Origin of the sequence: Streptomyces sp. NPDC012825, from assembly GCF_042900925.1 — a bacterium.
Classification (GTDB): Bacteria; Actinomycetota; Actinomycetes; order Streptomycetales; family Streptomycetaceae; genus Streptomyces.
On record NZ_JBIBBZ010000001.1, the window covers coordinates 274,985 to 332,317 of the forward strand.

48 protein-coding genes (2 of these 48 only partly in view) are annotated in these 57,333 nt (G+C 73.6%); 32 read left to right on the forward strand and 16 right to left on the reverse strand.

Going from position 1 to position 57,333, the window contains the following annotated elements; all coding sequences use genetic code 11:
* The 10 genes from ACFY7E_RS01400 to ACFY7E_RS01445 form a co-directional block, all read left to right on the forward strand.
* Positions 1–1,992, forward strand: partial view of an NADH-quinone oxidoreductase subunit G gene (locus ACFY7E_RS01400; RefSeq protein WP_389479493.1) — the 3' portion only. It extends 507 nt beyond the left edge of the window; 1,992 of the gene's 2,499 nt are visible here — the last part of the coding sequence; its start codon lies beyond the left edge, outside the window; the stop codon is at positions 1,990–1,992.
* Entirely contained in the window at positions 1,989–3,350 is a 1,362-nt protein-coding gene (gene nuoH, locus ACFY7E_RS01405) for an NADH-quinone oxidoreductase subunit NuoH (protein WP_389479495.1), read from the forward strand. Before ACFY7E_RS01400 ends, nuoH begins: the two co-directional genes overlap by 4 nt.
* Positions 3,325–3,924, forward strand: a complete 600-nt coding sequence (gene nuoI, locus ACFY7E_RS01410; RefSeq protein ID WP_389479497.1) for an NADH-quinone oxidoreductase subunit NuoI — start codon at positions 3,325–3,327, stop codon at positions 3,922–3,924. The genes nuoH and nuoI overlap by 26 nt, the downstream gene beginning before the upstream one ends.
* Positions 3,921–4,769 carry an NADH-quinone oxidoreductase subunit J gene (locus ACFY7E_RS01415; RefSeq protein ID WP_389479500.1) on the forward strand — a complete coding sequence of 283 codons (849 nt, stop codon included), beginning with the start codon at positions 3,921–3,923 and terminating at the stop codon, positions 4,767–4,769. Before nuoI ends, ACFY7E_RS01415 begins: the two co-directional genes overlap by 4 nt.
* Positions 4,766–5,065, forward strand: coding sequence for an NADH-quinone oxidoreductase subunit NuoK (gene nuoK / locus ACFY7E_RS01420; RefSeq protein ID WP_030693539.1), 300 nt, complete (start codon positions 4,766–4,768; stop codon positions 5,063–5,065). The genes ACFY7E_RS01415 and nuoK (ACFY7E_RS01420) overlap by 4 nt, the downstream gene beginning before the upstream one ends.
* 10 nt (positions 5,066–5,075) lie before the next feature.
* Entirely contained in the window at positions 5,076–7,013 is a 1,938-nt protein-coding gene (nuoL, locus tag ACFY7E_RS01425) for an NADH-quinone oxidoreductase subunit L (RefSeq protein WP_389479503.1), read from the forward strand.
* A gap of 5 nt (positions 7,014–7,018) precedes the next feature.
* Positions 7,019–8,620, forward strand: coding sequence for an NADH-quinone oxidoreductase subunit M (locus tag ACFY7E_RS01430; RefSeq protein ID WP_389479506.1), 1,602 nt, complete (start codon positions 7,019–7,021; stop codon positions 8,618–8,620).
* The gene (nuoN, locus tag ACFY7E_RS01435) at positions 8,617–10,278 is read left to right on the forward strand and encodes an NADH-quinone oxidoreductase subunit NuoN (protein ID WP_389479509.1); all 1,662 of its coding nucleotides are present in this window, start codon (positions 8,617–8,619) and stop codon (positions 10,276–10,278) included. The genes ACFY7E_RS01430 and nuoN overlap by 4 nt, the downstream gene beginning before the upstream one ends.
* 134 nt (positions 10,279–10,412) lie before the next feature.
* Positions 10,413–11,342 (forward strand): AraC family transcriptional regulator, encoded by a 930-nt coding sequence (locus tag ACFY7E_RS01440; RefSeq protein ID WP_389479511.1) that lies wholly within the window; start codon positions 10,413–10,415, stop codon positions 11,340–11,342.
* Positions 11,343–11,385: 43 nt separating this feature from the next.
* A complete protein-coding gene (locus ACFY7E_RS01445) occupies positions 11,386–12,210 on the forward strand; it encodes a carbohydrate-binding protein (protein WP_389479513.1) in 825 nt (274 codons plus the stop codon).
* Positions 12,211–12,213: 3 nt separating this feature from the next.
* Here ACFY7E_RS01445 and fahA read toward each other — a convergent pair whose 3' ends face one another.
* Complete coding sequence (gene fahA, locus ACFY7E_RS01450) at positions 12,214–13,440, reverse strand: fumarylacetoacetase (protein WP_389479516.1); 1,227 nt, start codon at positions 13,438–13,440, stop codon at positions 12,214–12,216.
* Positions 13,441–13,727: 287 nt separating this feature from the next.
* Between fahA and ACFY7E_RS01455 the strand changes: the two genes are divergently transcribed.
* Positions 13,728–15,080, forward strand: a complete 1,353-nt coding sequence (locus ACFY7E_RS01455; RefSeq protein ID WP_389479518.1) for a peptidase — start codon at positions 13,728–13,730, stop codon at positions 15,078–15,080.
* A 30-nt stretch (positions 15,081–15,110) separates the two neighbouring features.
* On the opposite strand, the gene ACFY7E_RS01460 is transcribed toward ACFY7E_RS01455, so the two are convergent.
* Positions 15,111–17,111, reverse strand: a complete 2,001-nt coding sequence (locus ACFY7E_RS01460) for a CocE/NonD family hydrolase (protein WP_389479520.1) — start codon at positions 17,109–17,111, stop codon at positions 15,111–15,113.
* A 37-nt stretch (positions 17,112–17,148) separates the two neighbouring features.
* On the reverse strand, positions 17,149–18,654 hold the full coding sequence (locus ACFY7E_RS01465; protein WP_389479522.1) for a peptide MFS transporter: 1,506 nt from the start codon (positions 18,652–18,654) through the stop codon (positions 17,149–17,151).
* 196 nt (positions 18,655–18,850) lie between these two features.
* On the opposite strand from ACFY7E_RS01465, the gene ACFY7E_RS01470 reads away from it, so the two are divergent.
* Positions 18,851–19,861, forward strand: coding sequence for a polyprenyl synthetase family protein (locus ACFY7E_RS01470; protein WP_389479524.1), 1,011 nt, complete (start codon positions 18,851–18,853; stop codon positions 19,859–19,861).
* Here the strand turns inward: ACFY7E_RS01470 and ACFY7E_RS01475 are convergent.
* On the reverse strand, positions 19,804–22,011 hold the full coding sequence (locus tag ACFY7E_RS01475; protein WP_389479526.1) for an FUSC family protein: 2,208 nt from the start codon (positions 22,009–22,011) through the stop codon (positions 19,804–19,806). The two genes, ACFY7E_RS01470 and ACFY7E_RS01475, sit on opposite strands and share 58 nt — an antisense overlap.
* Positions 22,012–22,254: 243 nt before the next feature.
* Between ACFY7E_RS01475 and ACFY7E_RS01480 the strand changes: the two genes are divergently transcribed.
* Complete coding sequence (locus ACFY7E_RS01480) at positions 22,255–23,469, forward strand: outer membrane lipoprotein carrier protein LolA (protein ID WP_389479528.1); 1,215 nt, start codon at positions 22,255–22,257, stop codon at positions 23,467–23,469.
* An 83-nt stretch (positions 23,470–23,552) separates the two neighbouring features.
* On the opposite strand, the gene ACFY7E_RS01485 is transcribed toward ACFY7E_RS01480, so the two are convergent.
* Entirely contained in the window at positions 23,553–24,869 is a 1,317-nt protein-coding gene (locus tag ACFY7E_RS01485; protein ID WP_389479530.1) for a M28 family metallopeptidase, read from the reverse strand.
* Between the two features lie 322 nt (positions 24,870–25,191).
* On the opposite strand from ACFY7E_RS01485, the gene ACFY7E_RS01490 reads away from it, so the two are divergent.
* Complete coding sequence (locus ACFY7E_RS01490; RefSeq protein WP_389479533.1) at positions 25,192–25,701, forward strand: DUF1203 domain-containing protein; 510 nt, start codon at positions 25,192–25,194, stop codon at positions 25,699–25,701.
* A gap of 6 nt (positions 25,702–25,707) precedes the next feature.
* Here the strand turns inward: ACFY7E_RS01490 and ACFY7E_RS01495 are convergent, their stop codons facing one another.
* Positions 25,708–26,673: an LLM class flavin-dependent oxidoreductase gene (locus tag ACFY7E_RS01495; protein ID WP_389479536.1), complete on the reverse strand. Its 966-nt coding sequence runs from the start codon at positions 26,671–26,673 to the stop codon at positions 25,708–25,710.
* A 130-nt stretch (positions 26,674–26,803) separates the two neighbouring features.
* On the opposite strand from ACFY7E_RS01495, the gene ACFY7E_RS01500 reads away from it, so the two are divergent.
* Entirely contained in the window at positions 26,804–27,640 is an 837-nt protein-coding gene (locus tag ACFY7E_RS01500; RefSeq protein WP_389479539.1) for a helix-turn-helix domain-containing protein, read from the forward strand.
* On the opposite strand, the gene ACFY7E_RS01505 is transcribed toward ACFY7E_RS01500, so the two are convergent.
* The 3 genes from ACFY7E_RS01505 to ACFY7E_RS01515 are packed head-to-tail and all read right to left on the reverse strand — an operon-like array spanning position 27,600 to position 29,617.
* The gene (locus ACFY7E_RS01505) at positions 27,600–28,067 is read right to left on the reverse strand and encodes a VOC family protein (protein WP_389479541.1); all 468 of its coding nucleotides are present in this window, start codon (positions 28,065–28,067) and stop codon (positions 27,600–27,602) included. The genes ACFY7E_RS01500 and ACFY7E_RS01505 overlap by 41 nt on opposite strands.
* Positions 28,068–28,121: 54 nt before the next feature.
* Positions 28,122–28,733: a DUF4291 domain-containing protein gene (locus ACFY7E_RS01510; protein WP_389479543.1), complete on the reverse strand. Its 612-nt coding sequence runs from the start codon at positions 28,731–28,733 to the stop codon at positions 28,122–28,124.
* A 53-nt stretch (positions 28,734–28,786) separates the two neighbouring features.
* Positions 28,787–29,617 carry a nucleotidyltransferase domain-containing protein gene (locus ACFY7E_RS01515; protein ID WP_389479545.1) on the reverse strand — a complete coding sequence of 277 codons (831 nt, stop codon included), beginning with the start codon at positions 29,615–29,617 and terminating at the stop codon, positions 28,787–28,789.
* A gap of 191 nt (positions 29,618–29,808) precedes the next feature.
* Here ACFY7E_RS01515 and ACFY7E_RS01520 point away from each other — a divergent pair, with 191 nt between their 5' ends.
* Positions 29,809–30,390 (forward strand): dihydrofolate reductase family protein, encoded by a 582-nt coding sequence (locus tag ACFY7E_RS01520; protein WP_389479547.1) that lies wholly within the window; start codon positions 29,809–29,811, stop codon positions 30,388–30,390.
* 85 nt (positions 30,391–30,475) lie between these two features.
* Here ACFY7E_RS01520 and rarD read toward each other — a convergent pair whose 3' ends face one another.
* Positions 30,476–31,483, reverse strand: coding sequence for an EamA family transporter RarD (gene rarD / locus ACFY7E_RS01525; protein ID WP_389479549.1), 1,008 nt, complete (start codon positions 31,481–31,483; stop codon positions 30,476–30,478).
* A gap of 136 nt (positions 31,484–31,619) precedes the next feature.
* Positions 31,620–32,504 (reverse strand): SDR family oxidoreductase, encoded by an 885-nt coding sequence (locus tag ACFY7E_RS01530; RefSeq protein ID WP_389479552.1) that lies wholly within the window; start codon positions 32,502–32,504, stop codon positions 31,620–31,622.
* Between the two features lie 102 nt (positions 32,505–32,606).
* Here ACFY7E_RS01530 and ACFY7E_RS01535 point away from each other — a divergent pair, with 102 nt between their 5' ends.
* The 4 genes from ACFY7E_RS01535 (at position 32,607) to ACFY7E_RS01550 (ending at position 38,727) form a co-directional block, all read left to right on the forward strand.
* Positions 32,607–33,023, forward strand: coding sequence for a winged helix-turn-helix transcriptional regulator (locus ACFY7E_RS01535; RefSeq protein WP_389479554.1), 417 nt, complete (start codon positions 32,607–32,609; stop codon positions 33,021–33,023).
* 84 nt (positions 33,024–33,107) lie between these two features.
* A complete protein-coding gene (locus ACFY7E_RS01540) occupies positions 33,108–33,965 on the forward strand; it encodes a hypothetical protein (RefSeq protein ID WP_389479556.1) in 858 nt (285 codons plus the stop codon).
* A gap of 401 nt (positions 33,966–34,366) precedes the next feature.
* Positions 34,367–36,529: a bifunctional serine/threonine-protein kinase/ABC transporter substrate-binding protein gene (locus ACFY7E_RS01545; protein ID WP_389480998.1), complete on the forward strand. Its 2,163-nt coding sequence runs from the start codon at positions 34,367–34,369 to the stop codon at positions 36,527–36,529.
* 5 nt (positions 36,530–36,534) lie between these two features.
* Positions 36,535–38,727, forward strand: coding sequence for a bifunctional serine/threonine-protein kinase/ABC transporter substrate-binding protein (locus ACFY7E_RS01550; RefSeq protein WP_389479558.1), 2,193 nt, complete (start codon positions 36,535–36,537; stop codon positions 38,725–38,727).
* A 52-nt stretch (positions 38,728–38,779) separates the two neighbouring features.
* On the opposite strand, the gene ACFY7E_RS01555 is transcribed toward ACFY7E_RS01550, so the two are convergent.
* The 5 genes from ACFY7E_RS01555 to ACFY7E_RS01575 all read right to left on the reverse strand — a co-directional run bounded on the left by ACFY7E_RS01555 (position 38,780) and on the right by ACFY7E_RS01575 (position 45,727).
* On the reverse strand, positions 38,780–39,841 hold the full coding sequence (locus ACFY7E_RS01555; protein ID WP_389479561.1) for a 2-oxoacid:ferredoxin oxidoreductase subunit beta: 1,062 nt from the start codon (positions 39,839–39,841) through the stop codon (positions 38,780–38,782).
* Positions 39,834–41,771, reverse strand: coding sequence for a 2-oxoacid:acceptor oxidoreductase subunit alpha (locus ACFY7E_RS01560; protein ID WP_389479564.1), 1,938 nt, complete (start codon positions 41,769–41,771; stop codon positions 39,834–39,836). Before ACFY7E_RS01560 ends, ACFY7E_RS01555 begins: the two co-directional genes overlap by 8 nt.
* A gap of 437 nt (positions 41,772–42,208) precedes the next feature.
* On the reverse strand, positions 42,209–42,868 hold the full coding sequence (locus tag ACFY7E_RS01565) for a LuxR C-terminal-related transcriptional regulator (RefSeq protein WP_383439663.1): 660 nt from the start codon (positions 42,866–42,868) through the stop codon (positions 42,209–42,211).
* Between the two features lie 119 nt (positions 42,869–42,987).
* Positions 42,988–44,274 carry a sensor histidine kinase gene (locus tag ACFY7E_RS01570; RefSeq protein WP_389479566.1) on the reverse strand — a complete coding sequence of 429 codons (1,287 nt, stop codon included), beginning with the start codon at positions 44,272–44,274 and terminating at the stop codon, positions 42,988–42,990.
* Between the two features lie 268 nt (positions 44,275–44,542).
* Positions 44,543–45,727: a sensor histidine kinase gene (locus ACFY7E_RS01575; RefSeq protein ID WP_389479569.1), complete on the reverse strand. Its 1,185-nt coding sequence runs from the start codon at positions 45,725–45,727 to the stop codon at positions 44,543–44,545.
* Between the two features lie 163 nt (positions 45,728–45,890).
* Between ACFY7E_RS01575 and ACFY7E_RS01580 the strand changes: the two genes are divergently transcribed.
* The 12 genes from ACFY7E_RS01580 to htpX form a co-directional block, all read left to right on the forward strand.
* Positions 45,891–46,319: an NADH-quinone oxidoreductase subunit A gene (locus tag ACFY7E_RS01580; protein ID WP_356541226.1), complete on the forward strand. Its 429-nt coding sequence runs from the start codon at positions 45,891–45,893 to the stop codon at positions 46,317–46,319.
* On the forward strand, positions 46,310–46,930 hold the full coding sequence (locus tag ACFY7E_RS01585) for an NADH-quinone oxidoreductase subunit B (protein WP_389479573.1): 621 nt from the start codon (positions 46,310–46,312) through the stop codon (positions 46,928–46,930). The genes ACFY7E_RS01580 and ACFY7E_RS01585 overlap by 10 nt, the downstream gene beginning before the upstream one ends.
* Positions 46,927–48,579 carry an NADH-quinone oxidoreductase subunit C gene (locus ACFY7E_RS01590; RefSeq protein WP_389479575.1) on the forward strand — a complete coding sequence of 551 codons (1,653 nt, stop codon included), beginning with the start codon at positions 46,927–46,929 and terminating at the stop codon, positions 48,577–48,579. The genes ACFY7E_RS01585 and ACFY7E_RS01590 overlap by 4 nt, the downstream gene beginning before the upstream one ends.
* Positions 48,576–49,544, forward strand: a complete 969-nt coding sequence (locus ACFY7E_RS01595) for an NADH-quinone oxidoreductase subunit H (RefSeq protein ID WP_389479577.1) — start codon at positions 48,576–48,578, stop codon at positions 49,542–49,544. The genes ACFY7E_RS01590 and ACFY7E_RS01595 overlap by 4 nt, the downstream gene beginning before the upstream one ends.
* Positions 49,544–50,116 (forward strand): NuoI/complex I 23 kDa subunit family protein, encoded by a 573-nt coding sequence (locus ACFY7E_RS01600; protein WP_389479579.1) that lies wholly within the window; start codon positions 49,544–49,546, stop codon positions 50,114–50,116. The genes ACFY7E_RS01595 and ACFY7E_RS01600 overlap by 1 nt, the downstream gene beginning before the upstream one ends.
* Before the next feature lie 2 nt (positions 50,117–50,118).
* Complete coding sequence (locus ACFY7E_RS01605) at positions 50,119–50,706, forward strand: NADH-quinone oxidoreductase subunit J (protein WP_389481000.1); 588 nt, start codon at positions 50,119–50,121, stop codon at positions 50,704–50,706.
* Positions 50,706–51,116 (forward strand): NADH-quinone oxidoreductase subunit NuoK, encoded by a 411-nt coding sequence (gene nuoK / locus ACFY7E_RS01610; RefSeq protein WP_389479581.1) that lies wholly within the window; start codon positions 50,706–50,708, stop codon positions 51,114–51,116. The genes ACFY7E_RS01605 and nuoK (ACFY7E_RS01610) overlap by 1 nt, the downstream gene beginning before the upstream one ends.
* On the forward strand, positions 51,113–53,089 hold the full coding sequence (locus ACFY7E_RS01615) for an NADH-quinone oxidoreductase subunit L (RefSeq protein ID WP_389479583.1): 1,977 nt from the start codon (positions 51,113–51,115) through the stop codon (positions 53,087–53,089). Before nuoK (ACFY7E_RS01610) ends, ACFY7E_RS01615 begins: the two co-directional genes overlap by 4 nt.
* Positions 53,090–53,116: 27 nt before the next feature.
* Positions 53,117–54,670 carry a NuoM family protein gene (locus ACFY7E_RS01620; RefSeq protein WP_389481002.1) on the forward strand — a complete coding sequence of 518 codons (1,554 nt, stop codon included), beginning with the start codon at positions 53,117–53,119 and terminating at the stop codon, positions 54,668–54,670.
* Positions 54,667–56,229 carry an NADH-quinone oxidoreductase subunit N gene (locus ACFY7E_RS01625; protein WP_389479585.1) on the forward strand — a complete coding sequence of 521 codons (1,563 nt, stop codon included), beginning with the start codon at positions 54,667–54,669 and terminating at the stop codon, positions 56,227–56,229. The genes ACFY7E_RS01620 and ACFY7E_RS01625 overlap by 4 nt, the downstream gene beginning before the upstream one ends.
* A 34-nt stretch (positions 56,230–56,263) precedes the next feature.
* The gene (gene mscL, locus ACFY7E_RS01630) at positions 56,264–56,719 is read left to right on the forward strand and encodes a large conductance mechanosensitive channel protein MscL (protein ID WP_389479587.1); all 456 of its coding nucleotides are present in this window, start codon (positions 56,264–56,266) and stop codon (positions 56,717–56,719) included.
* Between the two features lie 146 nt (positions 56,720–56,865).
* Positions 56,866–57,333 carry the 5' portion of a zinc metalloprotease HtpX gene (htpX, locus tag ACFY7E_RS01635; RefSeq protein WP_383439633.1) on the forward strand. Its footprint extends 396 nt past the window's final position, so the window shows 468 of its 864 coding nt (coding positions 1–468); it begins with the start codon at positions 56,866–56,868; its stop codon lies off the right edge, out of view.

Below are 57,333 nucleotides of genomic sequence, written 5' to 3' on the forward strand. Positions count from 1 at the left end.
GTGCTCTGCGCCCGCTGCACCCGCTTCTCCAACCAGGTCGCGGGCGACCCGATGATCGAGCTGATCGAGCGCGGCGCGCTCCAGCAGGTCGGCACCGGCGAGGGCGACCCCTTCGAGTCGTACTTCTCCGGCAACACCATCCAGATCTGCCCGGTCGGCGCCCTCACCTCGGCCGCCTACCGCTTCCGCTCCCGCCCCTTCGACCTGGTCTCCTCGCCGTCGGTGTGCGAGCAGTGCGCGGGCGGCTGCGCCACCCGCACCGACCACCGGCGCGGCAAGGTCGTGCGGCGGCTCGCCGCCGAGGACCCGGAGGTCAACGAGGAGTGGATCTGCGACAAGGGCCGCTTCGGCTTCCGGTACGCGCAGCAGCGCGACCGGCTCACCACCCCGCTCGTGCGGAACGCCGCGACCGGTGAGCTGGAGCCCGCCTCCTGGCCCGAGGCCCTGGAGGCCGCCGCCCGCGGCCTCGTCCGCGGCCGCACCGGCGTCCTGCCCGGCGGGCGGCTGACCGTCGAGGACGCCTACGCGTACGCCAAGTTCGCCCGGGTCGCCCTCGACACCAACGACGTCGACTTCCGGGCCCGGATCCACTCCGGCGAGGAGGCCGACTTCCTGGCCTCCGCCGTCGCCGGACGCGGCCGGGACCTGGACGGCAAGGGCGTCACGTACACCTCGCTGGAGGCCGCCCCGGCCGTGCTCCTCGTCGGCCTGGAGTCCGAGGAGGAGGCCCCCGGCGTCTTCCTGCGGCTCCGCAAGGCCTGGCGCAAGCGCGGCCAGAGGACCTACGCCGTCGCCCCCTTCGCCACCCGGGGCCTGGAGAAGGCCGGCGGCACCCTGCTGCCCGCCGCCCCCGGCACCGAGACCGAGTGGCTCGACGCCCTCACCTCCCGGGTCGGCCTCACCGGCGACGGACTCGCCGCCGCCGAGGCCCTCCGGCAGGAGGGCGCCGTCCTCGCCGTCGGCGAGCGCCTCGCGGGCGTGCCCGGCGCGCTCACCGCCGCCCTGCGCACCGCCGCCGCCACCGGCGCCCGGCTCGTCTGGATCCCGCGCCGCTCCGGCGAACGCGGCGCCGTCGAGGCGGGCGCGCTGCCCTCGCTGCTCCCCGGCGGCCGGCCCGCGACCCACCCCCGCGCCCGCGAGGAGGTCGCCGCCGCCTGGGGCCTGCGCGCGCTGCCCACCCGCTACGGCCGCGACACCGGCCAGATCCTGGAGGCCGCCGCCACCGGCGAACTCGCCGCCCTGCTCGTCGCCGGCGTCGAGGTCGCCGACCTGCCGGACCCGGCACGCGCGCGCGAGGCGCTCGACGCGGCCTTCGTGGTCTCCCTGGAGCTGCGGCCCGGCGAGGTCACCGACCGCGCCGACGTCGTCCTGCCGGTCGCCGCCGTCGCCGAGAAGGCCGGCACCTTCCTCAACTGGGAGGGCAGGGCCCGGATGTTCGAGGCCGCGCTCAAGCCGGAGCAGATGACCCGGCCGCTGCCCCCGACCGACACCCGCGTCCTGCACATGCTGGCCGACGCGCTCGACGCCCACCTGGGCCTGCCCGACCTCAGGGCCGTACGGCGCGAGCTGGACCGGCTCGGCGGCTGGGCCCACGGGCGGGCCACCGAGCCCACCGAACCCGGCCGGCCCGCGCCCCGCACCGGCGACGGCGAGGCCGTCCTCGCCGGACACCGGATGCTGCTCGACCTCGGCCGCCTCCAGGAGGGCGACACCGCCCTCGCCGGCACCCGCCACGCGGCGGTCGCCCGGCTCTCCGCCGCCACCGCCGCCGACACCGGCGTCGAGGACGGCGACGTCCTGGAGGTCACCGGCCCGGCCGGGTCCACCGCCCTCCCGCTCCTGGTCACCGAGATGCCCGACCGCGTCGTCTGGCTCCCGTTGAACTCGACCGGGCACGGCGTCCTCTCCGACACCGGCGCCCGCCCGGGCGACCTGGTCCGCATCGGCCCGGCGGCCCCCCGCCCCGCCGACGTCACGGAGGTGCAGGCATGAGCGTGCCGCTCGCCGCTGAAGACCTGTCCATGTTCGGCACGGACCCCTGGTGGCTCGTCGCGGTCAAGGCCGTCTTCTGCTTCGCCTTCCTGATGGTGACCGTGCTCTTCTCCATCGTCTGGGAGCGCAAGGTCGTCGCCTGGATGCAGCTGCGCGTCGGCCCCAACCGGCACGGGCCCTGGGGCCTCCTCCAGTCCCTCGCGGACGGCATCAAGCTGATGCTCAAGGAGGACGTGATCGTCAAGAAGGCCGACAAGGTCGTCTACGTCCTCGCCCCGATCGTCGCCGCGATCCCCGCCTTCATGGCGATCGCCGTGATCCCCTTCGGCCCGGCGGGCAACGAGGTCTCGATCTTCGGCCACCGCACCTCGATGCAGCTCACCGACCTGCCGATCGCGATGCTGTACGTCCTCGCGGTCGCCTCCGTCGGCATCTACGGCATCGTCCTCGCCGGCTGGTCCTCCGGCTCCACCTACCCGCTCCTGGGCGGACTGCGCTCCTGCGCGCAGATGATCTCCTACGAGATCGCCATGGGCGCGGCCTTCGCCTCCGTCTTCCTCTACTCCGGGTCGATGTCGACCTCGGCGATCGTCGAGGCGCAGGCGGACCGCTGGTTCGTGATCCTGCTGCCGGTCTCGTTCATCATCTACGTCGTCACCATGGTCGGCGAGACCAACCGCGCCCCCTTCGACATGCCGGAGTCCGAGGGCGACCTCGTCGGCGGCTTCAACACCGAGTACTCGTCCATCAAGTTCGCGATGTTCATGCTCGCCGAGTACGTGAACATGGTGACGGTCTCGGCCGTGACGACGACCCTCTTCCTGGGCGGCTGGCGGGCCCCGTACCCCGTCTCCACCTTCTGGGAGGGCGCGAACCACGGCTGGTGGCCGATGCTCTGGTTCGTGATCAAGGTGCAGCTGCTGCTGTTCTTCTTCATCTGGCTGCGCGGCACCCTGCCCCGCGTCCGCTACGACCAGCTGATGAAGCTCGGCTGGAAGGTCCTCATCCCGGTCTCCGTGGTCTGGCTGATGCTGGTCGCCACCGTCCGGGCGCTGCGCAACGAGAACATCGCGTTCACCAACATCGTCCTGTACGTGGCCGGGGCCGTGCTCGCCCTGCTCCTCCTCTCCTTCGTGGTCGACCTCTTCCGCGACCGGAAGACGAAGGCGGCGGCGCCCGCCCCCGAGGAGGACCGGGCCTTCGACCCGATGGCCGGCGGCTTCCCCGTACCGCCCAAGCCCGGACAGTCCCTGCCGCCCGTGCCCCGGCGCAGGTCACGGCACGAGCGGGACCTCGTTGTCAGTGGCGCCCCCGATACTGCTACTGCGAGTGATGGAAAGGAGACGGACGGTGTCTGACTTCCAGAATCCGGTGGCCGGCTTCGGCGTGACCTTCAAGGCCATGTTCAAGAAGCGGCTGACCGAGCAGTACCCGGAGCAGCAGAAGACGACGGCGCCCCGCTTCCACGGCCGGCACCAGCTCAACCGTCACCCCGACGGCCTGGAGAAGTGCGTCGGCTGCGAGCTGTGCGCCTGGGCCTGTCCCGCCGACGCCATCTACGTGGAGGGCGCGGACAACACGGACGAGGAGCGCTACTCGCCCGGCGAGCGCTACGGCCGCGTCTACCAGATCAACTACGCCCGCTGCATCCTGTGCGGCCTGTGCATCGAGGCCTGCCCCACGCGGGCGCTGACGATGACCAACGAGTTCGAACTGGCCGACTCCTCCCGGGCGAACCTGATCTACACCAAGGAGCAGCTCCTCGCCGGCCTGGAGGAGGAGATGGTCGACACCCCGCACGCCATCTTCCCCGGCATGGACGAACAGGACTACTACCAGGGCCTGGTCACCGGAGCCGCGCCCGGCACCGTCCGCCAGACCGCCGTCTCCAAGGGGGAGAAGGACGACGCGGAGGAAGGGGTGGACGCGTGAGCGCGCACCTCGCGGCGTACGCGACCTCCACCGGCGAGGCCGTCCAGTTCTGGGTCCTCGGCACCGTCGCCGTGATCGGCGCGCTGTGCACGATCCTGATGCGCAGGGCCGTCCACTCCGCGCTCTGCCTCGCCGGAACCATGATCATTCTGGCGGTCTTCTACCTGGCCAACGGCGCGTACTTCCTCGGCATCGTCCAGATCGTCGTCTACACCGGCGCGATCATGATGCTCTTCCTCTTCGTCGTCATGCTGGTCGGCGTCACGGCCGCGGACTCCCTGAAGGAGACCCTCAAGGGCCAGCGCTGGTGGGCCGCCGCCTGCGGCCTCGGCTTCGGGATCCTGCTCGCCGCCGGCATCGGGAACGCCTCGATCACCGAGTTCGCCGGACTCGGCGCCGCCAACGGCGCGCGCGGCGGAAACGTCGAGGGCCTCGCCGCCCTCATCTTCACCAAGTACGTCTTCGCCTTCGAGATCACCGGCGCGCTCCTCATCACGGCCGCCGTCGGCGCGATGGTCCTCACCCACCGCGAGCGCACCGAACGCGCCCGCACCCAGCGCGAGCTCGCCGAGCAGCGCGTGCGGGAGGGGAAGCACGTGCCGCCGCTGCCCGCGCCCGGCGTCTACGCCCGGCACAACGCCGTGGACGTCGCGGGCCTGCTGCCCGACGGCACCCCGGCGGAGCTCACCGTCATGGGCACCCTGCGCAAGCGGGGCCAGATCCGGGACGTGTCCACCGAGGCCATGGCCGACCTCAAGGCCCTGGAGCAGCGCTCCGAGGAGCGGCTCGGCCGGGACGGGGACGCGCTCGGCCGGGACCGGGACGAAGAGGAGGCCACCCGGTGAATCCCGTCAACTACCTGTACCTCTCCGCCCTGCTGTTCACCATCGGCGCGGCCGGGGTCCTGATCCGGCGCAACGCGATCGTGGTCTTCATGTGCGTGGAGCTGATGCTCAACGCCTGCAACCTCGCGTTCGTCACCTTCTCCCGCATGCACGGCAACCTCGACGGCCAGATCATCGCCTTCTTCACGATGGTCGTCGCCGCCGCGGAGGTCGTCGTCGGGCTCGCGATCATCGTGTCCGTCTTCCGTGCCCGCCACTCGGCCTCGGTCGACGACGCAAGCCTGATGAAGCTGTGAGGGGCTGACCGTGGAAAATCTCATCGCTCTGCTCGTCGGCGCGCCCCTTCTGGGCGCCGCCGTCCTGCTCTGCGGCGGCCGGCGCCTCGACCGGGCCGGCCACTGGATCGGCACGCTCCTCGCGGCCGTCTCCTTCGCGATCGGCCTGGCGCTCTTCGCCGACATGCTCGGCAAGGGCGCCGAGGAGAGGGCCCTGCACCAGCGGCTCTTCACCTGGATCCCCGTCGAGGGCTTCCAGGCGGACATGGCCTTCCAGCTCGACCAGCTCTCCATGACGTTCGTCCTGCTGATCAGCGGGGTCGGCACCCTCATCCACGTGTACTCCATCGGCTACATGGAGCACGACGAGCGGCGCCGCCGGTTCTTCGGCTACCTGAACCTGTTCGTCGCGGCGATGCTCCTGCTCGTCCTCGCCGACAACTACCTGCTCCTGTACTTCGGCTGGGAGGGCGTCGGCCTCGCCTCGTACCTCCTGATCGGGTTCTGGCAGCACAAGCCCAGCGCGGCCACCGCCGCCAAGAAGGCGTTCCTGGTCAACCGGGTCGGTGACATCGGCCTCTCGATCGCGATCATGCTCATGTTCACCACCTTCGGGACCTTCGCCTTCGGGCCGGTCCTGGAGGCGAGCGGGCAGGCCTCCCAGGGGACGCTGACCGCGATCGGCCTCATGCTGCTCCTCGCGGCCTGCGGCAAGTCGGCCCAGGTGCCGCTCCAGTCCTGGCTCGGGGACGCGATGGAGGGCCCGACCCCGGTCTCGGCCCTCATCCACGCGGCCACGATGGTGACCGCCGGCGTCTACCTGATCGTCCGCTCCGCCGACATCTTCAACGCCGCGCCGGACGCGCAGCTCGTCGTCACCATCGTCGGCGCCGTCACGCTCCTCTTCGGTGCGATCGTCGGTTGCGCCAAGGACGACATCAAGAAGGCGCTGGCCGGTTCGACGATGTCGCAGATCGGCTACATGATCCTGGCGGCCGGCCTCGGCCCCATCGGCTACGTCTTCGCGATCATGCACCTGGTGACGCACGGCTTCTTCAAGGCCGGGCTCTTCCTCGGCGCCGGTTCGGTCATGCACGGCATGAACGACGAGGTCGACATGCGGAAGTACGGCGGCCTGCGGAAGTACATGCCGGTCACCTTCGTGACCTTCGGCCTCGGCTACCTCGCGATCATCGGCTTCCCCGGCCTGTCCGGCTTCTTCTCCAAGGACAAGATCATCGAGGCGGCCTTCGCGAAGGGCGGCGCCGAGGGCTGGATCCTCGGCGCGGTCACCCTGCTCGGCGCGGCCATCACCGCGTACTACATGACCCGCGTGATGCTGATGACCTTCTTCGGCGAGAAGCGCTGGCAGCCGGCGCCCGACCCGGACCGGACGCCCGACGCAGAACCGGCCGCCGGGCACGCCGCGGGGGCCATGCCGCACCCGCACGAGTCTCCCAAGTCCATGCTGATCCCGATGGTGCTGCTCGCCGTCGGCTCGGTCGCCGGAGGCGCGGTCTTCGAGTTCGCCGGGTTCGTCGAGTGGCTGGAGCCGGTCACCGGCTACGAGCACGGCCACCCGCCGATCGGTGCCGCGGCCGTCACCGCCTGCACCGTCGCCGTCATGGTGATCGGCGTCGGCCTGGCCTACCTCCAGTACGGGCGCCGGCCCGTCCCGGTGGTCGCCCCGCGCGGCTCGCTGCTCACCCGGGCGGCCCGCCGCGACCTGCTCCAGGACGACCTCAACCACGCCGTCTTCGTCACGGGCGGCACGCACCTCACCCGCTCGCTCGTCTACCTCGACCACTCCCTGGTGGACGGCGTCGTCAACGGCACGGCGGCGGGCGTCGGCGGCCTCTCCGGCCGGCTGCGCAAGCTCCAGAACGGCTACGCCCGCTCGTACGCGGTCTCCATGTTCGGAGGTACGGCGGTGCTGATCGCCGCGACCCTGCTGATGAGGGCGGTGTAACTCCCATGTCTTTCCCGCTCCTTACGGTGACGGCAGCGGTGCCGGCGGTCGGTGCGATCCTGACCGCCGCCGTGCCCGCCGCCCGCCGCACCGCCGCCAAGTGGCTGGCGCTGCTCGTCTCGCTCGCCACGCTCGTCCTCGCCGGACTCGTCTTCGCCCGGTTCGAGCCGGGCGGCGAGCGGTACCAGCTGACCGAGTCGTACGCCTGGATCAAGGACTTCGGCGTCCGTTACGAGCTGGGCGTGGACGGCATCGGGGTGGCGCTGATCGCGCTCACCGCGCTGCTGATCCCGTTCGTGATCCTGGCCGGCTGGCACGACGCCGACCCTTCCCCGAGCTCTTCGAGCAGGGGATACCCCAAGGACCGCGTCGACAAGCGCTGGCGGCCGACGCAGGGCTTCTTCGCCCTGATCCTCATGGTCGAGGCGATGGTGATCCTCTCCTTCGAGGCCACCGACGTCTTCCTCTTCTACATCCTGTTCGAAGCCATGCTCATCCCGATGTACTTCCTCATCGGCGGCTTCGGCGACCGGGCCCACGCGGGCTCCGACGAGAACGCGGCGGCCCAGCGCTCCTACGCGGCCGTCAAGTTCCTCCTCTACAACCTGGTCGGCGGCCTGATCATGCTGGCCGCCGTCATCGGGCTCTACGTGGTCGCGGGGAACTTCTCGCTCACCGAGATCGCCGGGGCGCGGGCCAACGGCTCCCTGGAGATCGCGACCAGCACCGAGCGCTGGCTGTTCCTCGGCTTCTTCTTCGCCTTCGCGGTGAAGGCGCCGCTGTGGCCGCTGCACACCTGGCTGCCGAACGCGATGGGGGAGGCGACCGCCCCGGTCGCCGTCCTCATCACCGCCGTCGTCGACAAGGTCGGCACCTTCGCGATGCTCCGCTTCTGCCTCGGGCTCTTCCCCGAGGCCTCGAAGTGGGCCACGCCCATGATCGTCGTCCTCGCCCTGATCAGCATCGTCTACGGGGCCCTGGTCGCCGTCGGGCAGCGGGACATCAAGCGGCTGGTCGCCTACGCGTCCATCTCGCACTTCGGCTTCATCATCCTGGGCATCTTCGCGATGACCAGCCAGGGCCAGTCCGGCGCCACGCTCTACATGGTCAACCACGGCATCTCGACGGCCGCCCTGATGCTGGTCGCCGGGTTCCTGATCTCCCGGCGCGGCTCGCGGCTCATCGCCGACTACGGCGGTGTGCAGAAGGTCGCCCCGGTGCTCGCCGGCACCTTCCTGATCGGCGGCCTCGCGACCCTGTCGCTGCCCGGACTCGCGCCGTTCGTCAGCGAGTTCCTGGTCCTGGTCGGCACCTTCGCCCGCTACCCGGTGGCCGGTGTGATCGCCACCACCGGCATCGTCCTCGCCGCGCTCTACACCCTCGTCCTGTACCAGCGGACGATGACCGGACCGGTGAAGGAGGAGGTGCGGAGACTGCCGGACCTGCGGCCGCGCGAGCTGGCCGTGGTCGTCCCGCTGATCGCCCTCCTGATCCTCCTCGGGGTCTTCCCGAAGCCGCTGACGGACGTGGTGAACCCGGCGGTGCGGCACACCATGTCCGACGTCCAGCAGAAGGACCCCCAGCCTGAAGTGGAGGCGGCCAAGTGAGCACTCCCGCCGTCGCATCCTCCGTCCACACCCTGTGGACGGCCGCCGCCGAGCCGCTGGAGAAGATCCCGGCGCCCCACATCGAGTACACGCAGCTCGCGCCCGTGCTCATCGTGGTCGGCGCCGCGGTCCTCAGCGTCCTCGTCGAGGCCTTCGTGCCCCGCCGGGGCCGCTACGTCGCCCAGGTCTTCCTGAGCGTCCTCGCGCTCGCCGCCTCCTTCGCCGCCGTCGTCGGCCTGGCGGCCGGCGGGTACGGCTCCACCAAGGCCCACATCGCGGCCATGGGCGCCATCGCGGTCGACGGACCCGCCCTCTTCCTCCAGGGCACCATCCTCCTCGCCTCGATCGTGGCGGTCTTCACCTTCGCCGAGCGCCGCCTCGACCCGGCCGACCACGGCCACCGGGTCGACTCCTTCGCCGCCGAGGCCGCCGCCGTCCCCGGCAGCGACCAGGAGAAGGCGGCGGTCAAGGCCGGGTTCACCACCACCGAGGTGTTCCCGCTCGCCCTCTTCGCCGTCGCCGGCATGCTGGTCTTCCCGGCCGCCAACGACCTCCTGACGCTCTTCGTCGCCCTGGAGGTCTTCTCCCTCCCGCTGTACCTGCTGTGCGCCGTCGCCCGCCGCAAGCGGCTGATGTCGCAGGAGGCGGCCGTCAAGTACTTCCTGCTCGGCGCCTTCTCCTCGGCCTTCCTGCTCTTCGGGATCGCCCTGCTCTACGGCTACGCGGGCTCCGTCTCGTACGCCACGATCGCCGACGTGGTCGACGGGACGGTCACCTCGGTGAACCCGGCGCTCGCCGACACCATGGGGAACGACGCGCTGCTCCTCATCGGCTTCGCCATGGTCCTCACGGGGCTCCTCTTCAAGGTCGGCGCCGTGCCGTTCCACATGTGGACCCCCGACGTCTACCAGGGCGCCCCGACCCCGGTCACCGGCTTCATGGCCGCCGCGACCAAGGTCGCCGCCTTCGGCGCGCTGCTCCGCCTGCTCTACGTGGTCCTCCCGGGCCTCACCTGGGACTGGCGGCCGGTCATGTGGGGCGTCGCCATCGTGACGATGCTGGGCGGCGCGATCATCGCCATCACCCAGACCGACATCAAGCGGCTCCTGGCGTACTCGTCCATCGCGCACGCCGGGTTCCTGCTCGCGGGCGTCATCGCGGCCACCCCGAGCGGCATCTCGTCCGTCCTCTTCTACCTGGGCGCGTACTCCTTCGTCACGATCGGCGCCTTCGCCGTCGTCACCCTGGTCAGGGACGCGAGCGGCGAGGCCACCCACCTCTCCAAGTGGGCCGGTCTGGGACGCCGTTCGCCGCTCGTCGCGGCGGTCTTCGCGGTCTTCCTGCTCGCCTTCGCCGGCATCCCGCTGACCTCAGGGTTCTCCGGCAAGTTCGCGGTCTTCAAGGCGGCGGCGGACGGCGGCGCGGGCGTCCTCGTGGTGGTCGGCGTGATCTCCTCGGCGATCGCTGCCTTCTTCTACATCCGGGTCATCGTGCTCATGTTCTTCAGCGAGCCGAAGGCGGACGGCCCCACGGTCGCCGTGCCCTCGGCCTTCACCACGATCACCATCACGGCGGGCGTGGCGGTCACCCTGGTCCTCGGCCTCGCGCCGCAGTACTTCCTGGACCTGGCGAACCAGGCGAGCGTGTTCGTGCGGTGACCCCGGACGCACGCGCGCGAAGGGCCCGGCTCCGCCAGGAGCCGGGCCCTTCGGCGTACTTCACCCCCGCCGGGCGCCGTGACATCGTGGAAACCGCACCGAATGGTCTGTACCAGTCGTGGAGGGGTGGTTCCATGCGCGGCACCACGGTCTTACCCGGAGCGCCCTGCGCCGTGCCGAGGAACGGTGACCCGCCCGTGCACCGGCTCGAACTGCGGCTGCCCGACCAGGTGCCCTTCGCCGCCGGGGGGTTCGACGCGATGGGGCCGATGTCGCGGGCCGCGTACCCGCACCGGCACACCTTCTACGAGATCGTGCACGTCGTCGAGGGCAGCGGGACGCACGTGCTCGACCTGGAGCGGTACGAGGTGCGGCCGCCGCAGCTCGGGGTGATCCTGCCCGGACAGGTGCACCACTGGGAGGGCGTGCGCGGGCTCGAAGGGTCGCTCGCCCTCTTCACGCCCGAGTTCCTGGTCGGCGGGCCCGGCGACGAGGAGCTGCTGCGGCGGCTGGGGGAGCGGCCCTGGGTGGACCTCGACGCCGCCACGCACGAGCGCACGGCCCGGCTGATGGACGACCTGGCCGAGGAGTACCGGCACGGGGCCGACGGGTTCGCCGGCGTGCTGCGGTCCCTGCTGCACGTGCTCCTCGTACGGACCGTCCGGCTGCCCGGCGGTGGGGGCGGGGGAGGGGACCTGCCGCCGCCGCGCGGCCTCGCCGAGGAGTTCCTGCGGCTCGCCCGTACCGCCGGGACCGCCGGGCTCTCCGTACGGGAGTGCGCCGAGCGGATCGGGGTGACCCCCGGGCACCTCACCGAGGTGGTGCGGGCGGCCACCGGCCGCACCCCCGCCGCGCTCCTTCGCCAGGAGCGGGTGCGGGAGGCGCAGCGGCTGCTCGTCGCCACCGAGCTGCCCGTGCGGCAGGTGGCCGCGCGGGTCGGGTTCGAGGACGCCGCCTACTTCTGCCGGTTCTTCCGCAGGGAGGTCGGCCGCAGCCCCGGCAGCTTCCGAAAAGACCACGACCGCCGTGCTCCGTCCATCGAACCCGGTGCCGCGGGCCCCTAGGTTCGTTGCCGATCCCAGCCCCCCCACCCGAGGAGCCAGGCACATGGACCACGAGACCAGCACCGGGCACGTCAGCCGCAAGACCGTCCTGCGGGCCGCGCTCGCGGCCGGCATGGCGGCGCCCGCGGTGCTCATGGGCGTCCCCGCGCTCGCCCGCACCCTGACGGACGGCGGGGAGGCGCCCGCGCTCACCCCCACGTGCGACGACGGCGACGACCCCACCCCGGCGCAGATGGAGGGGCCGTACTTCAAGCCCAACTCCCCGCTGCGCAGCAGCCTGCTGGAGGGGAACACCCCCGGCGTCCGGCTCACCGTCAGCGGGTACGTCTTCGGGCTCGCCTGCCGGCCGATATCCGGCGTCCTGCTCGACTTCTGGCAGGCCGACACCAACGGCGCCTACGACAACACCGGATTCCGCTTCCGCGGCCACCAGTTCACCGGCGCCGACGGCTCCTTCAAGCTCACCACGATCGTGCCCGGCCTCTACCCCGGCCGCACCCGGCACATCCACGTCAAGGCGCAGGCCCCCGGCCGCCCGGTCCTCACCACGCAGCTGTACTTCCCGAACGAGCCCCGCAACAACACCGACAGCCTCTTCGACCCGCGGCTGCTCATGACCGTGCGGGACGCGGGCGGCGCGCGCGAGGCCGCCTTCGACTTCGTCCTGAACGTGGCGCAGAACCCCGGCCCCACGCCCACGTCCACCCCGACCACCCAGCCGCCGGGGGGCAGCTGGGCGGTCGGCACCGCCTACAAGGCCGGGGACGTCGTCACCTACGGCGGGGTGAGCTACGTGTGCCTCCAGGCGCACACCGCCCAGCCCGGCTGGCAGCCGCCGAACGTCCCCTCCCTCTGGCGGACCGCCTGACGGTCAGACGGCGGGGGCGATCCGGCCCCGGACCTCGCCCAGGGCGACCCGGGTGCCGTCCGGGCCCGGCGCCCACGCCGTCAGGACGACCTCGTCGCCGTCCTCCAGGAACGTCCGCTTCCCGCCGGACAGTTCGAGCGCGTCCCGCCCGTTCCAGGTGAGCTCCAGGAGCGAACCGCGCTGGTTCACCTCGGGCCCGGAGACCGTCCCGGAGCCGTACAGGTCGCCCGTGCGCAGCGACGCGCCGTTCACCGTCATGTGGGCGAGCTGCTGGGCCGCCGTCCAGTACATCGAGGAGAACGGCGGCTCGGCCACCACCTCGCCGTTGATCTCCACGGAGATCCGCAGGTCGAAGCCGCCCGGCTCCTCCTCGTCCGCGTCGTCCAGGTACGGCAGGAGCGGGAGGTCCCGCGCGGGCGGGGCGGTCCGGGCCGCGTCCAGGGCCTCCAGGGGCGTCACCCACGCCGAGACCGACGTCTGGAACGACTTGCCGAGGAACGGGCCGAGCGGCACGTACTCCCAGGCCTGCACGTCCCGCGCCGACCAGTCGTTGAGCAGCGTCAGGCCGAAGACGTGCTCGCGGAAGTCGGCGAGCGGCACCGGCCGGCCCAGCTCCGACGGGGTGCCGACGAGGAAGCCGACCTCCGCCTCGATGTCCAGCTTCACCGACGGCCCGAAGACCGGCGCCGGGTCGGCGGGCGCCTTGCGCTGCCCCGAGGGGCGCACGACGTCGGTGCCGGAGACCACGACCGTGCCCGCGCGCCCGTGGTAACCGATCGGCAGGTGCTTCCAGTTGGGGGTGAGCGCGTCGCCGTCGGGGCGGAAGATCCGGCCCACGTTGGTCGCGTGGTGCTCGCTCGCGTAGAAGTCGACGTAGTCCGCGACCTCGTACGGCAGGTGCAGCGTCACCGCGTCCAGCGGGTGGAGCAGCGGCTCCACCTCCGCCCGGTGCGCGGGGACCGTCACCCAGGCGGTGAGCGCCCGGCGGACGTCGCGCCAGGCGGTACGCCCGGCGGCGAGCAGCGGGTTCAGGCCGGGCTGCGCCAGGAGCGACGCGTAGGGGGAGCCGAGCGCGTGCGCCGCGGCCCCCGCGTCCAGCACGTACCCGCCGATCCGGACGCCGAGCCGGCGCCGGTCGGGCTCCTCGGCGGTGGAGAAGACGCCGTACGGGAGGTTGTGCGGGCCGAAGGGATCGCCCTCGGCCAGGTCGAGCGGGCTGTGCTCGGACATCGGTGCTTGCCTCGCTTTCCACGGGTGTGGGGGACACGTTACGGGGCGGGCCGCCGGGCGCTGATGACATGGATCACACGGAAAGCGCGGCCTCCGTGGGCAACTGTCCGCGTTCGTTCCCTTTGGGCGTCCACCGGTTTCCCCCGCCCGGCCCGAGCTGCGGAAACGGGCTCCCGCGAGGGTGCTCACGGCCCTACGATCACGGTGGTATCGCGCCGCGTGAAGCAGCCGCGAGTGCGCGCCCGCTTTCTCTCACTCTTCCCTGACCAGGAAAAAGGTCCCGCACTGTGAAGATCCGTCGCATTCTCGCGACCGCCGTGGCCGCCGCCGTGACCACCCCGGTCGTGTTCCTGTCCGCCGCGCCGGCGTTCGCCGACACCAAGCCGTCGCCCGCGTCGACGCAGAAGCCCGCGCAGGGCGAGGACGACAAGCCGCCGACGCTCGACGAGCTCAAGGCCGCGGTCGCGCTGGCGCAGAAGGAGTACGACGACGCCGTCGTCGCCCTCGACAGGGCCAGGACCGCCGTCGACGCCCTGGAGAAGCCCGACCACCCCCTCAGGACCGCCGTCACCGAGGCCCGGGGGAAGGCCGGGAAGGCCGCCGCCGACAAGACCGCCGCCGACACGGCGCTCGCCGAGGCGGAGCAGGCCGAGGAGGACCTTCCCGACGACGCCGGCGACGAGCAGAAGAAGGCCGCCGCCGAGGCCGTCGAGACCGCGAAGGAGACCGCCGGGAAGGCCGCCGCCGACAAGGCCGCCGCCGACGAGGTCCTGCGCCTGGCCTCGAAGGACCTGGCCGACGCCTCGGTCGCCGCCTCGCAGGTGTTCCACCGCGCCGAGGTGACGAAGGAGGAGGCCTCCCGGAAGCTCGACGACGCCAAGGAGGAGCTGGCGTTCCACGAGGACATGGTGGGGGCCTGCGAGCCGGACGAGGCCGTGCAGATCGACCTGAGCGGCCCGGAGAGGGTCACCGCCGGAGAGCCCGCCGTCTTCTCGATGCGCGTCACCAACGCCTCCGACCGGGCCCTGGACCTCGTCGACGTCTACGCCGACGCCCTGCGGGATCCCGGTCTCGGCGAGGACACCGACGAGGAGACGGACTTCGAGAAGTGGACGATCCCCGTCGAGTGGTCCTCGGCGGACGTCCTCGAATGGACTCCGGTCGGCGAGGAGTTCGAGACCATCGAGGTCGGGAAGCTCGCCAAGGGCGCCCACTACGACGTGAAGCTGCGCCTCACGGTCGACGCCGACGCTCCCGCCGGCGGGGGCTCGGTCTTCGCCTTCGGCCAGTACGAGAACAACGACGGCACCTGCGGCATCAGCCTGGACGGCGGGCACGCCAACTTCGACGTCCTCGCCGCCAAGGGCGACAAGCCGACCCCCACCCCCACCCCGACCCCGACCCCGACCCCGTCGCCCTCCACCTCGACGCCCGCCCCGGCGACCACCACCGGCGGCAACACCGGCACCACCCAGCAGGGCGGCTCGTCCACCACCCCGGTGACGACCGGCGGCACCCTCGCCGCCACCGGCGCGAACGACGTCCTGCCGCAGCTCGGCCTGGCCGCCGCCGGGGCCGTCGCCCTCGGCGCCGGCGCGATGGTCGTCGCCCGCCGCCGCAAGGCCGGCGCGCAGGCGTAACCGCTGCTCCCGGATCCCCCGTACGCGCGCTCAGCCCGCCGTACGGGGGATCCGCTTCTCCCAGGTGCGGTGGAAGACGACCTCGTCGCCCTCCCGGCACACCACCTCGTTCCAGGTGTGGAAGGCATCCGCGTCGCAGGTGATCTCCGAGCGGGTGTCCACGCCGACGTCCCAGCCCCGGTCGGGGCGGCGCAGCCGGATCGTCCAGTCCGAGCGGGTGCGGGCGGTCAGCGGGCCGCTCTCCTCGATCGTGTAGGTCTCCAGGGCGTCCTCGGTGAACTCCAGACCGTCCGGGTACACGCGCGTGCCCCCGTACTTCGGGTCCACCTCCAGGCGCCACTCGCCCTTGGCCACGTCCCGGACCACCACCCGCTCCGGACGCCGCTCCTCCGGCGAGGCCGGGTGGACCACGCCCAGCGGCTCGGCCTGCTCCGGCTCCTCCCACACGACCGCGTCCTCGGTGCGGCGGCGGACCGGCAGGGTGAGGGAGGAGCCCGCCGGGTCGAGCGTGAAGCCCGCCGCGTCGGGCTGGGGCCAGATCCACGGCCAGTACGTGGAGGAGACCGCGAGCCGCACCCGGTGGCCGGGCGCGAAGGCGTGCCCGATGCCGTTCAGTTCGAAGGCGAAGTCCTCCGTCTCCCCGATCAGGGCCGGTTCGGCCCGGTCGCGGCCGTGGCGGGCGGAGAAGTTCAGGGCGCCCCGGGTGACGAGGGTGGAGGAGCCGTCCGGGGCGATGTCGCAGAGCCGGGCGATCACCTGCCCGGTGGGGGCGGCCGTGCGCAGGGACAGGTGCACGGACGGGCGGCCCAGGATCTCGACGGGGCCGCCGTCCTCGGGCACGGGGAAGTCGAAGCAGGCCGAGTGGGCGTCCTCCTCGCGCTGGTCGGGCGGCAGGTCGGCGTCGTTGCCGAAGGGGAAGAAGCGGCCCGCGTCGATCCCGGTCTGCTGGGGCGAGTCGACGACGACCGGGGAGCCCTGGAAGCCGTACGTGACGGGGGTGACGTGCGGGGAGGGCCAGGCGGGGTCGGCGACCCAGCGGCCCGGCAGCTCCTCGTAGACGGTGGCCGGCGGGTGCGAGTCGCTGATCCAGGACCGCAGCAGGGGCTCGTCCATCACGCCGTTCGCGGCCCCCTTGAGGTGGTGGTCCCACCAGCGCAGGGTCTCCTGGAGGAAGCCGATCGCGGGCCCCGGCGGCAGCCCCCGGTCCGGGTACTGGTGCGACCAGGGCCCGACGATCCCGCGCACCCGGTCCGCCGGGAGGTGCTCGACGAGCCGCAGGACGGTGTCCCGGTACGGGTCGTGCCAGCCGCCCACGGCGAGGACGGCGGCCCCGATCGCCCCGTAGTCCTCGCAGACGCTGCCGTGCCTCCAGTACGCGTCCCGGGTCTGGTGGGAGAGCCAGGTGTCGACGAGGGGCTCCACGGCCTCCAGGCGCCGCAGCCACATCGACCGCCACTCCTCGCCCGCGTACTCCGGGTCCGGCGGCCGGGAGGCGAAGGCGAGCACGGTGGCGCCCCAGGCGTGCATGTCGACGCCGAGGACCGAGCCGCCCATGTAGTGCACGTCGTTGTCGTAGCGGTCGTCGGTGGAGCAGACGGTGACGACGGCCTTCAGGGGCTCGGGGGCGAGGGCGGCGATCTGGAGCGAGTTGAAGCCGCCCCAGGAGATGCCGAACATGCCGACCCGTCCCGTGCACCAGGGCTGCCCGGCCAGCCAGTGCACCACGGCCACGCCGTCCGCCAGCTCGGTCGCGTCGTACTCGTCGCCCGGCAGCCCCTCGCTGTTGCCGTGGCCGCGCACGTCCACCCGCACGGAGGCGTAGCCGTGGCCCGCGTACCAGGGGTGGCGCTGCTGGTCGCGCGGCGCGGTCCAGTCGGTCAGGCGGTACGGCAGGTACTCCAGGAGGGCCGGTACGGGCTCCTCGGTGACCGGCCGCCACACGCGCGCGTAGAGCAGGGTTCCGTCGGGGAGCGGAATCCGGACGTCCTCGCGGCGGGTCTCGTACGGGAAGTCGGTGCGGATCTTCGGCATCGGGTCACCTCGGGGACGGAAAAGGCGGGCGCGGCGCTCAGTGGACGGGGTGCATGGTGCGGCGCAGCCAGGGCGCCAGGGCGATCACGACGAGGCCGACGGCGACGGCCACCGCGCCGTTCACCCCGAAGTACACGGGCTTGGAGACGTCGTCGTAGAGCTTCACGGTCTGGGCCTGGATCCCGTTGGCCAGCGCGAGGGAGAGGAACCAGAGCGACATCGTCTGGCTGGAGAAGGCCTTCGGGGCGAGCTTGCTGGTGGCGGACATCCCGGAGGTCTCCAGGAGCACGTCGCCGAGGCCGAGCAGCAGGTACGAGCCGACGATCCACCAGGCGGCCATCCGGTAGGTGTCGTCGGCGTGCCCGGAGGTCGGCAGGACCATCAGGAGGAACGACAGGCCGCCCAGCACCACCCCGAACGCGATCTTGTTCGAGACGTGCGGCTGCCGGTGGCCCATCCGGGACCAGACGGCGGCCACCACGGGCGCCAGGGCCACCTCGAAGGCGCCGAGGGCGGAGGCGTACCAGCTCGCCGGGAAGTCGAAGCCGAGGATCGTGGTGCGGGCGTTGGTGGAGGCCAGCAGGATCATCGTCGAGTACGCCTGGAAGAGGATGAAGTTGAACACCACCGAGGCCAGGAAGAGCACCGCGTACGGCCGCAGCCGGCCGCGCTCCTCGAGGGTGACCCGGGGGCTGGTGAACATCACCCAGAAGTAGACGACCGGCGCGACCACCGAGATCAGCGTCAGGACGTCCACGAACCGGTCGATCGTCAGCCACCCGACCAGGGCCAGGACCGTGGCGACGACGGCCACCGCGACCGCGCCGGCGACCATCAGCCGGACCGCCCGGCGCATGGCGTCGGGGGCGAGCGCGAACTCGGCGGCGTGCCTGCGTCCGGCCAGGTGACGCCGGCCCGCCACGTACTGGACCAGGCCGAGGGTCATGCCGATCGCGGCGGCCGAGAAGCCCCAGTGGTAGCCCCGGTGGTCGGCGAGCCAGCCGGTGATCAGCGGACCGGCGAAGGCGCCGATGTTGATCGCCATGTAGTAGAGGGCGAAACCGGCGTCGCGGCGGTCGTCGTCCGTGCGGTAGAGCTTGCCGACCATGGTCGCCACGTTCGGCTTCAGCAGGCCGGTCCCGGCGCTGATCAGGCCCAGGCCCACCCAGGTCATCGCGGCCGTGGGGACCGCCATGGCGTAGTGGCCGCAGGCGATCAGGATCCCGCCCCACAGGACCGCGCGGTACGAGCCGAGGACGCGGTCCGCGAGCCAGCCGCCGGCCACCGAGACCAGGTAGACCAGCGTGCCGTAGGCGGCGGAGACCGAGGCGGCGGTGCCCGGGGCCATGCCGAGTCCGCCCTCGGAGACGGCGGCGGCGAAGTAGAGGACGAGGATCGCCTGCATGCCGAGGAACGAGAACCGCTCCCAGACCTCCAGGCCCGAGAGGGTCAGCAGGCCCCTCGGGTGCCCGAGGAAGGCGCGGTCGTCCTCCGGCGGGGGCAGCTCGCCGTCCGGATCGGTGTCGATGTTCGTTCGGGACAAAGCGCCTACTCCTGGTGGTATCGGCTGATCACGAACATACCGGGGGTGACGGGAAGGCGCCCACGGTGATCGAAAGGTGACCGGATACGCTGGCTTGAGTGAATCCAGCGACACATCGACAATCCGCGTGATCGTCCCGTGCGGTCGCTGCCGACCGTGTAGCGACAGCAGGCGTCAGCAGACAGGAGACCCCCTCGTGACCGTCGTCGGGCCGTTCGGCCTCAGCGTGCGGGACCAGGCTCTCGAGGCCGATGTCCAGGCCGGTCTGGCGGCCGTGGAGGCGGGCCTCCTGGCCGCCACCAAGAGCGACGTCCCCTTCATCACGGAGGCCGCGCAGCACCTCGTCCTGGCCGGCGGGAAGCGCTTCCGTCCGCTGCTGGTGATGCTCGCCGCCCAGTTCGGCGACCCCTACGCGCCCGGCATCGTGCCCGCCGCCGTGGTCGTCGAGCTGACCCACCTCGCCACGCTCTACCACGACGACGTCATGGACGAGGCCGACGTCCGCCGCGGCGTCCCCAGCGCCAACACCCGCTGGGGCAACTCGATCGCCGTCCTCACGGGCGACTTCCTCTTCGCCCGCGCCTCCCACACGCTCGCGGACCTCGGCCCGGAGGCCGTCCGCATCCAGTCCGAGGCGTTCGAGCGGCTCGTCACCGGCCAGATCCTGGAGACCGCCGGACCCGCCGACGGCCGCGACCCCGTCGACCACTACCTCGACGTCCTCGGCGGCAAGACCGGCTCCCTCGTCGCCGTCGCCTGCCGCTTCGGCGCGATGATGGCCGGCGCCGACGAGGGCGTCGTCGGCACCCTCACCCAGTACGGCGAGCGGCTCGGCGTCGCCTTCCAGCTCGCCGACGACGTCCTCGACATCGCCTCCGACTCCCACGAGTCCGGCAAGACCCCCGGCACCGACCTGCGCGAGGGCATCCCGACCCTGCCCGTCCTGCGCCTGCGGGCCGCGGCCGCCGCGCACGGGCGCCCCGAGGACGTCGAACTCGTCGCCCTCGTCGACGGCGACCTCACCGACGACGCCCGGCACGCCGAGGTCCTGCGCCGGCTGCGCGCCCACCCGGCCCTGGAGCAGGCCCGCCGGGACACCGTGCGGTACGCGGAGGAGGCCCGCGCGATGCTGGCGCCGCTCCCCGACGGCTACGCCAAGTCGGCGCTCGCGGAGCTGTGCGACGCGGTGGTGTACCGGGCGGGCTGATCCCCCGACTTCGGAGGTGAGCACGCCTCCAGGTCCCGGGCCAGCGCCCGGAGCCACACCTCCACGTCCGTGAGCGGGGCCAGGAGCGGTGCGGGCACCCGTTCCGCCACCTCCGGCGGCAGGGGCGCGGGGCGGACCCGTACGCCCTCCGGGGGGAATCCCGCCGCCCGCACGGTCGCCGCGACCACCTCCTCGGCCGTCTCGCGCGCCCAGCGCCGGGCGTCCGGCGGAAGGCCGGGCATGCCGTCCGTACGGGGCAGCCAGTAGGCGCCGACCAGCGTCCGCGCCCCGTGGTCCAGCACCGCCAGCCAGTCGTGGGCGGCTCCGTCGGCGTCCGAGGCGGGTTCCGTGCGGTACTGCGCGTAGACCGCCTCGGCGATGCGGAGCCGGTGCAGGGTGAGCCGTACGCCGGGGGAGGCCGACCCGGCGGGGCCCGCGCCCTTCGCGTCCCCGGCCGGGACCGCGTCCTTCCCGCTCCCGTCCGTCACCGCCGCCGCCGTGGTCCGGACCACCGGCGCGGCGGCCCGCAGCAGGCCCGACATGCCGTACCGGATCTCGGCGCGGGCCCCCGCAGGCCAGGCCAGGAGGCCGCACAGCAGGCCGATCGCGCTGCCGGTGAGCACGTCGACCAGCCGGGCCTCCGCGAGCCGCCAGGTCACCGGCGCGATCTGGGCGAAGGCCGTGGCGACGACGAGCGTGAAGAGCCCCTGGCCCCGGGCCGGACCGCCGAGCGGGCCCAGCGTGAAGGCCACCAGCATCATCGGCACCAGCAGCGCCGCGTACACGTCGGACGCGCCCCCGGCCCCCACGATGAGGAGCCCCGCCGCGAACGCCCCCGCCAGGGTCCCGGCCGCCGCCGCCCGTACGGCCGACCAGGTGGCGCCCGCCGTGGTCCGCCCCAGGGTCAGGACGGCGAGCAGCACCCAGAAGCCGTGCGACAGGTCGAGCGAACCGGCCACGAGCCGGGCGAGCGCCAGGCCGAGCGCGGTGCGCAGGGCGTTCTGGAAGACGACGGAGCGCCGGGTCAGATTGCCCCTGATCCGGACGGCCAGCAGCCGGGCCGTCCCCTCCGCCGCGTACCAGAACTGCTCGCGGGGCAGGCCGTGGAGCCGCTCCCGGCCGCCGAGCGCGAGGGAGGCGGCCGTGCGGACGGTCACCGCCGACACCGCCGCCGTCAGGACCGTCGAGCGCCGGACGAGGACGGTGCGCCCGCCGGCGGCTCCGGCGGGCCCGTCGGCGCGGGCCCCGCGTGCCTTCAGGAAGTCCGCGACCATCTCCTCGAGGAGCTGCGGCCCGGGAAGGGGCCGCCCGCGGCGTTCCCGGCCGCCCCTCCGCAGGGCGTCGGCCGTCTCCGTACAGCTCGCCGCGACCCCCCGCAGCAGGTCCGCCGAGACGGTGTCCCCGGGGGCCGGGTCGTGCGCGGCGAGGAGGGCCAGCTGGTCGAGGAGCCGGCGGGTCGCGGCCCCCGCCTGGGCCAGGGCCCGGTCCGTCCGGCCCGCGCCCGTCGGCCGCGCCCCGGCGGGCACCCGGGACAGGCGCAGCTCCCGCCCGGCCGCCCCGAGCCGCCCGGCGGCCTCCGGGTCCGGCCCCCTCCCGCGTACGACCCCGGCGGCGGCGCGGGCCGCCAGGTCCAGGGCGTCGGCGATCCGCCCGCGGTACGGGGGCTCCGGCGCGTCCGGGAGGAACACCGCCTCGGCCAGGGCGAGGAGCGCCCCGCCGGCGACGAGCCCGGCGAGGCGCTGCGGCAGCGTCCCCGGCTCGTACGGCGGGAAGCAGGCCAGGATGTAGAAGAGCTGGAGTCCGGGGGCGGCGCCCGCGATCCGGGGGCCGCAGGCCGCCCCGAAGGCCAGCGCGAAGCCGACCGCCAGCATGCCCGCGACCGCCGGCCGGGTCCCGGCCGCGAGCACGGTCCCGAGGGCGACGAGCACGGCCGCGGCCGGCACCGCGCGCAGCACGGTCGCGGCGCGCTCCCGGCCCGCTCCGGGGAGCGGGGAGAGGATGCCGAACGCGATGGGGGTGAACAGGGCGTAGACCCCGGCCACCGGCCGGTCCAGGAGGTGGAGCGCCGGATAGAACCCGGCGGCCGTCGCGGCCGTGACGTGCGCGGCGTGGCGCCCGGTGCGCGCCATCGCGGAGAGCCCCTCGGACATGAACGGCTCCTCTCGGCCCGTCCCCCTCCAGTCTCGCCCGGGAGCACGGGCCCCGCCTTCGCGGAACCGGAGGTTCCGTATGTGAGGGCCCGGACCGGTCTCGGGGTCGGGTCATCCCGGAGGGGTACGCGAGGTTGATCCCGGGGGCTGACGATTCCGTCCTCCCCGTTTGGTGGGATGGGGTACACCGACCACATGAGGCCGTTCGGGGCCTCTCCAGGGCGCACGGAGGTAGCGGAGACCATGGCAGCGAACGAAGTCCCCAGCGAGAGCCCCGGCGAGGTTCGCGGCGAGACCCGTCGCAGGGCGAGCCGGTACGTCGTCCCCGTCGCGGTGGCCGGTGTGGCCGCGGCGACCATCGGTCTGGTCCCGGCGCTCGCGGCGGCCGGCGACCCGGACCTGCCGGAGATCACGGCCGCGCAGCTCATCGAGAAGATCGCGGGCTCGGAGACCCAGACCCTCTCCGGCACCTTCAAGGTCTCCACCGACCTGGGCCTGCCGGCCCTCGGCGGCCTGGTGTCCGGCCTCGGGGGCCAGGGCGGCGGCGCCTCCACGGCGGACCCCGCGCAGAAGCTCACCGAACTCGTCTCGGGCACCCACACGCTGCGCCTGGCGGCGGACGGCCCCGAGCGCCAGAGGCTCACCCTGCTCGACGGCTCCGACGAGTACAGCCTGATCCACAACGGCGACGACGTCTGGGCCTACGACAGCAGGTCGAACGAGGTCTTCCACGAGAAGGACGCGTCGGCGGGCCGGACGCCGGAGAAGGAGCTTCCCGCGACGCCCAAGGAGCTCGCGGACGAGGTCCTGAAGGCGGCCGGCGACACCACGTCGATCACGGTCGACGGCACGGCGCGGGTGGCGGGCCGGGACGCGTACCAGCTGGTGATCAAGCCGAAGCAGGCCGGTTCGACGGTCGCGTCGGTGAAGATCGCGGTGGACGCGGCGAGCGGCACCCCGCTGAAGTTCACCCTCTCCTCGGTCGAGGGCGGCAAGCCGGTCGTGGACGCGGGCTTCACCAAGGTCGACTTCGCCCGCCCGGACGCGTCGGTCTTCGCCTTCGAGGCGCCGAAGGGCGCGAAGGTGACGGAGGGCGCGGCGGAGGAGGAGACGTCCCGGAAGCTCCCAGAGAACTTCGAGAAGGACTTCGGCGAGGACTTCGGGAAGGAGTTCGGTCAGGGCTTCGGGGACCTCGGCAAGGGCCTGAACGTCCTCGGCGAGGGCTGGACGACCATCGCGAAGCTCGACACCGGAGCCCCGGCACCCGGGACGGACGAGGCGCCGAAGGAGATCCGGGGCTTCCTGGACTCCTTCGGCGACGAGGTCACCGGGAAGTTCGGCTCGGGCACCCTCTTCAAGACGAAGCTGGTGAACGCGCTCCTCACCGACGACGGCAAGGTCTACGTCGGCGCGGTGACGAAGGACGCGCTGGTGGAGGCGGCGAACTCCGGCAGGTAGGAGCCGGCTCCGTTGGGACCCCGGGCGGATCGGGGGCGATGGTCACCGATCCGCCCGGGCGTTTCTTCGCCCTCCCGTGACCGCTACGGGAAGGTCAGCTTGAAGGCGTTGATGTAACCGGTGTCGGCCGGACCCCGGTCCTGGACGCGGAGCTTCCAGGCACCGTTGGCGACCTCGGTGGAGGCGTTGACGGTGAAGGTCTGGACGATGTTGTCGGCGCTGCCGCCGGACTGGTTGCTCAGGCTGTAGACCGAGCCGTCGGGGGCGACGAGGTCGACCACGAGGTCGCCGCGGTAGGTGTGGACGATGTCCACGCCGACCGAGAGGTCGCTCGGGGCGTTGCCGGTGACGCCGGTGACGTTGACCGTCGAGGTGACCGCGGCGCCGTTGTCCGGGATGGACACGTCGGCGGTGTTCTCGAAGACCGTGCCGGTGGGCGGCGTGGTGGAACCGGCCGACAGCGTCCAGATCGCGTGCGCGACGGCGTCGCTGTTGCGGTTCAGGGCGGTGTCGTTGATGTTCGCGGTGGTGTCGCAGGAGGAGTGGTAGCAGCGGTCGAACGCCGTCGCCGTACCGCCCCACTTGGAGACCTGCGCGCTGGTCTTCACGCGGCTCGCGCCGGTGAAGAGGCCGCCGACCGGGACGCCCGCGCTCTTGAAGGGCGCGTGGTCGGAGCGGCCGTCGCCCTCGGTCTCGATCTCGGTCGGGACGCCGAGGCCCGCGAAGTAGCTCTTGAAGGTCTGCTCGATCGTCGGGTCGTCGTCGTAGACGAAGTAGCCCGGGTTCGGCGAGCCGATCATGTCGAAGTTGAGGTAGCCCTTGATCTTCGAACGCTCGGTCGTCGGGAGGTTGTTGACGTAGTACTTCGAGCCGACGAGGCCCAGCTCCTCGGCGCCCCACCAGGCGAACCGCAGGTGCTTGGAGGGCTGGTAGCCGGCCCGGGAGACGGCGAGGGCGGTCTCCAGGATCGCGGCGGAGCCGGAGCCGTTGTCGTTGATGCCGGGGCCCGAGGAGACCGAGTCGAGGTGCGAGCCGGCCATCAGCACCTGGCTCGGGTCGCCGCCCGGCCAGTCGGCTGTCAGGTTGTAGCCGGTGGCGCCGCCGGAGGTGAACGTCTGCACGCTGGTGGTGTATCCGGCGGCGTCCAGCTTCGCCTTCACGAAGTCGATCGACGCCTTGTAGCCGGGACGGCCGTGGGCCCGGTTGCCGCCGTTGGCGGTGGCGATGGACTGGAGGTCCGTCAAGTGCTGCTTGACGGCGGTGAGCGAGATGTCGGGCGCGGCGGCGGCACCGGCGGCCTCGGCGGGCCGGGCGGTGGCGCTGGTCCCGGTGAGACCACCGAGCGCGAGCGCCGCGAGGGCGGCGACCGCGGTGACGCGTCTGGGTACGGAGAGGCTCATGTGGGGGCTCCGGATTCCGAACGGGGATGGGACGGAACGTGCGAGACGCCTCGGGCGTGGGAGGCCACGAGGCGTTGGAGCTGTACGAATGCGTGCGTGGTGTTCAGTTGTCCGTTGCACAGGTGTTCCTCTGTGCGTGCTGAATGTTCAGTGACAGGATGTGTTCACGTCAAGAGCGGAAACCGGTCAGGGGTGTTCGCTCAGCGGACGGGGGGCGCCTGTGGCCCGTCGGCCCGACTCCCTTGATCACGCGGCCGGTTCGGGCGAACGCCACGTCCGAATCCCGCCGGTGCCCGGGGCGGGGACGCGTGACGCTGGAGCCATGCGTACCACCGAGACCCTTCACGCCCCCCGGGCCGTCGCGCCCGCCGCCCTCGCCGAGCTGCGCGTCGTCGACGACGCCGGGCGCCCCTGCGTGCCGTACGCGGCCACCGGGGGCGGGGAACCCCTCCGGTGCTGTCTGCGTGCCGCCGCCCCCGGCGAGCGGATCGCGCTCGTCTCGTACGCGCCGCTGCGCCGCTGGGCGGCGGAGACGGGGGCGGAGCCGGGCGCGTACGACGAGCAGGGGCCCGTCTTCGTGCACGCCGGGGAGTGCGGCGGGCCCGCGCCCTCGGAGGAGTACCCCTTCGCGCGGCCCGGGGCCCTGCGCACCCTCCGCCGGTACGACGCGGCGGGCCGGATCGTCGGCGGCCGGCTCCTGGAGCTTCCGGAGGACCCGGCGGAAGGCTTCGGCCGGGCCCTCGCGGAGGCCTTCGAGGACCCCGCCGTGGCCCTGGTCCACGTCCGGGCCGTCGAGTACGGCTGCTTCCACTTCGAGGTCCGCCGCCCCTGACCCCTCCTACGGTTCGCCCGCCGCCCGCACCGCCGGGAGCAGGGCCGCGAGCCGTTCCAGCTGGTCGTCCTGGGAGCGCAGGTCCAGGGCGCCGAGGCGTACGACGACGTGCCGGGCCCCGGCCGCGACGTACTCCTCCAGGCGCTCGCGCACCCGCTCGGCCGGGCCCGTGACGACGGCCTGGACCTTCTCCAGGTCCTCCAGCGGCATGCCGTACGTGGCCCGCGCGTAGGCGTCCATCGCCCGGCGGCCGTGCCCGGGGTCCGCGCCGGACCCGTCGTCGATCCGCACCGAGACGAACAGGGCGGGCGTGACGTCCCCGTCCGCGCGTCCGGCACCGGCCGCCGCCGCGCGGACGGCCCGGAGGCCGGTCGCGTAGTCGGCGGGATCGGGCGGGTAGGGGAGCCAGCCGTCGTACGTCCGGCCGGTGCGGGCCAGGGCGGCGGGGGTCGCCCCGCCGAGCCACACGGGCGGGCCGCCGGGCCGGAACGGCCTGGTCATGGGCGGTACGTCGGTGAAGCGGAGGAACTCGCCGTGGAAGGAACCGCCGCCGCCCCACAGCGTCCGCCACAGCGCGACCGTCTCGTCCAGGCGGGCGAAGCGCCTCGCCCACGGCACCTCGGACAGGGCGTACAGCGGCTGCCCGAAGCGGCCGGGGAACCCGGCGCCGACGGCCACGGCGAGCCGGCCGCCGGACAGCAGGTCGAGCGACGCCAGCGCCTGGGCGGTCTGCACCGGCCGGCGCAGGTGCGGCAGCAGCGCGGCCGTCCCGAGCGTCACGGCGTCGGTCGCCGGGGCGAGCGCCGCCAGCATCGTGAGCGCCTCGACGCGCGGGCCGATCAGGGTGTCGTTGACGAAGAGCGAGGAGAAGCCCGCGCGTTCGGCCCGGCGGCCGAGGGCGACCAGATCGCGGGGGTCGTCGTCCGGGCCCCACTGGGCGGCTCCGGTCGGAAGCAGTACGCCGATGTCCATGGCGGCGATGCTCACGGCGGAGCGCGGGGGCCTCAATTCCCGCCGGGGAATGGCCCGGAGCCGTGTCCGCGCGGGCTCGATTCCCCGCAGGGAATGGCCCCGAGCCGCCCCCGGCCCGTACAACGGGACCGTGGACTTTCCCCGTGCGCTCCGCGAACGCCGTACCGGCCGCCGTCTCAGCCAGCTCGACCTGGCGTCGCGGGCGGGCACCACGCAGCGGCACCTCAGCTTCATCGAGTCCGGCAGGTCCGTTCCCGGCCGGAACATGGTGGTGCGCCTGGCCGAGTCGATGGGGCTGCCGCTGCGGGAGCGCAACGAGCTGCTGCTCGCCGCCGGGTACGCGCCCGTGTACCCCGAGAGCCCGCTCGACGGCCCGGAACTCGCGCCCGTGCGCACGGCGATCGACCACGTCCTGCGCGGACACCTGCCGTACCCGGCCCTCGTCGTCGACCGGAACGGGGACCTGATCGCCGCGAACAGCGCGTTCGACCTGATCACCGAGGGCGCGGCCGCCGAGCTCGTGGGGCCGGGCACGAACGTCTACCGCCTGGCGCTGCACCCCGACGGCCTCGCCCCCCGCGTCGGCAACCTCGCCGAGTGGGCGCACCACGTCCTGGCCCGCCTCGGCCACCTGGAGGAGCTGCGGACCGAGCTGGCCGGGTACGTCCCCGAGCCGGGGCCGTCCGCCGGGGCCCTCGGCTTCGCGGTGCCGCTCCGGCTGCGGACCCCGTACGGCGAACTGCGCCTGATGACGACCGTGACGACCTTCGCCACCGCCGTGGACGTGACGCTCGCCGAACTGAAGCTGGAGGCGTTCCTGCCGGCGGACCGGGCGACGGCGGACACACTCCTGGCGGCGGCGGCCGGATCTCCCGGGGCCCCGGCCCCCGGGGCCCCGCTCCCCAGGACCCCGGCCCCCTCCCGCCCTACTGCACGCAGAACTCGTTCCGCTCCGGGTCCGCCATGACCACCCACGAGCCCGACGGCTCGTTCACCTCGTGCAGGACCGTCGCGCCGAGACCGACCAGGCGGGCGACCTCCTCGTCCCGGGCGCCCGCCTCCGCGTGGAGGTCCAGGTGGACGCGGTTCTTGACGGTCTTCGCCTCCGGGACCCGCTGGAAGAGGATCCGGTGGCCGAGACCCGCGCCGGTGTCCTCGTCGTACGGCTCGTCCGGGTGCCGCACGGCGGCGAGGTCCCGCCAGCCGAGCCGCTCGCCCTCCGTGCCCCCGTGGACGGTGGTCGTCACCCCGTCCGGGACGGCCCCCGCTCCGAGGAGCCGCCGCACGAGCGCGCTGTGGTCCTCCTCCCGGTAGCGCAGGGCGGCGGCCCAGAAGGCGGCCTGCGCGTGCGGGTCCGTGGCGTCGACGACGAGCTTCCAGTGCAGGGGTCCCATGACACCGGTTCTAGCGTCCCCCCTCCGCCCGTGCCACCGGAACGGACCCCTCCGTCAGGACGGGCGCTCCTTCCCGACCCGCAGGTGGTCCAGGAGCCCCTCCGGCTCCGGGTACGGCTCCTCCCGGGGGAGCAGGGCGCGGGCGCGGGCCGTGTCACCGGCCCGGACCAGGGCGTGGGCGCGGTGGGCGAGCGGGGTCACGTCGGTGATCGACACCGTCCAGTCGTCCGCGTACCGGCGGGACGCCTCGCCCGACAGGCCGAGCTGGAGCGAGCGGTACGGGAGCGGGTTCAGGCCGGGGTCGCGCTCCGGGTCCCACTGGACCCGGGCCGGGGACTCCCGCAGCTGTCGCCTCCACGCGTCCCGGTCGGGGTGGAAGCCGCGCTCGTAGTGGGAGAGGCAGGCGTTCCGCAGGGCCCACTCGAAGCCCTCGCGGGTGATCTCCACGGCGAGGACGGTCTCCTGGCCCTCCTTCGCGCCCCACCCCGAGCGGTACATCATCCACAGGAACGACGGCTTGATCCACGTCATCCGGTCCCGCTTCCAGACGGCCGGAAACCGGCCCTCCCGCGCCGCCGGGAGCCCGATCGCGGGCGAGTACGCCTGGTAGACGGTGACCGTGCGCTCCGTGTGGAGCGCGCGGATCCGGTACTTCGGTTCTTCCATGGGGTTCAGGGTGGGCGAAGTCCCGCCGCGCCACTACCGGTTATTCCGGGACCTCATTCCGGCGCCGGCCCGCCCGCGAGCACCTCGCACACCTCGGCGGTCAGGGCGTCCGCCGCGTCCAGGGCCGCCGCCAGGGAGGCCGGGTCCGTGCCGAGGGCGGAGAACAGCCCCTGGGCCCGGTCCGCGAAGTCCGGCGGGGCGCAGGGCAGTCCGCCCGCCTCCCGTACCGCCCCCTTCTCGTTCAGGACCCAGCTCCCCGCGTGCGCGTGCAGGGCGTGGACGAGGAGGCCGACCGCGCGGAAGAGACAGCCCGCCACGTAGAAGGAGTCCCCGCGGGCCGCTCCCTTACGGGCACAGGCCAGGGTGAACGGCGCCTCCCAGCGCGCGTTCTCGACGAGCGCCCCGCGCAGCGCGTCCGGGTAGGGGCGGACCTCCTCCCGGAGGGCCCGCAGCTCGCCGGTCGGGTCGGCCAGGACGCGGCCGAGCGCCAGCTCGCCCACGTAGGAGGGGGAGTGGAAGCCCAGGGGGTGGCCGGGCTGGGTGCCGATCTCGAAGCGGCCCTCCCCGCACTCCTCCCGGACGCGCCGCACCCGGTCCAGATCGCGGTAGATCCAGTCCACCCGGTGGCCGTCGACCGTCAGCCAGCCGCCGCCGTCCACCCACGGCCCCCAGCCGCCCGGCTCGGACACCTCCCCGGGACCACCGGTCAGCTCGGCCGCCAGCCGGCGCAGGGCGTCGGTGTCCAGCGGCGGCCGGTAGTACAGGCCCAGGTCGAAGTCCGAGTCCGGGGAGTGCGTCCCCCGCGCCCGGCTGCCGCCCAGGCACACCCCGACGACCCCCTCGACCTCGGACAGGCGGTCTGCGATCTCGATCAGGCGCTCCATCCGGCCCACTCTGTGGAAGCCGCCCACCGCCCGCAACCCGATTGCGGGACCTTCCGGCTGGTCGGCGACCGATGAGTTTTCCCGTGATCCACGGTCATGGATCATGGCAGGCGCGCGGCGGCCCGAACGGGGCCGGAGCGCGCGGCTCGCATCCCCCGCCGACCGGACACGAGACCCCGAGGAAGCCCGCCATGCGCACCCTGATCAGCACCGCCTTCATCTCGCTCGACGGCGTCGTCGAGGCCCCGGGCGGCGAGCCCGGCTACCGGAACTCCGGGTGGACGTTCAAGGACGTCGAGTTCCTCCCCGAGGCGTTCGAGATCAAGGGACGGGAGCAGAAGGAGGCCGCGGCGATGCTGATGGGCCGCGTCAGCTACGAGGCGTTCAGCCCGGTGTGGCCGGACATGGAGGACTTCGCCGACTACAGGGCGATGCCGAAGTACGTCGTCTCCACCACCCTCGCCGAGGGCGACCTGGTGGAGAACTGGGGGGAGACCACGATCCTGCGCTCGCTCGACGAGGTCGCCGCGCTCAAGGAGACCGGGGGCGGCCCGGTCATCGTCCACGGCAGCGCCTCGCTGAACCGGGCCCTGTCGGACGCCGGCCTGATCGACCGCTACCACCTGCTCGTCTTCCCGCTCCTGCTCGGAGCGGGCAAGCGGCTCTTCAGCGCCACGGACAAGGACGCCCAGAAGCTGAGGCTCGTCGAGCACGAGGTCTACGCGAACGGCCTCCAGAAGCAGGTCTTCGACGTGGTCCGGCCGGGCGCCTGACCCGCCGGGCCCCCCGGCGCTCCGGTCCTCCGGCGCGGGGCCCGTCACGTACGCGCCCGTCGGCCCGCCCCGTACGCGCCCGCCGTCAGCGTCCGGCCGTGGGCGCGGTCCCGACCGGTCCCGGGGTCCCGGCCGTCCCCGGGGTCTCCGTCTCCGTCGTCCCCCGTGCCTCCGCCGCTCCCGCCGTCGCCGCCGCGATCGCCGCCCGGCTGCGCCGGTTCGTCCGCAGCGCGTCCCACGTGAGGATCGTCAGGGCCAGCCAGACGAGGGAGAAGCCCGCCCAGCGCTCCGGCGGCATCGCCTCGTGGAAGTAGAGGATCCCGAGGAGGAACTGGAAGGTCGGCGCCAGGTACTGGAGGAGGCCGAGCGTCGACAGCGGGACGCGGATCGCCGCCGCGCCGAAGCAGACCAGCGGGACCGCCGTGACCAGACCGGTGGCGACGAGCAGCGCGGTGTGGCCGGCGCCGTGCGCGCCGAACGCCAGCGTGCCCCGACCTCCCAGCCAGACCAGGTACGCGAGGGCGGGCAGGAACTGGACGGCGGTCTCGGCGGCCAGCGACTCCAGGCCTCCGATGTTCACCTTCTTCTTCACCAGGCCGTAGAGCGCGAAGGAGAAGGCGAGGACGAGCGAGATCCACGGCGGCTGCCCGTACCCGATCGCGAGGACGAGCACGGCCGCGAAGCCGATGCCGACCGCCGCCCACTGCGCCGGGCGCAGCCGCTCCTGGAGGACGAGGACGCCGAGGGCGATGGTGACGAGCGGGTTGATGAAGTAGCCGAGGGAGGCCTCGACGACGTGGCCCGTGTTCACGGACCAGATGTACAGGCCCCAGTTCACGGTGATGACGGTGGCGGCGAGGGTGATCAGACCCAGTTTGCGCGGGCTGCGCGCCAGCTCCCGTATCCAGCCCCAGCGGCGCAGGGCGAGCAGGGCGAGCCCCACGAAGACCAGGGACCACACCATCCGGTGGGCGAGGATCTCGATCGCCCCGGCGGGCTTGAGCAGCGGCCAGAACAGGGGGACCAGGCCCCACATGCCGTAGGCGCCGATCCCGTAGAGCAGGCCTGCTCGTCCCTCGTTCTCCGTCTTCACCGGACCTCCCGCCCTGTGCCGCGCCGTCCTGTCGGCCGCTCCGACGACGGTAGCGCCGCACGGGGCGGGTTGTCATGCCCGTACCGCTATACGGTCATGACGGCCCGGTGGCGCGGTCATGACGGCCCGGCGCTCGTCAGGAGGCGTCGAGCGCTTCCTGGATCGAGACGCCGACCGGGGTGGTCGGGCGGTCGATCAGCCGGGTCAGGTCGCCGGTGCGCAGGGCGAGCGCGCCGTGCTCGGCGGCCCGGTCGACGTCGACCAGGATCTCGGCGAGGGGGCGCGGGAGCCCGGCGCCGAGGAGGATCTCCAGGTGGGCCCCGGCGGAGACGGGGGTGTACGTCACCTCCCGGCCGGACCGGGCGGCGACCTCGGCCGCGTACTCGGCGAAGGACCAGGCGGTGTCGCCGCTCAGCTCGTACACCTGGTTCAGGTGCTCCTCGGCCGGGCCGGTCAGGACGGCGGCCGCGGCGGCGGCGTAGTCGGCGCGGGAGGCGGAGGCGATCCGGCCCTCACCGGCGTTGGAGACGACGGCGCCGTGGGCGAGGACGGGGGCGAGGTTGGCGGTGTAGTTCTCGCTGTACCAGCCGTTGCGGAGGAAGGTGTACGGCAGGCCCGAGGCGAGGATCAGGCGCTCGGTCTCCTTGTGCTCGGCGGCCAGCTCGAAGTCGGCGTCGTCGCCGCCGAGGACACCGGTGTACGCGAGCCGGGCCACGCCCGCCGCCTTCGCCGCGTCGATCACGGCGGAGTGCTGCGCGACGCGCCGCCCGACCTCGCTGCCGGAGATCAGGAGCACCCGGTCGCCGGCCTCGAAGGCGCCCGCCAGGGTCTCGGGGCGGCTGTAGTCGGCGATCCGCAGCTCGACCCCGCGCCCGGCCAGGTCCGCCGCCTTCTCCTTGTCCCGGACGACGGCGACGATCCGCTCGGCGGGGGCGGCGCCCCCGGCGGGGGCGGTGCCGAGGAGGGCGTCGACGACGAGGCGGCCGAGCTGTCCGGTGGCTCCGGTGACGACGATGCTCATGGTGCTTCCTTACGCGTGGGGTACGTGAAAATTGAACGGTGTACTCACCGTAGAACCGGCACTAACTTTTCGAAAGTACCCACTTTGAAGTAAGGTACTGGCATGGAGGTAAGTGGAGAGGTGAGCGCGACGGCCCCGCTGCCCGACGTCTTCGACCCGATGTGCCCCTCGCGGGCCGTCCTGGAGCACGTCACCAGCCGCTGGGGCGTCCTCGTCATGGCGTCCCTCCTGGAGCGCCCGTACCGCTTCAGCGAGCTGCGCCGCCGCATCGGGGGCGTCAGCGAGAAGATGCTGGCCCAGACCCTCCGGACCCTGGAGCGCGACGGCTTCGTCCACCGCGACGCCAAGCCCGTCATCCCGCCCCGCGTCGACTACGCCCTCACCCCGCTCGGCACCGAGGCCGCCCACCGGGTCTGGGCGCTCGCCCACTGGAGCGAGCAGCGGGCCGCCGTCGTCCAGGAGGCCCGCGAGCGGTACGACGGGGCACGTCGCGAGAGTGCCACCGCTTCGTCCCAATGAGGTTGTAGCCACGGTGAGTTGCCCCGGCAGGCCGTACGATCTGATCGCCGTTCGGGCAATCCGTGTAGGGACCGTGGGGGAACTGTGGCGTACGGGGACCGGAGACTGCTGCGCGCCTGCTGTGCCGTCCTGGTGGGCGGGCTGATCGCGACCGGCTGCACCGACGGCGGCGCCGACCGCGACGACGGCGCGAAACCCGGTGGCCGGGGGAGTACGAGCGGGGCGTCGGCCACGGGCGCCACGGCCCCGGCCCCCACGCCCACCCCCGCACCGACCGCCCTCGACTTCACCCCCGACCCGAAGCGGGCGCCGAAGAACACCGCCGACGCCAGGAGGCTCGCCCTCGCCGTCGTCGCCGGACCCGACGCCTGGGGCCCGGACTACGTGAAGCGCACCCCGTACCTCAGCGACCCCGACTACTGGCCCGTGCTCGGGGACGGCTGCTCCTGGGAGACCGGCACCCGGCCCTCCACCGCCCTCTCCAGCGTCACCGCCTACAGCGAGGTCCCCGCCGCCGACGGCCGGGGGACCCTCCGGGTCGCCGCCACCGTCACCGTGCACCGCACCGAGGACGACGCCGACTGGGAGATGGCCGAGACCCTGGAGGAGGCCCTCCGCTGCCCGGACCAGAGCCTGCGCGACGGCGAGCGCGTCAAGGGACTCATCTCCCTCGGCAACCCCTTCGGCCTCGGCGGCAACTACACCGCCACCGACTCCCTCGGCGAGCGCGGCGGCTACTACGACGACGCGGTCCCCGGGAAGCAGTTCTACGGCTGGTACCAGTCGCGCATCGGCCAGGTCACCGTCGCCACCGTCGTCAAGGGCGCCCCGGGCTACACCGAGGAGAGGACCCCCACGACGGTCGGCACCGTCACCGCCCAGGTCCAGGCCCTCGTCACCATGCTCGAACGCGTCAAGGACGAGCTGGAGGTCCGGTCATGAGCCCCGTGAACCCGGGGGACGACCGGGAGCCGGAGGACGGAGCCGGGACCTGGCCTCCGCGCGACCCCCGCATCGGCCCGCTGCCGAGCCCCCCGGCCAGACCCGGCACAGGACGCCGGAACACGCCCGGGGCCGGGCGGCCGACCCCCTCCGGGACCGGGCAGCAGGGCAACCCACCGACGGCGGAAAGGCCGCCCCCGGCCGCGCCCCCTTCCCCTCCCGAGCCTCCCGCAGGGAACTCCGCGGGAAGCCCGCCCCCGGCCGCACCCCCCTCCCCTTCCCAGCCTCCCGCAGGGAACTCCGCAGGGAACCCGCCCCCGCCCCCGCCCCACCCCCCGGCCGCCACCCCCCGTCCCCACCCCGGCGACCTTCAGCCGCTCCTCCCCTCCGATCCCTCCGTCATCGCCGGGTACCGGCTGCTCGGGCGGCTCGGGGCCGGGGGCATGGGCGTCGTCTATCTGGGACGTACGGCCGGCGGCGAGCTCGCCGCCGTCAAGGTCACCCACGCCGACCGGGCCGACCAGCCCGACTTCCGGGCCCGGTTCCGCCGCGAGGTCGAGGCCGCCCGCCGGGTCTCCAGCCCCTGGGCCGTCCCCGTCACCGGCGCCGACCCGGACGCCCCCGAACCGTGGATGGCCACCGCCTTCGTCCCCGGGCCCTCCCTGGGCGAGGCCGTCGCCGCGCACGGCGCGCTGCCCGAGCGGAGCGTCCGGCTCCTCGGCCGGTCCGTCGCCCGCGCCCTCGCCGCCGTGCACGCGGCCGGGCTCGTCCACCGGGACGTCAAACCCGGAAACGTCCTCCTCGCCGTCGACGGCCCCCGCCTCATCGACTTCGGCATCGCCCGCGCCACCGGCGAGACCGCCCTCACCGCCACCGACATGGTCGTCGGCACCCCCGGCTTCCTCGCCCCCGAACAGGCCGAGGCCCGCCCCGACGCCGTCGGCCCCGCCGCCGACGTCTTCGCCCTCGGCTGCCTCCTCGCGTACGCGGCGACCGGACGCCCGCCCTTCGGCACCGGCACCCCGGACGCCCTCCTCTACCGGACCGTCCACGACGAGCCGGACCTCACCGGCGTGCCCGGCGGGCTGCTCGGCCTCGTCCGGGCCTGCCTCGCCAAGGACCCGGCCGCCCGCCCGACCGCCGAGGAGATCGGCGCACGGCTCGTCGAGGACGCCCCCGGCGCCGCCGCCGAGTGGCTGCCCGCCCCCGTCGTCCGGACCATCGCCGAGCGCTCCGCCCGGATGCTCGCCCTGCCCGAGATCGACGCGACCGCGCCCGGCACGGAACCGGCGGAACCGCCGAAGCGCGGCAGGCGCGGCTTCCTGCTCCTCGCCTCCGGCGCCGCCGTCCTCGCCGCCGGCGGCGGAGCCCTCGCCGTCCGGTCGGCCCTCGGGGGCGACGGGGGGAAGGGGGACGACGGCAGGGGCGCCCCGCCCCGCACCTCCTGGAAGATCGGCGTCCTCGCCGACCTCTCCGGCCCCGCCAGGGAGATCGGGCTGGCCCAGGAGCGCGGCGCCCGCCTCGCCGTCGAGCGGTTCAACGCCCGCGAGGACAAGCCGTTCTCCCTCGAACTCGAGGTCTCCGACGACCGGGGCGACCGGACCGCCGCCCTCGAAGCGGCCCGCAGGCTCACCACCGACCCAGGCGTCCTCGCCGTCCTCGGGCCCACCTCCGACGGCACCGGGCAGGCCGCGCTCCCCGCCTTCGAGGAGGCCGGCCTCCCGCTGCTCACCACCTCCGCCGGGTTCAACCTGTTCACCCTGCGGGACCAGGAGAGCGCGCCCAACGCCACGGTGCTGCGGGCCATCCCCAACCACCCGATGGGCGGCGCGTACCTCGCGTTCGCCGTCACGCTCCTGCCCACGATCCGCAGGCCCGGGGTCCTCCAGGACCGCACGGACGACGAGTACGGCTGGCTGCTCGTGCGCGGCGTCCAGTTCGGCTTCGGACAGGCGGGGATCACCCCGCACTACCGGGTCGTCCCCGCCCGCGCGCGGGGGGACTACCGCAGGGTCCTCGGCGAGATGATCGACGCCGGCATGGACGCGTACGTCCACTGCGGGGTCCGCGAGACCGCCGTCCTCGCCGCCCGCGCCCTCGTCGGACTCGGTTTCACCGGGCCCCGGTTCGGCGGCCAGCACGCCTTCGGCCCCGCCTTCCTGAAGGAGGCGGGACCCGCCGCCGAGAACTGGTTCTTCGGCGCGCCCGTCCTCGACGCCGTGACCCGCAAGGAGGCCGCCGGCTTCGTCACCGCGTACCGCGCGCGCTACGGCGCCCCTCCCGCGTACTACACGGGCGAGTCGTACGACGTCGTGAACATGGTCCTCGACCAGCTCGTCCGGAACGCGAAGGCGGGCCGGCCCCCGGCCCGCAAGGGCCTCTGGGCGCAGCTGCGGGCGAAGAAGTACACCGGCGTCATGGGCGGCTACACCTTCGACAAGTACGGCGACCTCTCCGGCGTCGGCACGTTCGTGCACGGCGTGCAGAACGGCGCCTACAAGTCGATCGGGCCCGCGCCCGCCGTCCCCGCGAACAAGCCGAAGTCCGACGAGCCGAAGGCCTGACCGCCGTGCAGCCGCTCCGCAGGGCCGACCCGTCCTCGATCGCCGGGTACCGCCTCCTCGGCCGCCTCGGCACCGGCGGCATGGGCGTGGTCTACCTCGCCCGCACCGCCGGCGGGACGCTCGCCGCGCTCAAGCTCATCCGCGCCGAGCACGCCGCCGACCCCGGCTTCCGGGAGCGGTTCCGCCGCGAGGCCCGGACCGCAGGGCGGATCACCGGCCGCTGGGTGGTCCGCGTCCTCGGCGCCGATCCGGAGGCCCGCGAGCCCTGGCTGGCGACCGAGTTCGTCCCCGGACCGTCGCTCGCCGAGGCCGTCGCCCTGCACGGCCCCCTGCCCGAACCGACCGTGCGGGCCCTGGGCGCCCGGCTCGCCGCCGCGCTCGCCGACGTGCACGCGGCGGGGCTCGTCCACCGGGACGTGAAACCGGGGAACGTCCTCCTCGCCCTCGACGGGCCGCGCCTCATCGACTTCGGCATCGCCCGGTCCGCCGGGGCCACCGCCCTGACCGCCACGGACGCGATGATCGGCACCCCCGGCTTCCTCGCCCCCGAACAGGCCCGCGCCGGCGGGCCGGACGAGGTCGGCCCGGCCGCCGACGTCTTCTCGCTCGGCTGCGTCCTGGCGTACGCCCTCACCGGCGAACGCCCCTTCGGCACGGGCGCGGTGGCCGCCGTCGTCTACCGCACCGTCCACGAGGAAGCGGACCTGCGCGGGATCCCCGACACCCTCCTGCCCCTGGTGACCGCCTGCCTGGCCAAGGACCCGGCGGCCCGCCCCACGGCCGCGCGGGCGGGGGCCGCCCTGGGGGAGGCCGAGGGCGCGGCGGGGGACTGGCTGCCGCCCGGCCTGCCCGCGCTCATCGCGCGGCGGTCCTCGCGCGTCCTCGACCTGCCGGTCCCCGAACCGACCCTCCTCACGGCCCCCGAACCCCCCGCGGGGATCTCGCGCCGGCGCGTCCTGACGGCCGGCTCGGCCGCGGCCGTCGCCGGGGCGGGCGGCCTGACCGCCTGGCTCCTCGGCCGCGCCCCCGCCCGGAAGGACACGGGGGGTGCCGCCCTCCCCGCGTACACGATCGGCGTCCTCACCGATCTCACCGGGCCCACCCGGGCGGCCGGGCGGGCGCAGGAGCGCGGCGCCCGGCTGGCCGTGGAGACCTTCAACGCCCGCCCGGACCGGGCCTTCGACGTGGCCCTGCGGGTCGTGGACGACGGCGGGCGGGGGTCGCGCGCCACGACCGCCGCCCGCACCCTGCTCCGGGACGAGGGGCTCGTCGGCGTCCTCGGCCCGACGACCGTCCCGAGCGTGCTCGCCGCCGTGGCCGAGCTCGTCGACCACTCCGTCCCCCTGGTGAGCGTCCTCGCCGCCGTCCCCACCGGCGACACGGTGGAGGGCCAGACCACCAAGCGCACCTACTTCGAACCCCGCCCCTCCCCGGACTCCATGATCGTCCCGTACGCCCGCTGCCTCTCCGAGCGCGGGATCGTCCGGACCGCCCTCGTGGAGGACCGCGACGGCGGCCGGGCCACCTGGTTCGCGGTCAAGAGCGTCAAGCAGACCCCGCCCTCGCAGGCCCGGGGCGGGACGGCGACCTCCCACCCCGTCGAGGCGGACGGCGAGGACTTCGCCCCCGCCGTACGGGCCGCCCTCGCGACGGACCCGCAGGCCGTGATGTACGTGGGGATCTCGCCGCGCCGGGCCGCCCTCTGCGCGAAGGCCCTGCGCGACCAGGGTTTCCGGGGCCCCTGCGGCAGCGTCGAACAGCCCTTCACCCAGGAGTTCATCGACCTCGCGGGCCCGGCGGCCGAGGACTGGTACTTCGGCACGGCCCACGTCGACCCGGACGGCCTCCCGGGGGCGAAGGACTTCACCGCCGCGTACCGCGCGCGCTGGGGACTGCCCGCCACCACCCCCGTCGAGCCGTACGCCACGGAGGCGTACGACGCCGTCAACTGGACGCTCCAGGCGCTGGGCACGACGGTCGGTAACCACTCCGAGTCGGTGGCGTCCGGGGTGGCGAACGCCCTGCGCCAGACCCCCTACAAGGGCCTCGCCAAGACGTACACCTCGGCGGGCCGGGAGAGCGGCACCGCGAGCCTCGTCGGGCTCTTCCTCTGGCAGGTGAGGGACGGGAGGCCGCACTTCCTGGGGGAGTTCGCGGACGCGGCGGTGAAGGAGGCGAAGCGGACGGGGAAGACGTGAGGAGGGGCGGGTCCGTGGGGCCCGCCCCTCCTCACCCCGTCACGCCGTCGCGTCAGCCGACGACGGTCCAGGTGTCGTTGCCGGTGAGGAGCTGGGCCAGGTCGCCCTTGCCGTGCCGCTCCACGGCCGTGTCGAGCTGCTCCGCCATGAGGGTGTCGTAGACCGGGCGCTCCACCGACCGGAAGACCCCGACGGGGGTCCGGTGGAGGGTGTCGGGGTCGGCGAGGCGGGAGAGCGCGAAGGCGGTGGTGGGGGTGGCCGCACGGGCGTCGTGGACGAGGATCTCGCCCTCGTTCGCGGGCGTCACGTCGACGACCTCCAGGTCACCGGTGGCCGGATTCCGCACGACCCCCTTGGCGAGGTCGGCGCCGAAGCGGATCGGCCGCCCGTGCTCCAGGCGGATCACGGCCTCCTGGGCCCGCTCCTTGTCCTTCAGGGCGTCGAAGGCGCCGTCGTTGAAGATGTTGCAGTTCTGGTAGATCTCCACGAGCGCCGTGCCGTTGTGGTCGGCGGCCTGCCGCAGGACCTCGGTGAGGTGCTTGCGGTCGGAGTCGACCGTGCGGGCCACGAACGACGCCTCCGCGCCGAGCGCGAGCGAGACCGGGTTGAAGGGCGCGTCCAGGGAGCCCATCGGGGTCGACTTGGTGATCTTGCCGATCTCGGAGGTGGGGGAGTACTGGCCCTTGGTCAGCCCGTAGATCCGGTTGTTGAAGAGCAGGATCTTGAGGTTGACGTTGCGGCGCAGGGCGTGGATCAGGTGGTTGCCGCCGATGGACAGCGCGTCGCCGTCACCGGTGACCACCCAGACCGACAGGTCCCGGCGCGAGGTCGCCAGACCGGTGGCGATGGCGGGCGCCCGGCCGTGGATGGAGTGCATCCCGTAGGTGTTCATGTAGTACGGGAAGCGGGAGGAGCAGCCGATGCCGGAGACGAAGACGATGTTCTCCCTGGCCAGGCCGAGTTCGGGCATGAAGCCCTGGACGGCGGCCAGGACGGCGTAGTCGCCGCAGCCGGGGCACCAGCGCACCTCCTGGTCGGACTTGAAGTCCTTCATCGACTGGACGGCCTCGGCCTTCGGCACCAGGTGCAGGAGCGACTCGGCGGACTCAGGCATCGATGGCCTCCTTGAGGACGGCGGCGAGCTGTTCGGCCTTGAACGGCATGCCGTTGACCTGGGTGTGGCTGCGCGCGTCGACCAGGTACCGCGCCCTGATCAGGGTGGCGAGCTGGCCGAGGTTCATCTCGGGGACGACGACCTTCCCGTACCCCTTCAGGACGTCGCCGAGGTTCTTCGGGAAGGGGTTGAGGTGGCGCAGGTGGGCCTGGGCGACGGGCAGGCCCGCGGCCCGCAGGCGCCGTACGGCCGCGGTGATCGGCCCGTAGGTGGAGCCCCAGCCGAGGACCAGGGTGCGCGCGCCGTCCGGGTCGTCGACCTCGACGTCCGGCACGTCGATCCCGTCGACCTTGGCCTGGCGGACGCGGACCATGAACTCGTGGTTGGCCGGGTCGTAGGAGATGTTCCCCGTGCCGTCCTGCTTCTCGATGCCGCCGATGCGGTGTTCGAGCCCGGGGGTGCCGGGCACGGCCCAGGGCCGGGCGAGCGTCTCGGGGTCGCGCTTGTAGGGCCAGAAGACGTCGCTGCCGTCGGCGAGGGTGTGGTTGGGGCCGGTGGCGAACGCGGTCCGCAGGTCGGGCAGCTCACCGGTGTCCGGGATCCGCCACGGCTCGGAGCCGTTGGCCAGGTAGCCGTCGGAGAGCAGGAAGACCGGCGTGCGGTACGCCAGGGCGATCCGGGCCGCCTCCACCGCCGCGTCGAAGCAGTCGGCGGGCGTCCTCGGCGCGACGACCGGGACCGGCGCCTCGCCGTTGCGCCCGTACATCGCCTGGAGCAGGTCGGCCTGCTCGGTCTTGGTCGGCAGGCCGGTGGAGGGGCCGCCGCGCTGGATGTCGACGATCAGCAGCGGCAGCTCCAGGGAGACGGCCAGGCCGATGGTCTCGGACTTCAGCGCCACCCCGGGGCCGCTCGTCGTGGTGACGGCGAGCGAGCCGCCGAAGGCCGCGCCGAGCGCGGCGCCGATCCCGGCGATCTCGTCCTCGGCCTGGAAGGTCCGCACGCCGAAGTTCTTGTGCTTCGACAGCTCGTGCAGGATGTCGGAGGCCGGGGTGATCGGGTACGAGCCGAGGTAGAGCGGCAGGTCGGCCTGGCGGGCGGCGGCGACCAGCCCGTAGGACAGGGCCAGGTTCCCCGAGATGTTGCGGTACGTGCCCGTGGGGAAGGCCCGGGTCGCGGGGGCGACCTCGTAGGAGACGGCGAAGTCCTCGGTGGTCTCCCCGAAGTTCCAGCCGGCCCGGAACGCGGCCACGTTCGCCTCGGCGATCTGCGGCTTCTTCGCGAACTTCCGGCGCAGGAACGCCTCGGTGCCCTCGGTCGGCCGGTGGTACATCCAGGACAGCAGCCCGAGCGCGAACATGTTCTTCGACCGCTCGGCCTCCTTCCGGGGCAGGCCGAAGTCCTTCAGGGCCTCCAGGGTCAGCGTCGTCAGCGGCACCGGGTGCACCCGGTAGCCCTCCAGGGACCCGTCCTCCAGCGGCGAGACCGCGTAGCCGACCTTGGCCATCGCCCGCTTGGCGAACTCGTCGGTGTTGACGATGACCTCGCCGCCGCGCGGCACGTCGGCGATGTTCGCCCGCAGCGCCGCCGGGTTCATCGCGACCAGCACGTTCGGCGCGTCGCCCGGGGTGAGGATGTCGTGGTCGGCGAAGTGCAGCTGGAACGACGACACGCCCGGCAGCGTCCCGGCGGGCGCCCGGATCTCGGCCGGGAAGTTCGGCAGCGTCGACAGGTCGTTCCCGAAGGACGCCGTCTCCGAGGTGAACCGGTCACCCGTGAGCTGCATGCCGTCGCCCGAGTCGCCCGCGAAACGGATGATCACCCGGTCGAGCCGGCGGACTTCCTTCGCTGTGCCGTCGTGGGGCGTGGCCGGGGCGCCTCTCTGCTCCCCGAGCAGGGCCTCGCCGGCCTCGCTGCTGACCTGGCTGGTCACTGAACTGGACCTCCCTCGTGGCAAGGGGACTCTCCGCCGGAGGCGGGGAGAAGCTCGGGGCGCGGCCGGCCGATCACCGTCCGTCCCGCTGCCCACCCTACGACGGCGGGGGCGGGTCTCCCCGGACTTCTTGCATCGTGGACCGCTTTTCGGAATCCGTTCCGTCCGGGTTCGTGACGCCGTGTCACCGCCCGGAGTATTCCGGAAGGTCTGGTTCCGGTACTTCTGTCGGCCGGGGGGCCGGTTCCGGCGGGCGGGGGCCGGTTCCGGCGGGTCGAGGGATCTCGCAGGATCTTCCGGCTCTTGGAAACCCCGGAGCCCCGGAGCCCCGGAGCCCCGGAGCCCCGGAGCCCCGGAGCCCCGGAGCCCCGGAGCCCCGGAGCCCCGGAGCCCCGGAGCCCCGGAGCCCCGGGACCCCTCGGGACCTCCCGGCCCCCTCAGGACCTCAGGTACGTCAGCACGGCGAGTACCCGCCGGTGATCGCCGTCACTCGGCGCGAGCCCCAGCTTCAGGAAGATGTTGCTGATGTGCTTCTCCACCGCGCCGTCGCTCACGACCAGCGCCTTCGCGATCGCCGAGTTCGTCCGCCCCTCCGCCATCAGGCCCAGGACCTCCCGCTCGCGCGGGGTCAGGTTCGCCAGGACGTCCTGCTGCCGGCTGCGTCCGAGGAGCTGCTGCACGACCTCGGGGTCCAGGGCCGTGCCGCCCCCGGCGACCCGGACGACCGCGTCCACGAACTCGCGGACCTCCGCGACCCGGTCCTTCAGGAGGTAGCCCACGCCCCGGCTGGAACCGGCCAGGAGCTCGGTGGCGTACTGCTCCTCCACGTACTGCGACAGGACGAGCACCCCGAGCCCCGGGTGCTCCCCGCGCAGCCGCACCGCCGCCCGTACGCCCTCGTCCGTGTGGGTCGGCGGCATCCGCACGTCCGCCACCACCACGTCCGGCAGCGCCCCCTCGGCCGCGAGCTTCCCCACCGTCTCCACCAGGGCCTCGCCGTCGCCGACCCCGGCGACGACCTCGTGCCCCAGGTCGGTCAGGAGCCGGGTCAGCCCCTCCCGGAGCAGTACCGAATCCTCGGCGATGACCACCCGCACCCGCTCCGCCACGTCCCGCTCTCCCACGCCCCACAGCCCCCATGTCCGGTCGTCCGGTCGTCCGGCCCTCGGTCGAAGCCGGTCGGGGCCAGCATCCCACCCGGGAGCCCGCGCGGGACCTACGCCCGCCAGGGCAGTTCGGCCGTCACCGTCGTCGGGCCGCCCGCCGGGGAGTCCACGGCCAGGACCCCGTCCACCGCCCCGACCCGCTCGGAGAGCGCCGCCAGGCTCCGCCCGGCCGCCGCCTCCGCGCCGCCGACGCCGTCGTCCCGGACCTGGAGCATCAGCCGGTCGCCCGTGCGCCACACGTCCACCTGGGCGCGCCGCGCCCGCGCGTGCTCGGTGACGTTCCGCAGGAGCTCCGAGACCGTGAAGTACGCGAGGCCCTCGATCGCCGGGACCGGTCGCGCCGGCAGGTCCACGTCCACCGACACCGGGACCGCGCAGCGCGAGGCCACCGCCGACAGGGCCGCGTCCAGACCCCGGTCGGTGAGGACGGCCGGGTGGATGCCCCGGGCCAGGTCCCGCAGCTCCCGGAGCGCCAGCTTCACCTCGCCGTGCGCCTCCTCCACCAGGACCGCCGCCGCCCTCGGGTCCTCCGCCAGCCGCTCCTTCGCCAGGCCCAGGTCCATGGCGAGCGCCGAGAGCCGGGCCTGTGCGCCGTCGTGCAGCGCCCGCTCGATGCGCCGCAGGTCGGCGGCGGCGGTGTCCACGAGCACGCCCCGGTCCGATTCCAGCTCCGTCACGCGCGACGCCGGCCGGGACGGGCCGAGCAGCCCGGCCACCAGGAACCGGTCGACGGCGACGAACCCGCGCAGCAGCCACGGCCCGGCCAGGACGAACAGCAGACCGGCCGCGCTGGTCACCGCGATCTCGAAGGGCGAGTCCAGGTAGAGGCCGTGCGTCCCGTCGCCGTACAGCTGGATCCCGTCCTGCCCGACGTACGCGGGGAACACCCACTGCCACAGCGGATACGTGAAGAGGCTCCAGCCCCACGTCCAGAACGCCACCGTCACCGAGAAGGAGAACACCGCCCACGGCATGTGCACGAACGCGTAGAGCAGGTGCCGCCAGGAGGCCCCGCTCCTCAGCATGGCGCCCATCCACGAGAACGCCCCGCCGGTCCGGCCGCGCACCGGCTCCGGCGCCGCCACGTCCAAACCGAGCAGCGCCCGCGCCCGGGCCCGCTCCACCGCCCCGAAGCCCCGGCACAGGGCGAGCGTCCCGGCCAGGACCGGGACGCCGAGGAAGGTGACGAGCAGCCCGGCGCCGGCCGAGACGAGGGAGACGGAGAGCGCGAACCAGCACACGCTCAGCGGGAGACCGATCAGCACGTACCCGAGGGCGCACCAGGTGCGGCCCTCGAACGGCGCGCGGATCGCGGCGGGGAGTCGGTGGGAGGGCATGGCGAACGTCCTTCTCTGCCGGTGTCCTGGCGGTGGGCTGGGGGGCGGTGCGCGTTCGGCGGGGGCGGGCCGGGCCGGGCCGAGGTGGGCCGGGCCGGGGTGGCGTGGGCCGGGGTGGTGCGGTGCGGTGCGTGTTCCAGGATTCCGTTCCGGCGGGGGCCGGACCATGAGGGAGGTCGGCGTCTGCGGGCGGGGGTTTTCCCCACCTCCGGGCCCCCGGGGGTCTAACCGGGCGGGCGTTTTCCCCACCTCCGGGGCCCCCGGGGGGCTACCGGGCGGCCGCGACCCGGTCCCGCCACGGCAGTTCCGCCGTGACCGTCGTCGGGCCGCCCGCCGGTGAGTCCAGGGCGAGGACGCCGTCGACCGCGCCGAGCCGCTCCGCGAGCCCGGCGAGCCCCGTGCCGCCGTCGAGGCTCGCCCCGCCGGTGCCGTCGTCCCGGACCTGGAGCATCAGCCGGTCGCCCGCCCGCCACACCTCCACGGAGGCGGACCGGGCCCGGGAGTGCTTGGAGACGTTCTGGAGCAGCTCCGACACCGTGAAGTACGCGATGCCCTCGATCGCCTCCGCCGGCCGCTCGGCCAGGTCCACGTCGACCCGCACCGGCACCGTGCAGCGCGCGGAGACGGAGGACAGGGCGGCGCCGAGCCCCCGGTCGGTGAGGACGGCCGGGTGGATGCCCCGGGCCAGGTCCCGCAGCTCCTGGAGCGCGAGCTTCACCTCGCCGTGCGCCTCGTCGACCATCGCGGCGGCGGCCTCCGGGTCGTCCAGGAGCTTCTCCTTCGCCAGGCCGAGCCCCATCGCGAGGGCGACGAGCCGGGCCTGCGCGCCGTCGTGCAGGTCGCGCTCGATGCGCCGCAGGTCGGCGGCGGCGGTGTCGACCACCACGCCCCGGTCCGACTCCAGCTCGGCGATCCGCCGCTCCAGCTCGTCGGAGGGCGAGAGCAGCCCCCGGACCATGCCCCGGTCGGCGCTCGCGAGCAGGCGCGCGACGAAGGGCAGTACGGGCCAGAGGACGAGGAGCGAGACCAGGGTGACCGTGAACGTCGCGATCCCCCAGGGCAGCCGGATCAGCCCGTACAGCTGCGTCCGCCAGGCCACCGGGTCCTTCAGCGCGGACCACAGCCAGCCGAAGAAGCCGTCGCGCCGGGGCAGCGGGGACGGCTCCCGGACCCCGACGCCGAGCAGGCCCCGGGCCCGCGCCCGCTCCGACCGGCCGATCAGGCGGGCGCCGCCGAGGCCGAGGGCGAGCAGCGGGAGGCCGATCACGGTGACCGAGAGGCCGACCCCGAGCAGCACGCTCACCACCGCGTAGACGAAACCGGCCAGCGCGGTGAACAGATTGGAGAGGAGGAAGGCGATCTCCTGCCAGGTCTCCTTCCCGCAGGCGATGAGGGGGCGCGCCGGGGCGGCGGGGCCGGCGGGGGAGGCGGCGGAGTCGTGATCGGCACTCATGGGCCCCAGGGTGCCCGGCGCGGATCGCGCGCCGCCATGGGGGAGGCGGTCGGAGGCGAGGGGGGTTAACCCCACCGGAGCGCGCTCCGAACCGGCCACCGCGACTGCTTACGGTCTCTTTAGCAGGGCCTAGACTCGCGTGCGTACAGAACAGAAGTGACCCATGGGGCACCTGGACCGAGGGGCGGACGTGCGGGAACCGACCGTTGTCGCGGCCGACGCGGCGGACTACTTCCAGACGTACTCCGTCGTCGGCCTGCTCGCCGTCGTCGGCGTGCTCTTCGTCGCCGTGGCGTTCGGCGCCGGCCGCCTGCTGCGGCCCGTCGTGCCGACGCCCGAGAAGCTCCTCACGTACGAGTGCGGCGTCGACCCCGTGGGGGAGGGCTGGGCACACACCCAGGTCCGCTACTACGTGTACGCCTTCCTCTACGTGATCTTCGCCGTCGACTCGATCTTCCTCTTCCCCTGGGCGACGGTCTTCGCCGCGCCCGGCTACGGCGCCACGACCCTGGTCGAGATGTTCGTCTTCCTCGGCTTCCTGGCCGTGGGGCTGCTCTACGCGTACAAGAAGGGCGTCCTGGCATGGACGTAACACCCGGAGTCCCCGGAACCGCTCCCGGCGCCGGCCCCGCGACCGGGTCCGGTCCCGTGGCCCTGCCCGCTCCGAAGCTGGGCCCGCTCGCCCGCCTGGCCCCGGAGCCGATGAAGGTGGTCCTGAACTGGGGCCGCCGCTACAGCCTGTGGGTCTTCAACTTCGGCCTCGCCTGCTGCGCGATCGAGTTCATCGCCGCGTCGATGGCCCGGCACGACTTCATCCGCCTCGGCGTGATCCCCTTCGCGCCCGGCCCGCGCCAGGCCGATCTGATGATCGTCTCGGGCACGGTGACGGACAAGATGGCACCGGCCGTGAAGCGCCTCTACGAGCAGATGCCCGAACCGAAGTACGTCATCTCCTTCGGCGCCTGCTCCAACTGCGGCGGCCCGTACTGGGACTCGTACTCCGTGACGAAGGGCGTCGACCAGATCATCCCGGTCGACGTGTACGTACCGGGCTGCCCGCCCCGGCCCGAGGCGCTGCTCCAGGGCATCCTCAAGCTCCAGGAGAAGATCGCGCGGGAGAACCTGGCGGAGCGGTACGCGGCGTCCCCCTCGGTCGCGGAGCTGACGAGCCCGCTGACGCCCCCGCCGGGAGGCACGGCATGAACGCGTACGACGGCCTCCCGGACACGGTGACGGAGGTCTTCGGGGAAGAGGCGACGGCGGAACGGGCGTACGGCCTGCTGACGGTCGACGTCCCGCCGTCCTCCTGGATCACGGCCCTGACGACGGCCCGCACCGTCCTGGGCTGCACCTACTTCGACTGGCTGAGCGCGGTCGACGAGCCGGGCACGGGCATCCGGGTCTGCGCCCACGTGGTGTCCCTCGGCGAAGGCGGCTCGCCGCGCCGCCTCCTCGTCCGTACGACGGTCCCGCACGCGGCCCCCGTCCTGCCCACGGCGGTGGAGGTGTACGCGGGCGCGGGCTGGCACGAGCGCGAGACGCACGAGATGTTCGGCGTGGACTTCACGGGCCACCCGCACCTGGTCCCGCTCCTCCTCCCCGAGAACTTCGAGGGCCACCCGCTGCGCAAGGACTTCGTCCTCGCGGCCCGGGTCGCCAAGGCGTGGCCGGGCGCGAAGGAACCGGGCGAGTCCCACGACGGCGGCCCCAAGCGCCGCCAGATGCTCCCCCCGGGCGTCCCGGACCCCAACGAATGGGGCCCCCTCAAGGGCCAGCTCCCCCCGGCCCCCACCCGCACCGAACGCCCGCCCCGCCGCACCCGCACGACGACGGACGCCCCGACGGCCCCTGACCGCGCCCGTTCGACGCCGGAGGGTTCCGCCGGCCAGGACCCGGCGGCGGCTCCGGCACGTCGTACCCGCTCGGCGTCGGAGGGTTCGGCGAGCCAGGACGCGACGGCGGCGCCTCGCCGTGCTCGTTCGGCGTCGGAAGGTTCCGTCGGCCAGGACCCGGCTCCGGCTCCGGCACGCCGTGCCCGTTCGGCCTCGGACGGTTCCGTCAGCCAGACGCCCGCGGAGGCGGGGGAGGGGAACACGACGGCGGACACCCCGCCGGAGGCGACCCGCCCGCCGCGCCGCTCCCGCTCGGCGTCGGACGGCTCCGCGAGCCAGTCGACGGCACCGGGCGCGACGGCACCGGACGCTCCGGCATCGGATGCGGCGGCACCGGACGCGACGGCACCGGACGCTCCGGCATCGGATGCGGCGGCACCGGACGCGACGGCGCGCCCGCCGCGCCGCTCTCGCTCGGCGGCCGACGGCTCGGTGAGCCAGACGCCCACGGAGCCGACGTCCCCCCGGCCCACCCGCAGCCCGGACGCTCCCTGGCACCACGCCCGCCCGGCCTTCGACGAGGAGCCCGTGACTCCGGCGGAACCGACAGCTCCGGCGAAGCCGGAGACCCCGGCGGCCCCTGCCTCTCCGGACACCCTGGAGACTTCGGCGGCCCCGGACACCCCGTCGGCCCCGGCCGAGCCCGCCGCCCCGCCGGAGCCGGACACCGCCACCGAGCCGGCCGCTCCGGCCGCCCCCGACGCGGATGCCGACCCCGGTACGGATGCCGACCCCGGCAACCCGACCGACGTACAGGACCCCGGCCCGCGCCCCGTACCCCCCGCCCCGGAGCCGGAGGCTCCGGACACGGCGCCGGGTGCCGGACCCGACGGCCCCGGCACGGATCCCGGCCCCGGCACGGCCCCGTCCGCGACGCGGTCCCCCGCGCCCGGCGGCCCCGGCAAGAAGAAGCCCACCGACCCCGACCCCACCCACCCCGCCGGAGGCGATCCCGCGTGAACGACGTACTCGACGTCGCCCTCCGGCTGCTCGTCGTCTTCGCCGTCTTCCTCGTGCTGCCCCTCGTCGTCGGCCAGACCGAGCACAAGGTCATGGCCCACATGCAGGGCCGTCTCGGCCCCATGTACGCCGGCGGCTTCCACGGCTGGGCCCAGCTCGTCGCCGACGGCGTGAAGTTCGCGCAGAAGGAGGACGTGGTCCCGAAGGACGCCGACCGGCGGGTCTTCCAGCTCGCGCCCGCCGTCGCCCTCCTCCCGTACCTCCTCGTCCTCGTCGCGATCCCGGTCGGCCCGGGCGAGGGGGCCGTCGGCCGGGTGGTCGACGCGGGCATCTTCTTCGTGCTGGCCGTGATGGGCGTCGGCGTGCTCGGCAGCCTCATGGCCGGCTGGGCGTCCGCGAACAAGTTCTCGCTGCTCGGCGGCCTGCGGACCGCCGCCCAGCTCCTCGCGTACGAACTCCCGATGCTCCTCGCCGCCGCCTCCGTCGCGATGGCCGCCGGCACCGTCTCCCTCCCCGGCATCCTGGACGCCTTCGCGTGGTGGTGGGTGCCCTGGCAGATCGTCGGCGCGCTCGTCTTCTTCGTGGCCGGCCTCGCCGAACTCCAGCGACCGCCGTTCGACATGCCGGTCGCGGACTCGGAGATCATCTTCGGCGCGTACACCGAGTACACCGGCCTCCGCTTCGCGCTCTTCCTGCTCGCGGAGTACGCGGGCATCGTCGTCCTCTGCGGCCTCACCACCGTCCTCTTCCTCGGCGGCTGGCACGGCCCCCTCGGCGCCGACGGCCTCGGCTGGGTCTGGACCCTCCTGAAGACCGCCGTCCTCGCCTTCGTCGTCATCTGGCTGCGGGTCAGCTACCCGCGCCTGCGCGAGGACCAGCTCCAGCGGCTCGCCTGGACGACGCTCGTCCCGCTCGCCCTCGCGCAGATCGCGCTCACCGGCATCGTGAAGGTGGCGATCCAGTAATGGCTCCTCTTCTCCCGCCCTCCCGACCCGGCGTTCCCGGCTCCGGCCTCGCCAAGGGCCTCGCCGTCACCCTCCGCACGATGACGCGGAAGACCGTCACCGCGCAGTACCCCGACGTGCAGCCCGAACTCCCGCCCCGCACCCGCGGGGTCATCGGCCTGTTCGAGGAGAACTGCACGGTCTGCATGCTCTGCGCCCGCGAGTGCCCCGACTGGTGCATCTACATCGACTCCCACAAGGAGACGGTGCCGCCCGCCGCCCCCGGCGGCCGCGAGCGCAGCCGGAACGTCCTCGACCGCTTCGCCATCGACTTCGCGCTCTGCATGTACTGCGGCATCTGCATCGAGGTGTGCCCCTTCGACGCGCTGTTCTGGTCGCCCGAGTTCGAGTACGCGGAGACCGACATCCACGAGCTGACGCACGAGCGCGACAAGCTCCGCGAGTGGATGTGGACGGTCCCGGAACCGCCCGCGCTCGACCCGCGCGCGGAGGAACCGAAGGAGATCGCCGCCGCCCGCAAGGCGGCGGAGAAGGCCGCGGCGGCAGCGGCGGCCGAGGGGGAACAGCAGTGATCCTGACAGCAGTACAAGCGGCACAAGCAGTACAAGCGGCACAGACAGCGGCGCGGCAAAGCCACGGCTTCCTCTCGCCCACCGGCGTCGAGATCGCCTTCCTCCTCGTCGGCCTCGTCACCCTCGGCGCCGCCGTCGTCACCGTCACCACCCGCCAACTGGTGCACGCCGCCCTCTGGCTGGTCGTGGCCCTCGGCGGCCTCGCCGTCGAGTACCTGCTCCTGACCGCCGAGTTCATCGCCTGGGTCCAGGTGCTGATCTACGTCGGTTCCGTCGTCGTCCTCCTCCTCTTCGGCCTCATGCTCACCAAGGCCCCCGTCGGCCGCTCCCCGGACACCGACTCGGCCAACCGTCCGGTCGCCCTCGCCGTGGCCCTGGCCGCCGCGGGCGCGCTCGTCTGGGTGGTCGTCGACGCCTTCCGCACGACCTGGATCGACCTCGACGGAGCCGTCCAGGGTTCCACCGAGGTGACCGGCTCGATCCTCTTCCGGCACTGGGTGCTGCCCTTCGAGGCGCTGTCCGTGCTCCTCCTGGCCGCCCTGGTCGGCGCCATCGTGCTCTCCCGGAAGAAGAAGGAGGGGGAACGCTGATGCACCTCGCCTACCCGGCCGTCCTCGCCGCCCTCCTCTTCGCCGTCGGCGTGTACGGCGTCCTCGCCCGCCGCAACGCGATCCTCGTCCTGATGTCCGTCGAGCTCATGCTCAACGCCGTCAACCTCAACCTCGTCGCCTTCGACGTCTGGCTCCGCGACGCCCTCCACGCCGGCCAGGCCCTCACCCTCTTCACCATCGCCGTCGCCGCGGCGGAGATCGGCATCGGCCTCGCGATCGTCCTGATGGTCCACCGCAACCGCGGCACCTCGGACGTCGACCGCCTCCGCGACACGGCGGAGCACCCGGACACGACCCCGGACACGGCCACGGACCCGGACACGACCCCGCGCCCTGGCACCGCCCCGCACGCGGGCCCGAACGACGAGAAGGCCGAGGCCGCCGCGTGACCACGACCACCCTCGCCGTCCTCGTCCCCCTCCTCCCCCTCCTCGGCTCCGCCGCCGGGCTCCTCCTCGGCCGCACCGCCCCCGGCTTCGTCCGCCCGCTCGCCGTCCTCCCGACCCTCGCCGCCGCCGTCCTGGCCGTGCTCGTGGCGGTCCGCCAGGGTGGCGGGAAGGCGATCGACGCCGCCACCCAGCTCACCCCCACCGGCTCGGTCCCGATCGACCTGGCCCTGCACGTCGACGGCTTCGCCGCCCTCGTCGCCGTCCTCGTCGGGACCGTCGCGACCTGCGTGCAGATCTACTCGACCGGCTACCTCCGCGAGGACCCCCGCTACCCCTCGTACGCCGCGCTCGTCTCCCTCTTCACCGCCGCGATGCTCCTCGTCGTCTACTCCGGCGACCTGATGGTGCTCCTGGTCGGCTGGGAGGTCATGGGCATCTGCTCGTACTTCCTCGTCGGCCACTACTGGGAGACCCCCGAGGCCCGGTCCGCCTCCCTCAAGGCCTTCCTCGTCACCAAGCTCGGCGACGTCCCCTTCCTCATCGGGCTCTTCGCGCTCGCCGCCGACGCCGGCACCTTCCGGATCACCGGGGTCCTCGGCGCCGTCGCGACCGGCGGCCTCGACCACCCCACCGTGATCGCGCTGCTGCTGCTCGCCGGCGTCGCGGGCAAGTCCGCCCAGTTCCCGCTGCACACCTGGCTCCCGGACGCCATGGCCGGTCCCACCCCCGTCTCCGCGCTCATCCACGCCGCCACGATGGTCGCCGCCGGCATCTACTTCACCGCCCGGCTGCTGCCCGTCTTCGCCGCCTCCGCCGCCGCGATGACCGTCCTCGCCGTGATGGCCGCGATCACCATGGTCGGCTCGGCGCTCGCCGCGCTCGCCCAGGACGACATCAAACGGGTCCTCGCCTACTCGACGATCGGCCAGCTCGGCTACATGGCCGGCGCCCTCGCCGTCGGCGACCGGGGCGCCGCCGTCTTCCACCTCCTCTCGCACGCCGCCTTCAAGGCGCTGCTCTTCCTCGCCGCCGGCGCGGTCATCCACGCCGCCGGCACGAACTCCCTCACCGCCATGTCCCGCATGAGCGGCCTCGCCAAGCGGACCCCGGACGCGTACTGGACGACGACCGTCGCCCTCCTCGCGCTCGCCGCGATCCCGCCCTTCGCCGGCTTCTTCTCCAAGGAGGCCGTCCTGGTGGCCGCCGAGCACACCGCGCTCGGCGACCGGACCGTCGCCCCCGCCGGGGCCGGCTGGACCGTCCTCGTCGCGGGCCTCCTGACCGCCCTCCTCACCGCCGCCTACGCCCTCCGCCTCTGGCTGCGCGCCTTCCGGGGCCGGGGCGCGGAGGTCCCCGACCACGGTCGCCAGCCGATCGCCATGACCTCCGTCCTGTGGGTCCTGGCCGTCCCCTCCCTCGGCTTCGGCCTGACCGTCAGGTACCTCCCCGACTGGTTCGACGGGCACGAACTCGCCCCGACCCTCGTCACCGCCGTCCTCGGCACCGGCCTCGCCGTCGCCGGAGCGGCCGTCACCTACGCCGTCTGGCGCACCCTCGCCGCCCGGGCCCCCGTCGTCCCCACCCAGCACGTCGCCCACCCGGACGCCGACGCGGGCCTGGTGGAGGCCGAGGCGCTGCACCTGCCGCAGCCCGCCGAGGACCCGGCCGACCCCGGCCGCGCCCTCCTCGGGCCGCTGCACCGCCCCGCCGCCGACGGCTTCCACCTGGACGCCGTCTACCGGACCGCCTTCGTCCGCCCCGTACTCGCCGCCGCCTCCCTGGTCCGCTTCCTGGACCGTGAGGTCGTCGACACCTACGTCCGGGGCGCCGCCGGCTCCGCCAAGGGCCTGGGATGGCTCGTCCGCCGCGCCCAGACCGGCAACGTCCAGACCTATCTGAGCGCCCTGCTCGCCGGCTCCGTCGTCCTGGCGATCGCCGCAGTCGCCCTCGCCAACGCCGTCGCCGGAGCGTGAGCCGTGATCGATATCAGCGAATCCGTGATGCAGTTCCTTCTCGCGTCGATCGTCGCCGGGCCGCTCCTCGGCGCCGCCGCGGCCCTCCTCCCGGCCCCGCCGGGGCTCAAGGGGAGCTCACCCGACCAGGCCGTCCTGCGCCACGGCGTCACCGTCACCGGCGTGATCCTGCTCGCCACCCTCGTCCTCGCGGCCGGCTTCGACCACGACCACCCGTCGAGGATGCAGGCCACGACGGACATCAGCTGGATCAGGGCACTGGACGTGCGCGTCCACCTCGGTGTCGACGGCATCTCCCTCCCCCTCCTGGTCCTGACCGCGCTCCTGTGCTTCCTCTGCGCGCTCCACAGCTACTTCAAGCCCCCGGCGGGCCCCGCCCCCAAGGCCTTCGTCGCCCTCCTCCTCGTCCTGGAGTCCGGCACCCTCGCCACCTTCGCCGTCCTCGACCTCGTCCTGTTCTTCCTGGCCTTCGAGACGGTCCTCATCCCGATGTACTTCCTCATCGCCCGCTGGGGCGGGGAGGGCAGGCGCGCCGCCGCCACGAAGTTCGTCCTCTACACGCTCCTCGGCTCCGTCGTCATGCTGCTCGGACTCCTCCTCATCGGTGTGAAGTCGGGCACGTTCGACATGGTGGCACTCGCCACTGACAACGGCCGCGGACTGACCACGTCCGTGCAGGTCACCGCCGTTCTCGCGATCGGGATCGGGCTGGCCGTGAAGACCCCGATGTGGCCGCTGCACAGCTGGCTCCCGGACGCCCACACCGCCGCCCCCACCGTCGGCTCCGTCCTCCTCGCCGGCGTCCTGCTCAAGATGGGCACGTACGGCTTCGTCCGGATCGTCCTGCCGGTCGCGCCCGACGGCATGCGGACCTTCGCCCCGTACCTCGCCGCCTTCGCCGTCGCCGGGATCGTCTACGGCTCGCTCGCCTGCCTCGCCCTCGCGCGCCCCGGCGCCAAGGGCGACCTCAAGCGCCTCATCGCGTACTCCTCCGTCGGCCACATGGGCTTCGTGCTCCTCGGCATCGCCACCATGACCCCCACCGGGGTCAACGGCGCCCTCTTCGCCAACGTCGCCCACGGCCTCGTCACCGGACTGCTCTTCTTCCTGGCCGGCGCGGTCAAGGACCGGTACGGCACCGCCGACCTCGACACCCTCGCCGGCGCCACCGGGGCCGCCCTCTACGGCCGCGCCCCCCGCCTCGGCGCCCTCCTCGCCTTCGCCGCCGTCGCCTCCCTCGGCCTGCCCGGCCTCGCCGGCTTCTGGGGCGAGATGCTGGCCCTCTTCGGCGCCTTCGACCCGGCCGAGGGCCTCAGCCGCCCCGCCTTCCTCACCTTCACGGCGATCGGCGCCTTCGGCACCCTGCTCACCGCCGCGTACCTCCTGATCGTCGTCCGCCGCGTCTGCATGGGCGGCCCCCGGCCCGCCGGGGAGACCCCGATCCCCGACGTCCAGGGGTACGAGTTCGCCGCCTGGACCCCGCTCGTCGCCCTCACCGTCCTCGCCGGACTCTGGCCCGCCGTCCTCCTCGGCCTCACCGACCCGGCCGTCCAGAAGCTCCTCGCCGGAGGCACCCAGTGACGTCGCAGCTCGTCCAGTCCGTCGACTGGCTCACGATCGCGCCCCCCGTCCTCACGGCCGCGGTCGCCCTCGCCGTCCTCGTCGCCGACCTCTTCGTCCCGCCGGAGCGCAACCGCCTCCTCGGTCGGACCGCGATCGGCGGCCTCACCGCCGCCCTCGCCCTCCTCGTACCGCTGCGGGCCGGCGACCGCTCCACCTTCTGCCTCACCCCCGACACGCGGGTCACGGCGTGCAGCTACACCGCCGACCACTTCACCCTCGTCGTCCAGCTCCTCGTCCTCGGCGGCGCGCTCCTCACCGCGCTGCTCTCCCTGGACGAGACCCGCGAGCGGCTCCCGGCCGGCGAGTACTGGTTCCTGCTGCTCTCCTCGGCCGCCGGAGCCGCCCTGCTGCCCGCCTCCCGGGACCTCGCGACCCTCGTCGTCGCCCTGGAGGTGGCCTCCCTGCCGGCCTTCGCGCTCGTCGGCCTCAAGCGCGGCGACCGCATGTCCGGCGAGGCCGCCCTCAAGTTCTTCCTCTCCTCCGTCACCGCGACCGCCGTCACCCTGCTCGGCGCGAGCTTCGTGTACGCGGCGACCGGCACCCTCCACCTCACGGAGATCGCCCAGCGCCTCGACGACGTCCCCGGGCAGCTCCAGACCCTCGCCGAGGCGGGCGTCGCCCTCACCCTCGTCGGCTTCGCCTTCAAGACGGCCGCCGTCCCCTTCCACTTCTGGGTCCCCGACACCTACGTCGGCGCCCCGCTGCCCGTCGCCGCCTACCTCTCCGTGGTCGGCAAGGCCGTCGGCTTCACCGGCCTGATCCTGGTGACCGTCGTCGCCTTCCCCTCGTACGCGGACGTGTGGGGCCCGGCGCTCGCCGTCCTCGCCGCGCTCACCATGACCGCGGGGAACGTCGCCGCCCTGCGCCAGGCCTCCACGCGCGCGTGGAGCGCGGTCCGGCTGCTCGCCTGGTCCTCCGTCGCCCAGGCCGGCTACCTCCTGGTGCCGATCGCGGCCGCCGCGTACTCCAGCGACGACCAGATCGGCGCCACCGTCGCGTACGCCCTGATGTACGCCGTGGTGAACCTCGGCGCCTTCGCGGTCGTCGCGCTCGTCGCGCGCGTGCGCCCCCGGAACCGGATCGAGGACTACCGGGGCCTGTACGCGACGAGCCCCGCCGCCGCCCTCGCGCTCGCCTTCTTCCTCCTGAATCTGGCCGGTTTGCCCCCGGGTATCATCGGCCTCTTCGCCAAGGTGACCGTCTTCTCGGCGGCCGTCGACGCGGGCCTGGGCTGGCTGGCCGTGGTCATGGCGCTCAACGTCGTGATCGCGCTGTACTACTACCTCCGCTGGACGGCCCTGCTCTTCCGCACCCCGGAAGAAGCGCCCGGAGAGGCCCCGGCGGGGGCCCCGGAGGAGACCCGGGAACGATCCCCGGAAGGAACCCGGAAGGGCGCCGCCCCCCGCCGGGCCCCCGTGCCGCTCACCCTGGCGATCGCGCTGACCGCCGCCGCCGGAGCCGTCCTGTCGGGTTACCCGCAGTTCGTCCTCCGCTTCGCGGCGAGCGGCCTCTTCTGATCCCCACCCGAGCAGACCCCAGGAGCAGGACCCCGTGCTGAACGGATTCAAGGACTTCATACTTCGCGGGAACGTCGTCTCGATGGCCATCGGCCTGGCCGTCGGCACGGCGTTCACCTCCGTCGTCACGGGCTTCAGCAAGGCCTTCATCACCCCGCTCATCGGTCTCGCCACCGGCACCGTCGGCAACTTCAACGACGCGACGTTCAGCGTCGGCAGGACCGTCTTCCCCTACGGCCTGGCCATCTCCGCGACCATCGCCTTCGTCATCACCGCCGCGGTGCTCTACTTCCTGATCGTCGTCCCGATGACGGGGATCCAGCACAAGTTCGCCAAGGAGAAGGCGGCCGACCCCAGGACGGAGAAGCGGGACTGCCCCCGCTGCTACACCGAGATCCCGGCCATCGCCTCCCGCTGCGCCCACTGCACCAGCGAGGTCGAGCCCGTCGGCACTCTCCTGGAGAAGGTCGAGGTCCCGGCCCCCCGCTGATCACCCGAACGGCTCATGGACGCCCCGGTACGGCCGGGGGAACCCGAATCTCCCGCCTGGCGTTGACCAGTACGGGAGGGTCCACTGGGGGAGTGGACCACCACGAGGAAAAGGGTCCCCCCGCCGCACCACCTGGAGGGCGTACCGTGCACCGCCGGCACAACGGGCTGAGGACCGCCGTCCTCCTCGGAGGGCTCTCGGCCCTCATCATCGTCATCGGCAGCTTCTTCGGGCGTACGGGACTGATCGTCGCGCTCGTCGTGGCGCTCGGCACCAACGCGTACGCGTACTGGAACAGCGACAAGCTGGCGCTGCGGGCCATGCGCGCCCGCCCGGTCAGCGAGTTCGAGGCGCCCGCGCTCTACCGGATGGTGCGCGAGCTCTCCACGCAGGCGCGTCAGCCCATGCCCCGGCTCTACATCTCGCCGACCCGGGCGCCCAACGCCTTCGCCACCGGCCGCAACCCGCGCAACGCCGCCGTCTGCTGCACCGAGGGCATCCTCGCCCTCCTGGACGAGCGCGAGCTGCGCGGGGTCATCGGCCACGAGCTGAGCCACGTCTACAACCGGGACATCCTCATCTCCTCGGTCGCCGGCGCGCTCGCCTCCGTGATC

What these genes read in the sequence shown, in the direction of transcription:
- nuoH (WP_389479495.1), top strand. Translation starts at nt 1,989, where the DNA reads ATGAGCGTGCCGCTCGCCGCTGAAGACCTGTCCATGTTCGGCACGGAC.
- nuoI (WP_389479497.1), top strand. Translation starts at nt 3,325, where the DNA reads ATGGAAAGGAGACGGACGGTGTCTGACTTCCAGAATCCGGTGGCCGGC.
- ACFY7E_RS01430 (WP_389479506.1), top strand. Translation starts at nt 7,019, where the DNA reads ATGTCTTTCCCGCTCCTTACGGTGACGGCAGCGGTGCCGGCGGTCGGT.
- ACFY7E_RS01440 (WP_389479511.1), top strand. Translation starts at nt 10,413, where the DNA reads ATGCGCGGCACCACGGTCTTACCCGGAGCGCCCTGCGCCGTGCCGAGG.
- ACFY7E_RS01445 (WP_389479513.1), top strand. Translation starts at nt 11,386, where the DNA reads ATGGACCACGAGACCAGCACCGGGCACGTCAGCCGCAAGACCGTCCTG.
- fahA (WP_389479516.1), bottom strand. Translation starts at nt 13,440, where the DNA reads ATGTCCGAGCACAGCCCGCTCGACCTGGCCGAGGGCGATCCCTTCGGC.
- ACFY7E_RS01460 (WP_389479520.1), bottom strand. Translation starts at nt 17,111, where the DNA reads ATGCCGAAGATCCGCACCGACTTCCCGTACGAGACCCGCCGCGAGGAC.
- ACFY7E_RS01475 (WP_389479526.1), bottom strand. Translation starts at nt 22,011, where the DNA reads ATGTCCGAGGGGCTCTCCGCGATGGCGCGCACCGGGCGCCACGCCGCG.
- ACFY7E_RS01480 (WP_389479528.1), top strand. Translation starts at nt 22,255, where the DNA reads ATGGCAGCGAACGAAGTCCCCAGCGAGAGCCCCGGCGAGGTTCGCGGC.
- ACFY7E_RS01485 (WP_389479530.1), bottom strand. Translation starts at nt 24,869, where the DNA reads ATGAGCCTCTCCGTACCCAGACGCGTCACCGCGGTCGCCGCCCTCGCG.
- ACFY7E_RS01490 (WP_389479533.1), top strand. Translation starts at nt 25,192, where the DNA reads ATGCGTACCACCGAGACCCTTCACGCCCCCCGGGCCGTCGCGCCCGCC.
- ACFY7E_RS01495 (WP_389479536.1), bottom strand. Translation starts at nt 26,673, where the DNA reads ATGGACATCGGCGTACTGCTTCCGACCGGAGCCGCCCAGTGGGGCCCG.
- ACFY7E_RS01505 (WP_389479541.1), bottom strand. Translation starts at nt 28,067, where the DNA reads ATGGGACCCCTGCACTGGAAGCTCGTCGTCGACGCCACGGACCCGCAC.
- ACFY7E_RS01510 (WP_389479543.1), bottom strand. Translation starts at nt 28,733, where the DNA reads ATGGAAGAACCGAAGTACCGGATCCGCGCGCTCCACACGGAGCGCACG.
- ACFY7E_RS01515 (WP_389479545.1), bottom strand. Translation starts at nt 29,617, where the DNA reads ATGGAGCGCCTGATCGAGATCGCAGACCGCCTGTCCGAGGTCGAGGGG.
- ACFY7E_RS01520 (WP_389479547.1), top strand. Translation starts at nt 29,809, where the DNA reads ATGCGCACCCTGATCAGCACCGCCTTCATCTCGCTCGACGGCGTCGTC.
- ACFY7E_RS01530 (WP_389479552.1), bottom strand. Translation starts at nt 32,504, where the DNA reads ATGAGCATCGTCGTCACCGGAGCCACCGGACAGCTCGGCCGCCTCGTC.
- ACFY7E_RS01535 (WP_389479554.1), top strand. Translation starts at nt 32,607, where the DNA reads ATGGAGGTAAGTGGAGAGGTGAGCGCGACGGCCCCGCTGCCCGACGTC.
- ACFY7E_RS01555 (WP_389479561.1), bottom strand. Translation starts at nt 39,841, where the DNA reads ATGCCTGAGTCCGCCGAGTCGCTCCTGCACCTGGTGCCGAAGGCCGAG.
- ACFY7E_RS01570 (WP_389479566.1), bottom strand. Translation starts at nt 44,274, where the DNA reads ATGCCCTCCCACCGACTCCCCGCCGCGATCCGCGCGCCGTTCGAGGGC.
- ACFY7E_RS01575 (WP_389479569.1), bottom strand. Translation starts at nt 45,727, where the DNA reads ATGAGTGCCGATCACGACTCCGCCGCCTCCCCCGCCGGCCCCGCCGCC.
- ACFY7E_RS01580 (WP_356541226.1), top strand. Translation starts at nt 45,891, where the DNA reads ATGGGGCACCTGGACCGAGGGGCGGACGTGCGGGAACCGACCGTTGTC.
- ACFY7E_RS01585 (WP_389479573.1), top strand. Translation starts at nt 46,310, where the DNA reads ATGGACGTAACACCCGGAGTCCCCGGAACCGCTCCCGGCGCCGGCCCC.
- ACFY7E_RS01590 (WP_389479575.1), top strand. Translation starts at nt 46,927, where the DNA reads ATGAACGCGTACGACGGCCTCCCGGACACGGTGACGGAGGTCTTCGGG.
- ACFY7E_RS01600 (WP_389479579.1), top strand. Translation starts at nt 49,544, where the DNA reads ATGGCTCCTCTTCTCCCGCCCTCCCGACCCGGCGTTCCCGGCTCCGGC.
- nuoK (WP_389479581.1), top strand. Translation starts at nt 50,706, where the DNA reads ATGCACCTCGCCTACCCGGCCGTCCTCGCCGCCCTCCTCTTCGCCGTC.
- ACFY7E_RS01620 (WP_389481002.1), top strand. Translation starts at nt 53,117, where the DNA reads ATGCAGTTCCTTCTCGCGTCGATCGTCGCCGGGCCGCTCCTCGGCGCC.